A 57,671-nucleotide genomic window follows, 5' to 3' on the forward strand; every position below is an offset into this window, starting at 1 on the left:
ACCCGGTTCCGGGCAACGAGTGGAAAAATGGCTGACCACGGCGCTGGGGGCAGAAATGACTGTAAGTGTGGAGAAGCGCGGGCTGGGGCTGCTGCTGGCCTCTGTCTTCACGGATCATACACATCAAGCGGAGATAGCGGGTGATGAGCTGGATCCGGCAGTGGAGGCAATTGTAATCGGGCCGCGAGTAAGCGCGGCAGAATGGGTTAAATATGCGAATGCTGCCATCCATTCCGGGTATTTGGGACGAAAGCTGTTCTATGCTGCTGGAAAAGTATCGCTGCTGTCCGCTTCGCTGCCAAATGAACAGCCGGTTCAGCTTGAGCCAGACATGTCACTGTGGGCGGAAATCAAGGATGGAATTAGACGCCATGATCCGCAGCGTATCCGTCAGCCGTTATCGGATTTATATTTTCATCTTCAGGCGAGCGCTGCTTATGACCCTGACAGTATACGGCGAGTCTACGGAGGGCTGGCGAAGAGTGCAGCCGATGAGTTGGCTGCCTCTGCGGGCCGTTTGATGATACAGCAGCATACAGGCTCAGTGGAGCTGACCGGGGAGAACGAACGCAAGCAGCTGACGCTCATCATGCTGCATCGGCACACCGTGAAATATTTGGAGGACATTGCAGAACAATATGCCGCCGCCTCGAAGGTGAAGACACGCCGAATCGTAATGGAAATTCAGCAATACGTAAACGGGCATTTGGCGGAGCCTCTCATGCTGGCTGATTTTGCAGACAAGTATGCCATGACACAAGAGTATTTGTCCGTACTGTTTAAAAAAGAGGCCGGCATTAATTTCTTCGCTTATTTGCGCGATGCCCGGATGAAGCGGGCGATGGAAATTATGAAAGCAGATTGCACCATTAAAGTTTACGAGTTGGCTCAGCAAGTTGGCTACACGGACTCGCGGCACTTCTCCAAAGTGTTCAAGGAAGCTACCGGGATGACCCCTAAGCAGTATGCAGAGTCGTACTAGAACGGAGGAACAGCGCATATGACCAGATGGTTTGGGTACTTCATAAATATAATCGCTGCTGCCGTTATCGTGCTTGCGCTGTCGGCAGCCGGCTGTTCCAATGAGTCACCTGCAACCAAGGTACAGAATGCCGCCAAGGAAAGAACATCTAGTGTGGGGGAGCCGCTCACGGCTTCGGACCGAGCCTATAGCAGCGACAAAGTGAAGCTTGTCTGGGTAGCATACAACTTATTGCCCGGAGGCAAAAAGGACATGATCTTGAAGCGGTGGCATGAAAAGTATCCAAATATTGAAGTCAGCTATAAAGATTTTCCTGCTGAACCTGCCTCTTATACACAAGCGTTAAATACCGCATTTTCTTCGAATGAAAAAGTCGATGTGCTGTTGCTTTCTCATGAGGAGGTACTGCTGCGGGCGCAGAGCGGGCAGCTTCATGAGCTGGACAGTATGGCCCGGAAGGCTGGAGACAATATTGATCAGATGTTCGGCGGCAAGCTGCAAAGCATTCAATTAGGCAGCTCCAACTATCAGCTGCCCTATACCATGCGCGTCGATATGTTGTACTACAATAAAGATTTGTTCGATGCAAGGAGCATTCCCTATCCGGATGAATATACGACCTTTCCTGAGCTCGTTGCCATGGCGAAGCAATTGCAGGAGGGAGGAACCGCTTCAACTGCAAATGGCGATAAGATATGGAGCTACATCGGTAAAAATCCGCTGCAGCCAGCGATCAATGCCGGGTGGAGCTGGCTGAATGAAGATTCTAAGCCAGCATTTGCAGATAAGCGAGTTCAGAAGGTGCTGGAGCTGCAGAAGGAGTTGGTCGATTCCGGCGCAACGCCAAGCAGCTTGCAAATTCGCACAGACAAGCTCAAATCGTCGCTTTTGTTTGCAGAAGGGAAGCTGGCTATGATGGTAGAAGACTGGTGGCCGCCCATGTTCTGGAGTATTTTAAAATTTAATCACGGATCGATTGCCCAGAATGCGCCGGCATTCCGCTACGATGTTACCTTTCTGCCAAGATATGATGACAAGGCTATGCCTAAGCAGCAGGACGTTCCGCCAGGATGGGGCTATGCCGTCAATGCCCGTACCAAGCATCCTTTTGAAGCCTATTTGTTTGCCAAGTTTCTGGCAACTGAAAATTACGATATTAACGGCTATATACCGGCTAATAAAGAATCGGATTTCCCCTTTTACAACCAAATTTTCAACACCTTCATCGATGAGAATAATGAAGAGCATACCGGCCTCTATTCCGAAGATTTCCTGCGCAAACTCAAGCGGGTGATGGAAGAAACAGTACCGGTCGTCAGCTCGGTTCCCCCTGATAAAGAAAGTGCCCAACTGCTCACAAGCATGAAGGATACGTTCAATCGCGAAGCTGACCGTTATTTTGCCGGGATGATTACGGTAGAGCAATTAATCGGAGCGGTGCAGTCAGTTCAATCGCAAGCGCAATTGCCATCTAAGTAAGTAAGTCAGTTTCTCCCCCCTCCAAAAAACTTCCCCTTTGGGATCGTGCAAGATCAAAAGGGGAAGCCCACTTCTTAAAATAACCCACACGATCTTAATTTCACCGTATAGGAATGCGTTTTCATACATTTTATACTAATAGCATGTTACTGGAGGCTCGTAGCCAGGAATGTAAGCGTTATTATAACAAAATGATGATAGGGGGAAATGCACAATGAAGCGTCATGTCCTACTGCTCTGTACAACGCTAATATTAATTTTCTTGAGCGCTTGTTCCGGTAATACCGGAGGTGGCAATGCCGGGGGAGAACAAGGGAAAGGAAGCGGCACCGGTGAAGTCAAGGAGGAACAAGTCACAATCACTTACTGGGTCGATCCGCGCTTTCAGCGGGTAAAAGGGATGGAGAAAGAAACCGAGAATTTCGGCGATTTCGAAAAAATTCAAGCACAAAAATTTATGGACTTGCATCCGAATGTAAAAATCGAAGTGCAATCTGTCACGTGGGACGATCTGCCGAAGAAGATTCCGGCGGCCATTGCGGCAGGCTCTCAGCCCGATATTTTGCGCGACTATCTGGGAAGGACTGCGCAGTACGCGCACCAGGGGGTACTTGAGAATCTGGAGACGCTGCTGCCGAAGGAAGAGCTGGATGACTATATCCCGTCTTATCTGGAGCTGTATAAGATCAATGGCGAACTGCATGCGCTGCCTACCTATGCTTGGGCAAGCGGCCTTGTTGTCAATAAGACAATCTGGAAGGAAAAAGGAAAGGAATCCTTGCTGCCGACTGCAGATAACCCGTACTGGACGCTGGAGCAATTTGATGAAGCCATGCGCGCAGTTGCAGAAAAAGATAAAGTATATCCATTCGGCATTCAAGTGGCTGTACCGCAAGGCGATCATGGATTGTACAGCTTTTTCAATGCTTTTGGCGCGAAGCTGTTCAAAGACGGCGATCACAGCAAGGTTGCGCTCAATAGTCCTGAAGGCGTGAAGGCTTTGAAATATATGATCCAGCTGAATGATGAAGGCTTGCTGCAGCCTAGCGCCGTTACTGCGAAGGTTGCGGACCTTGACCTCTTGTTCTGGCAAAATCAATTAGGCGCCCAGGGCGACACCCTTGGGCAATGGTCGAAACTGGAAAATGCCAAGGCCGAAGGTAAAGTAAAAGGTGCAATCGATCTGGCGATGGTGCAGCTGCCGAATGATGAAGGCGTCAGCAATGGCGTTCCTGTCGGGCCAACGGGACTGGCAGTATTCAAGCAAAAGGATGAGAGCAAGAAAAAATGGATCGCTGAGTTTCTCATGTTCCTGAACAGCACGGAAAATCAGATCACCTACGCCATCAATGCCGGGCAATTCCCGGTTAAGAAATCGGCGGGCAATCCGCTGGCAGACGATCCGAACTATGGCGTGCTGCAAAAAATTATCGATGAGCGGGGCGTTGAGGATCTCGGCCTGACGGTGGCCAAATATGCGGAAATCCGCGTGCTGCTGCAGCCAGAAATTCAGGCAGCGCTGCTGAAAGCGAAGACGCCGGAGCAGGCGCTTGCCGATTATGAGAAGGCAGCGAACAAAATTTTGTCAGGCAAATAGCATGCTAAAGGGGGAACAACAGAAATGATCCTGATCCGTCAGATAATCAAAATGAGGTGGGCCTATTTCTTCTTGTTTCCCGCCTATTTCTTTTTCATTATTTTTACGTTCATTCCCCTCACTCGTGGGCTCGGCTTCAGCTTCTACGATGTGAAGCTGAGCGAGAAGACGTGGGTGGGACTCGGAAACTTCGAGAAGCTGTACGACGATGCGGCCTTCTGGAAATCGCTCACGAATACGGTGCTAATTGTTGTAGGCGTTGTCCCGGTCGGACTTGTACTGTCACTTGGGATTGCCGTGCTGGTGTTTCAGCTTGGCAAGCTGATGCAAACCTTTTTTCGCATGGCGTTTTATTTGCCGGTCGTCGCCAGCGGTGTCGTGCTTTCGATGGTGTGGATCTGGATCTTGCACCCGAACTATGGGCTGATGAATTACATGATTGGTTTATTCGGTCTGGATCCCGTAGCCTGGCTCGGAACGCCGGGCATGGCACTGCTGTCGATCATTGGCGTCACGATCACCTTTATTATCGGGCAGCCGATTATTCTGTTCCTGGCCGCACTTGGCGGCATTCCGGGCGATTTGTATGAATCGGCGATGATCGACGGCGCGAATGCATGGCGAAGATTTATAAGTATCACGCTTCCGCTGCTGAAGCCGACGACTTTGTTCGTCATTGTGACGAAGACGATTGCCGTCTTTCAGGTGTTCGTGGTGGTGCTGCTGCTTACAGGAGGCGGCCCGGCCAACAGCACCCAGACCATTGTCTTCCGGATTTATCAAACGGCCTTCGACTTCTTTAATTTCGGCTATGCATCTGCGCTTGGCGTCGTGCTGCTCGTTATTGTCAGTTTGATTACTTGGATTAATTTCCGGCTGCTTGGTCGAGATACGGAGTTCTAGGCGGGAGTGCGAAATGAGAGGAGGGGACTTAGATGAAAACGACGAGCTTGAGCAGGACGGAATCGGGGCTGCGCATAGCCGGAATGATTGTGCTGCTGCTGCTGACCGTTGTTGCCCTAATGCCGCTGTATTGGATGCTCACGGGATCGTTCAAAATTATGTCGGACACGATGAAGATGCCGCCGGAATGGTTCCCTGTCGCTCCGACGCTGGAAAACTACCGGATCCTGTTTGTCAACAATCCGACCACGCAATGGTTGATCAATAGTGTCATTGTTGCAGGCTGCGCTGCTCTGGGAGCTATTTTTACGAGTGCACTAGCTGGCTATGCTTTCGGTAAAAAAGTATTTCCCGGCCGCACGATCTTATTTTGGTGCATGCTCATTACGATGATGCTGCCGAACGAGGTCATGTTAATCCCGAGATTTCTGCTCGTAGCCGAGTTGGGCTGGATGAATAGTTACTCCGGCTTGATCGTACCGTTCCTTGCCTATCCGTTCGGCGTGTTTCTAGTCAAGCAATTTATGCAATCTGTGCCGAATGAACTGCTTGAAGCGGCGAAAATGGATGGTGCGGGAGAACTGCGTACTTTTACGGCGATCGTACTGCCAATTGCCAAGCCGGCAATCGGATCTGTAGGCATCTTTGCTTTTGTCGCGGTGTGGAATGAATATTTATGGCAGCTCGTCGTAGTCGACCAGAAAGAAATGCTCACATTGCCGCTAGGCGTGTCCAAGCTGGCTTATGGGATTGATACGATCCATCTCGGTCTGGCGATGGCTGGCGGGACAGTGGCCTTCATGCCTATGCTGCTGTTTTTCCTGGCATTTCAGCGTTTCTTCGTAAAAGGGATTACGGTAGGGGCGTTAAAGGGGTAGTTGTCGGCGGGATGCAAAGCTTGATCGGTGCCGCGGCGCTCGTGTTCGGTCATGTGCTGGAAGAACCGCAAATGCTGGATTGACTCAGGGAAACTTTTACTTTCGAATATTTAAAATAAGCCCGGGTGTTCTCCCATCAGCAAGATGCTGAGTGGATAGCACTCGGGCTTATTGCCGTTGTTGCCGGCTATTCTGTAGGCTCCAATACGACGAGCAGATCGCCTGATTCGATGAATTCATCCGGCTTCACTACGATTTGTTTGACTGTAGCTGCGAATGGAGCTTGAATGACCATTTCCATTTTCATTGCTTCATTCACGAGCAGCGGGTCGCCTTTTTTCACTTTATCGCCTTGGGCAACCATCACTTTCAGCACCTTGCCCGGCATGTAAGCGCCGATATGACCCGGGTCATTCGGGTTAGCTTTTTCCTTCATTTGTATGGATACTTTGGCAGCCGCATCGCGTACAGAAATTTCCCGAGGCTGTCCGTTGATTTCGAAGTAGATCGTACGCTGGCCATCCGGGCGGATATCGCCAATCATAACAAGCTTGATGATCAGCGTTTTGCCCTGCTCAATGCTGACGGATACTTCCTCGCCAACGGCCAGGCCGTAGAAGAAGGTTGCCGTATCCAGCACGGACAAGTCGCCAAACTCTTCCGCCTTCTTAATCATATCCTGGAAGACCTTCGGATACATGATGTAAGACATCATATCAAAGTCCGTTACTTCGCGTCCCAGCTCCCGTTCCAAAGTGCCGCGCAATTCGTCGAGATCGACAGGAGGCAGCAGCTCGCCCGGACGGCGGGTAAAATATTCGCGTCCTTTGACAATAATTTTGCGCAGCTCCTCTGGAAAGCCGCCTTGCGGCTGGCCAAGATAGCCTTGGAACATCTGAATGACCGATTCCGGGAAATCCAGCGTTTCGCCGCGGTCATAGACGTCCTGCTCTGTCAGATTGTTCTGCACCATGAACAGCGCCATGTCGCCGACAACTTTGGAGGATGGCGTTACTTTGACGATATCGCCAAACATGTTGTTGACGGTGCTGTAGGCTTCCTTCACTTCTTCCCAGCGCTCGCCGAGACCGACCGACTTGGCCTGCTGCTGCAGGTTGCTGTATTGCCCGCCCGGCATCTCATGACGGTAAATTTCCGCATTGGTTGCGGACATCTCTGTTTGGAAAGGAGCGTAGTAACGGCGTACATCCTCCCAATAGTCGGCAAGCTTCTGGAAGCCGCGGTCATCAAGGCCCGTAGCGCGCGGCTCATACTCCATCGCGGCAACAAGCGCGTTCAGGCTAGGTTGTGAAGTAAGGCCAGACATCGAGCTTACCGCTGTGTCCACAATATCGACACCGGCTTCGATTGCCTTGAGCAGCAGGGCGCCGCCATTGCCGCTAGTGTCATGCGTATGCAGATGGATCGGAATGCTGACTTCTTCCTTCAGCGCTTTGATCAGCTGATAGCCGGCATATGGCTTGAGCAGTGCGGCCATGTCTTTAATCGCGAGAATATGAGCGCCGGCGCGCTCCAGTTCTTTCGCCATTTCAACATAGTATTTCAGGCTGTACTTGGAACGGTTCGGATCCAAAATGTCGCCCGTGTAGCACATTGCCGCTTCCGCCACCTTACCCGTCTCACGGACGGTTTCAATGGCCAATTTCATATTGTCGATGCTGTTGAGGCTGTCGAAAATGCGGAAAACGTCAATGCCGGCATCGGCAGAGGTTTGAATAAACTTTTTGATGACATTGTCCGGATAGTTGGCATAGCCGACAGCATTGGCGCCGCGGAACAGCATTTGGAACAATACATTTGGTATTTTTTTGCGCAGCTTCGTCAGGCGCTCCCAAGGATCCTCGTTCGAGAATCGCATGCAAGTATCGAAGGTTGCGCCGCCCCACATTTCCAGCGAAAACAGGTTGTGCCCGATTTTGCCGGTTTCTTCGGCGATTTGCAGCAGGTCATAGGTACGGACGCGAGTCGCCATAAGCGACTGATGGGCATCGCGGAAGGTGGTATCCGTGACGAGTACGCGCTCCTGATCTTGTATCCATTTTACGAGCCCATCGACGCCCTGCTCATCGAGAATTTGCTTTGTGCCCGGAATGTACGGCTGCTTGACGGAAATTTTCGGAATCCGCACTTCGTCAAATACAGGCTTGCGGTCCATTTTGGGAATGCCGGGATGGCCATTCACAGCAGTTAGCCCAATATATTTTAACAGCTTTGTGCCGCGGTCCTGCTTTTGCACGTATTCAAACAGCTCAGGCTTCGTATCTATAAAGGAAGTGTTGTAATTGCCGACGAGAAAGTCTGGATGCTGTACGACATTTTCCAGGAATGGAATATTGGTTTTGACGCCGCGAATCCGGAACTCCCGCAGAGCGCGCAGCATTTTGCGGGCGGCCTGCTCGAAGGTTTTGGCATGGGTGGACACTTTGACGAGCAAAGAGTCGTAATGCGGCGTAATATTAGCGCCGACCCCTGTATTGCCGGTATCCAGACGCACACCGAACCCGCCGCCGGAGCGATAGGCGACGATGCGGCCTGTATCCGGTACGAAATCTCGCTCCGGATCTTCTGTCGTCACGCGGCTCTGAATGGCAAAGCCATTGATGCGAATGGCGTCCTGCGATGCGAGATCGATTTCTTTGTCGGCCAGCGCGTAGCCTTGTGCGATATGGATTTGAGTTTGCACAATATCGATGTCTGTAATTAATTCAGTAATCGTATGCTCTACTTGAATCCGCGGGTTGACTTCAATGAAGTAGAAGCTACCGTCTTTCGTTACTAGGAACTCCACCGTACCGGCATTCACATAGCCGGAGTTGACGGCCAACTGCAGAGCGGCGCCGCAAATCGCTTCACGCTGCTCGTCTGTAAGCGTCAGGCTCGGGGCAACTTCGACGACCTTTTGATAACGGCGCTGGATGGAGCAGTCGCGATCGTAGAGGTGTACGGCATGTCCATATTGGTCGGCAATAATTTGCACCTCAATATGCTTGGGATTTTCTAAATATTTCTCCAAATAGACCGCTTCATTGCCGAATGCCGATTTGGCTTCCGAACGGGCGCGCTCCAGCGACGGCTGCAGCTCATCTCCGTTTCTCACGATCCGCATGCCGCGGCCGCCGCCGCCGGAGGCTGCTTTAATGATGACCGGATAGCCATGCTCCTTGGTGAACAGCATCGCTTCCTGCAAGGAAGCGATCGGCTCCGGAGTACCGGGGATGACCGGAATGCCGGCGGCGATAGCTGTTTGGCGCGCAATTACTTTATCTCCGAACATATGAATATGTTCAGATTTTGGTCCAATGAATACAATGCCTTCTTCCTCGCAGCGGCGGGCAAAGACTTCATTCTCAGCTAAAAATCCGTAACCGGGGTGAATCGCATCTACATCATGGCGTTTTGCTACTTCTAATATTTCTTCAATGCTGAGATAGGCTTCAATTGGGCCTTTCCCTTTGCCGATCAGGTATGCCTCATCTGCTTTAAAGCGATGAAGGGAAAGGTTGTCCTGCTCGGAGTAAACGGCCACCGTCTGGATATTCAGCTCCGTACAGGCACGGAATACACGAATGGCAATTTCCCCGCGATTGGCGACTAGAATTTTTTTGAACGTTCTGATTTCTTTCAATACAGTCATAAGATATTCTTTCCTCCACGAGTGATTACAGTATTGAATGTCCTTATCTTATCTATTATAACGTTTTCATTTGAAATGGGGAACACGAGATTCGAAATTGCCGGTCGACGCCAAGCGAATAGAGCAAGGAGCCGGCGCGGCGCCAGCTCCTGTTACTTCTACCTGAGCAATCTTCTTTGTTCCCGGTTCATCCCTGCTGTAAGCGTACTAAACAAATCATCCCACGAGTCCTGGAAATAGCGGTACACCACCTTATATTTCTTCTTTAGTCTGGAGATGCCGTACGCATATTCTTCGGTATTTGCTTGCAGTTGTTCCATTATATGGGGAGGGATGCTGTTGCGAAAGCTGTACAGCGCGTCATGATCCAAATAATCCTCAAAAAACCATTCAATTGCATGCATTGTTACCAGAGGGAACATGTTCTGGTCTTTAGTCATACGATCGATTTCTTTCTCTAAAGCAACATTTTCACGCGTCTCCATAAGCTCCGATTTAAGAAAGGAACTGCCGGGATTCATGAAATGGGCAAGTTCAATAAATACGAGCGCTTCACGGAATCGTCCGACATTAAAGTATTCGCTATACTCGTCTATCAGACATTGCTCGGCAAAGCTGCGGTCTTCCTCGTCCTCGAGCGATTTAAGGTATTTGCGGACCCGCTGCTGGACTTTGGAAAGCTCATTCCATTTCCCCGAAATGAGGACAAGATGAATCCATTCGATGAAGAGGTCGAGATCATGCGCTTCTTGTTCTTCTACTGTCGGAATGGAGGCGGACATAATAGCGAAAGCCTCATCGGCGCGGCCGAGACTCGAATAAATCATGCAGGCCAGGCGTGTCGTCAGCGTCTTCGCTTCCGGGTAGGAGGCGGTGAGATCATTCAATAGCTCAAGCGCTTCCGTCGATTTATCATGCTCAAAAAGCATTTGGATCTGAATAATGCGAATATGCATTTTCTCTTCTTCTTTTGCACTTTCGCAAGCCTTGTCGAAATACTCATTAAAGGTTAGTTCTGTGTCCGTATGCAACGCGCTGTGAGCAATCCCGATCAACGCCGGTACGGAGCGGGCATCCAGCTTAATAATTTCTGCATAGAGAGCCGCGGCATGTTTCCATTGCTCCCGCCCGGATAATTCATCCGCTTTCTCAAGCATAGTTTCCAGTTTTCCGCCGTATTGGCGCTGCAGATCGTACTGGTTCCTTTTGACAGGATCTCTCAGTATTTCATAAGCCTTGCGTACTTGCTGAAACTGCTCCGGGTGCGTTTCCGGAGGATGCTCCTTTACTCGTTCAATATATTTCTTTTTGATGGTCTCTTGGGTCGCATTCGAGCGTGTACCTAAAATCTTATAGTAGTTTTCAACAACTTCCTTTTTCTTGCGTGTTGACTTTTTGACTGCCATTAGTCTACCTCCAAATCGATCATGGCATCGACAATTTCGTCCAGAAGCTCGCGGGTACTGGTGCTGTCGATTTCATCGCTATCCAGTATGGATTTCAGTTGATCCAAAAGCTGCTGTAGTTGGCTGCTACCCGCTCCTTCCAGCTTCTCCATTAGCTTCTTGGCCCGCTGAAGCAGTCTTTGCGCTTCTTCTTTTATAGCAACGGGATTCTGGTCATCTTCTTCGATATCGTCCCAAATATCCAGATCGTCCTCATCCAGATCGACGAAATCGGGCAATAGCTCGTCTTCTTCCTCGTCTTCCGGCGCCTGTTGCCATAACTCTTCGATCCGGGCTGCACTTGCCTGAAACGCTTCTTGCGATTCGCGCTGCAGGGAATCCTGGACGGTGATGCTCATCTCGTCGCCTGTTGTGGCTGATTTGGCTGTCACCTCCAATATGCCGTTCAAATTGTAACGAAAGGTGACATCGACACCTTCAAGTTCTTCTGTATTTTCCGGCAGGCCTTCCAACAAAAACTCGCCCAAGCTCACATTATGTTTGACCAGTTCATGCTCGCCTTGGAAAATTTCAATCGAGACGGCGCTTTGACCCGGATATGTCGTGAAATATTGTTTAGTTCTTGTGACCGGTATCGTCGTGTTCCGGGGAATGATCGGGTTGAAGCGCCCTGGTCTGAGCGAGCCGTGCCGATCTTCCTCAACAACAGCAATGCCCATCGAGAAGGGGGCGACATCTGTGGCGATTAATCCGCTTTTGGACAGCGCCCCTGATTTTAACCCGGCCTGGACCGCTGCACCGAGGGCAACTGCTTCGTCGGGATGGATATCCGTCCGCGGCTGTTTGCCGAAAATTTCGCCGATCAGTTCGCGAACGCGAGGTATGCGGCTGGAACCGCCGACAAGCAAAATTTCATCAATCTGCCCGGGTTTGATATTGGCATCTTTCAAAACAGCATGGATACTCGCTATCGTTTGTTGCAGCAGATCCTCGATTAATGTGACGAATTGCGGTCGCGTAATGCCGGTCGTCAAACCGATCGGCTCATTATCTTTGACGGCGACTAGCGGTATCGAGATTTGAACCTGCTCTTGCGAAGACAGGTCGATCTTTACTTTCTCTGCCGTTTCTTTAAGCAGCGCTTTGCCCCGCATATCATTTCGGGGATCGATGCCGTGCTCTTGGATGATTTTCTCGGCCATCCAGTCGACCAATCTCCAGTCGAAATCTTCACCTCCCAGCATATGATCGCCCGCCGTAGCTTTCACTTCCATAATGCCGCTCATCATTTCTACAATGGAAACGTCGAATGTTCCGCCGCCCAAATCGTAAACCAGCAGATGGCGGTCTTCATCAAGGTGGTCCAGACCGAATGCCAGGGCGGCTGCAGTAGGTTCGTTAATAATCCGCTCGACAATAAAACCGGCCAGTTCGCCTGCTTCCTTGGTAGCTCTTCGCTGCTCATCGGTGAAATAGGCGGGAACAGTAATAACCGCTTCCTTATCGCCTTCGCCGAAGTACTCATCCGCATAAGCTTTTAGTTCTTTCAATATAAGAGCAGAAATTTCTTGCGGTTTGAAGCTCTGCCCAGCCAGACGAACCGGTAATGAAGAGCCCATCCGGCGCTTGACGGCGGCGATTGTATGATTAGGCATAGCGACCAGTGCTGAGCGCGCATCTTGCCCGACGGTTACTTTTCCTTGCGGGTCGATCAATACGACTGACGGGATGATCCGTTCCCCTTGCGGGGAAGGAAGGAGCTCCGGCTTGCCGCCGCGGATACAGGCGATCGCCGAATTTGTGGTTCCCAGGTCAATTCCTACAACTGGCATAAATGAGTGTGACATTAGAAATCCCCTTTTTCTTGTAAAGTAACTACTTGGGCTTTACGCAATACAGCGCCATCCCTTCGTATATAGCCGCGCTGGATGACTGCGACGACTTGAAAAGGAAATCGGGACTCGGCTCCCGGCGGGGGTTCGTACGACTGAACAGGGAGCGTGCTGACGGCTTCGGCAATTCTGGGGTCAAAGCTGCGATGAAGCACGTCCAGCTCATGAATATCCAATTTGTCCAGCGCTGCCAGCAATTGGCCTGTCCACTGCCGGACTAGCGTCGCCCAGCTGCTATTATCTTGATTGGACAATTGCTTGCTCAAATGATCCAGATCATCCAGCCACTGAATTAGAACTTCGCCAACATGGTTGTTGCGCTCTTCCAGGACGGCGATGCGGGTGGCTTGCTGTTCACGTTCTTGGCCTTGCAGGACGGATGCCTCCATAGCCTGCTCCAGCTTGTCCAGCCGGGATTGAATCTCTTGCGACGCTTTATATTGCGATCTCCCCATCTTGAGCGATTGTTCGTTGCCGGCTGTTATTTTCGCGCCGATCTCCGCTAATTGGGCGGCGTGCTCTCGCGCATGTCCGGCCAATCCGCCGAATTGCTGCTGGAGTTGCTCAAGCTGATGGTTTACCGGGTTCTGTTTGTTACTGCGCCAAAACTTCCACTGCATATCCGATTCTCCTTCTGCATACTACAATGAATATCTTCATTATAAAAAAGATTACGGCCTGCAACAAACGTTTTCTGTATGAGCAATAAATTTCTTGACATAAAACGAATTGATGCATACAATCGCATTAGACGCGACGCACTTTGTTAAGAAATAACAGTGAAATCTGTCTGGGAGGTGAGGCAATGTTGCAGCAACGCGGGTTTGTTGAACAGCTTGATACACCTGCTGTGGTCGTTGATCTGGATTTATTGGATGCAAATTTGCGGCGGACGGCCGATTTGGCGCGCAAGAGCGGGATCAAGCTGCGACCGCATATAAAAACCCATAAAAGCATCTGGATCGCTAAAAAGCAGCTAGAGTATGGCTCAGTTGGCGTTACGACAGCGAAGCTGGGCGAGGCCGAGGTGATGGCTGCCGCCGGCATTGACGATATCCTGATTGCGTATCCGATCGTGGGCAAGAAGAAGCTGGAGCGTCTCGGGAATTTAATGAAGTCCGCCAAAGTTACGGTTAGTACAGACAACTACGAGGTGGCCAAGGGTTTGTCGGATCTCGGGCTGTCGCTGTCACAGCGCGTAGCGCTTTATATCGATATTAACACCGGCTTGAATCGCATGGGCAAGGAGCCGGGCGAGGAATCGGCTGATCTCATTGAACAAATCGTTGCCCTGCCGGGCATCGAAGTTACAGGCATTATGACGCATTCCGGCCATGTATATGGCAAGTCTGGCCATGATGAGTGCAGAGCTGTCGCCCAGCATGAGGCGGAAAGCCTTGTCCGTACGCAGCAATTATTGCGGGAACGGGGGATAGAGATTCGCGAGGTGAGCGTCGGCTCCACGCCGACTGCGAAGTTTCTGGGCGAATTTCCTGGCGTTACGGAGGCAAGGCCTGGCGCCTATGTGTATGGCGATGTATCGCAAATTGTGACAGGGACGATGACGAGAGAGCAATGTGCGCTGCGCATCTATGCCACCGTCGTCGGCAAGCCCCGGGCCAATACAGTAGTTATTGATGCCGGTTCCAAAACGTTGACGACAGATGTAAACCCAGCAAGCCCAGGCTACGGCATATTAGTCGATTATCCGGGCGTCATCTTGGAACGATTAAGCGAGGAGCATGGCAATTTGCGGGTGCCGGACGGCGTAGAGCTGGAAATTGGCCAGGTGGTTGAAATTATTCCTAATCATTGCTGTACGGTTGTTAACCTTCATGATCAGCTGACCGCGGTCAGTCAAGGGACAATCGCCGATCCGATCCGCGTCGATGCCCGCGGCAAAATTACTTAATTCAATGCGGACAATGTCTACGCATCACGTCTGCTACGGTTCGTTTGGCAAGCGTGAGCGAAGCGGTCCCGGGAGGACCGTCAGAGGCTGTCGATTAATAAGCACGGGCGAAGCGGGCTGATGCGGACCGACGCGGACCGTAGATCCGTTATCTGTGAACAAAACAGCCAAAACGGCTCGCTCGCGGACCGTAGATCCGTTATCTGCCTCAAAACGCGGCTAAACCCCAGCAAAATCGGCAAATAACGGATCGTGTGTCCGCGGAACCCACGAATGAGCCGGGTTTCGACAAAATAGCGGATCCTGTGTCCGCATGGATCACAGTGTTCACAGAAAATCGACAGTCTCATTAATGCCGTTAACGAACTGGCAGCTGTTAGTTAACGGCATAAAAATTTAATCATGAAAAGGCGGTTTTATACTTATGTCGACGATTTATCATACGAGCAAAGCTCCTGAATTCCCGTTGCCATTCTCGCAAGCGATCCGTGCCGGAGATTTCGTCTATGTATCGGGTCAAGTAGGGGTGGATCCGCAAACGCGCCAAGTTGTCGGCGATACAATTGAAGAGCAGACTGTGCAATGCTTGCGCAATCTGGAGACGATTTTGCAAGAAGCAGGCCTAACACTCGACCATGTTGTGAAAACGAATGCTCATGTCTCTCGCGGGGAAGATATTCCGGCGTTCAACAAAGCTTATGAGTCCGTTATGAACGCACCATACCCGACTCGTACGACTGTTGTGAGCGGAATCGGTACTTACTTAATTGAAATCGATGTTATTGCTTACGCGCCAACCCGCCGGGGAGAAGCTTAGGGCAAAAAGCGAGGGAGGAACGAACATGTCTTATATAACGAAGCAGTCGGCCGCCAAGTTTGCAGAATCGCAAACGGTGCTGGCCGGCGGGGTTGCCAGCTCGCTGCGCGCAGCGATGAAGCCGGTGCCGTTGTTTGCCGAATCGGCGTCAGGCGTGCGCATTCGCGACGTGGACGGCAATGAATATATCGATTATTTGCTGGCCTACGGCCCGCTATTGCTGGGGCATGCCAACCCGGCCGTGACGGATGCCGTCCATCAAGCGATGCAGCAGGGAGCGACCTATGGCCTGCAGCATGAAGGCGAAATTGCGCTGGCCCGCAAGCTGACCGAAATTTTGCCTTGTGCGGAGAAGGTGGCGTTAAGCGGCTCCGGCACGGAGGCGGTGATGCTGGCATTGCGTGTAGCGAGAGCGCATACCGGCAAGCGGAAGATTGTCCGTTTTCACGGTCATTACCATGGGTGGTCTGATGCGATCTTTACGTCCTTTCCGAGCTCGGATATGCGCCAAGCTGCAGCGGCAGACCAGACGGCTGACAAAATACTGCCGGGAACAGGCGGCCAAAGTGAGCTGAGCCTTGAGGATATCATTTTACTGCCGTGGAATGATGCAGAAGTGTTGGAGAAGGTGCTGCGTGAGCAGGCCCATGAAATTGCGGCAGTGATTTCCGAGCCGGTCATGTGCAATTCCGGCTGTCTGAAGCCGAAGCAAGGCTATTTGGAGCGGATTCGCGAGCTGACGAAGGAACTTGGTATTGTAATGATTTTAGATGAAGTCATTACCGGATTCCGGGTTCATCTTGGCGGTGCTCACGCGCGCTTCGGCATTATGCCGGACCTGGTGACGATCGGCAAGGCGCTTGGCTGCGGCATAGGGGTCAGCGCACTAGTAGGCTCCAAAGATTTGATGGCGCATATCGACAATGGCACGGTCAGCCATCTGGGCACACTGAACGGCAACTGTGTAGCGACTGCAGCCGCCTTGGCCACGCTCGAAGAGCTGTCGAAGGAAGGGGTTCATGAACGGCTGGAGCAGATGGGGGATATGCTCGTTGGCGGGATCCGCAAGCTGCTGGCTGAACGCGGCATAGCGGGCATTGTGAACAATGTCGGGCCGGTATTCCATATGATGTTCACGCAAGAGCCGAAGGTTGAAGATTTTGCTTCCTTTAACAAACGCTCTGCCGGCGACTATGTCCGGTTTGCGGAGCTGATGCTGGAGGAAGGCGTGTTAATTCGTCCGAATGGGCTGTGGTACGTGTCGACTGTGCATACAGAAGCCGATATTGAGGCTACTCTCGCGGCGGTCGATCGCGCCCTGGCCCGAATGTAACCGGAGAGGACGTGAGGGCATGCGGCTTCAGGGCAAGGTAGCGCTCATTACGGGGGGCTCCACCGGCATCGGCAAAGCAATTGCGGTACGTTTTGCGCAGGAAGGCGCCAAGGTAGCCATTGCCGGGCGCGAAGAAGCGTTGTTGCAGGAAGCGGTACAAGAAATTTCCGCATTTAGCGAGCATATCTTTTATATCGCTGGCGACGTTCAGTATAAGCAGGATGTGCAGCGCATGATCGATGCGGTCATTGCCCGCTGGGGAACGATTGAGGTGCTTGTCAATAATGCGGGCATCTGCAGTCCGGCGCCGTTTTTGGAAATGGAGGAAGCTGATTGGGATCGTCATATGGCGATCAATTTGAAAGGTACTTTTTTGGCCAGTCAGGCGGCGGCGCGCGAAATGGTGCGTTTAAAGGTAAAAGGCTCCATTATTAATATGTCGAGCGTCAACGGGCTGGCGGCAGAAGGAGACCAGGCGCATTACAATGCGACAAAGGGCGGCATTAATTTGCTGACGATGTCAATGGCAGTTGAATTGGGAGCGCTGGGGATTCGCGCCAATGCACTATGCCCGGGCTTTATCGAGACACGGCTCACTAAGCCGCTGATCGATAATCCGGCAGCAATCGGGCCTTATTTAAAGACCATTCCGATGGGGCGGGTAGGGGTCCCGGAGGAAATTGCTGATAGTGCGTTGTTCCTCGCCTCCGATGATTCGCGCTATATGACGGGGCATTGTATGGTGGTGGATGGCGGTCAATTGATCAAGCTTTCGTAAGTTCTGTTCCAACCAGTCGTATTCAAGCAAAGCGTCAGGGGCAATGGGGGCTCCTGACGCTTTGCTCATTGTGCGGTATATCCGCCGTCGAGCACGACAGCCTGGCCGGTGACGCCGCGAGCTTGCTCGCTGGCGAGAAACAGCGCATAATCGGCTATTTCTTGCGTCTCCAGCAATCTGCGCTGCGGCACCAGCGGGAAGATCACTTCCTCCAGCACCTTCTCCAGCGGCACTTGCCGTGAGTCAGCCAGGTCCTGCAATTGACCGCGTACAAGCGGGGTGTCGACATAGCCCGGGCATAAAGCATTTACTGTGACGCCGTAGGCTGCCGCTTCCAGTGCGGCGACCTTGGTAAGGCCGATTACGCCGTGTTTGGCGCTGTTATAGGCGGCTTTGCCGGCAAAGCCGATCAAACCATTGATTGAGGCCATCGTAAGAATACGGCCGTATCCCTGCTGCTTCATAATGGGCAAAGCGTGCTTGATGGCGATGAACGGCGCTGTCAGCATAATTTTGAGCATGAGCTCGAAGGTTTCGGTTGGAAACTGCTCAAGCGGTGCGACATGCTGCAAGCCGGCATTATTGATCAATATATCCAGCCTGCCATATTGTTGCGTCGTCTTTCCAATCAGCTCAGCAATTTGTTGTTCGGAAGTAACATCGGCAGGGATGCCGATCGCCTGACGACCTTCCTGAACAAGTGTGGAGACAGCCTCCGCGAGCGCTGCAGCATTGCGGTCGGATAGTACGACGGCAGCGCCCTGCCCGGCAAGAGTGCGGGCGATTGCAAGGCCGATGCCTTGAGCCGAGCCGGTTACGATAGCGATACGATTCTCAAATGAAGGATTCTTCATAAAGCTTCACCTCTAAAATGCGTCGATTATAATCTGTTCCGACACGAGAAGCGGCGGCTCAGTCGCTTGTTGAATATCTTCAATCGAATATCCCTCAGCCACTTCGGCAAGCAGCAATCCTTCCGGCGTGACATCGATTACCGCGCGATCGGTAATGATCCGGTTGACGACTTGTTTGCCGGTGAGCGGGAGGCTGCATTGATTTAAAATTTTCGGCTCGCCCAGTTTATTCACATGATCCATTATGACGACTACACGCTTGGCGCCGTGCACGAGATCCATCGCTCCGCCCATGCCTTTCACCATTTTGCCCGGTATCATCCAGTTGGCCAGATCGCCCTCCTGCGAGACTTCCATGCCGCCGAGAACGGCCAGGTCGATATGTCCGCCGCGAATCATTGCAAAGGAGTCGGCACTGCTGAAATAGGAGGCTCCTTGTATTGCGGTCACCGTTTCCTTGCCCGCATTGATAAGATCGGGGTCGACTTCATCCGAAAACGGGTAGGGGCCGATGCCGAGCAGGCCGTTCTCCGATTGCAGGACGACCCGTTTATTTTCTCCGATATAGTTGGCGATCAAGGTCGGAATACCGATGCCGAGGTTGACATAATCGCCATCCTGCAATTCTTTTTCTGCCCGCCGGGCAATACGTTGCCTAATCTGTTGCGGATCCTTCACTTGTCATTCTCCTTTCTGTCTTAAATAGCCATGTCTACTGCCGGGTCGTTAGCCGTTCGATTCGTTTTTGCTGTTCGCCGACGATGAGCTTTTGCACGAAAATGCCTGGTGTGTGGACAGCTTCCGGGTCGAGCTGGCCAATGTCTGCGAGCGATTCCACTTCCGCAATCGTCATTTTGCCGGCAGCGGCCATCATCGGATTGAAGTTGCGGGCGGTTTTGTTATACATGAGGTTGCCTGCACGATCTGCCTTGGCCGCCCGGATTATACTAAAATCGGCTGTCAGCCCGTACTCGAGCAAATAAGTCTTGCCGTTGAAGGAACGGGTTTCGCGGCCTTCCGCCAGCGGCGTGCCGACGCCGGCTGCGGTATAGAAGGCGGGAATGCCGGCCCCGCCGGCGCGGATTCTTTCTGCTAGCGTGCCCTGCGGAACAAGCTCGGCTTCGATCTCGCCCGCTAGTACTTGGCGCTCGAACTCTTTATTTTCACCTACATAGGAAGCGATGATTTTTTTGATTTGTTTATTGCGCAGCAGCAGACCTAGCCCCCAATCATCTACGCCGCAATTGTTGGAAATGACGGTCAAGTCGCGAGTACCCTGTTCGGTCAAGGCGATAAGCAATTGCTCAGGAATGCCGACTAATCCAAACCCGCCTACCATAATCGTCGCGCCGTCCGGGATCAGGCTTACAGCGTCGGTGAATGATGTCAATATTTCCTTCATTCGCACTTCACTCCTTATTCGTTAGATGCCTTCTACCACCGCGGCAATGCCTTGGCCGCCGCCAATGCATAATGCTGTCAATCCATAGCGGACGCTTCTGCTCTGCATCTCATGCACCAATGTAACCAGTGTGCGCGCCCCGCTGGCTCCGATCGGATGGCCGAGAGCGATGGCCCCGCCATTCACATTGAAAATGCCAGGATCATACTCAAATTCGCGTCCATAAGCTAGTGCTTGAGCTGCAAAAGCTTCATTAATTTCAAGCAGCTGCAAGTCATGCATGGCGAGACCGGCTTTGGACAGCGCTTCCTTTGTAGCCGGTACCGGACCGATGCCCATTACGGCCGGGTCTACTCCAGCCGTCGCATGAGCCCGTAATACGGCAAGCGGCTTCAGCCCGAGAGCGGCTGCTTTGCGCTCTGACATGATGACAAGCGCTGCCGCTCCATCATTAATGCCAGAGGCGTTGCCGGCTGTTACAAGGCCGTCCGGCTTGAAGGCCGGGCGCAATTTGGCCAGCTTCTCGACCGTCGTATCCGGACGCGGATACTCGTCATGCATTTGCTGGAGGACGACGCCTTTTTTGGGCGGCAGGTCAACGCTTACAAGCTCATCCGCGAACCTTCCGGCAGCGATCGCTTCCCCAGCTTTACGCTGACTGTCATAGGCAAACCGGTCCAGCTCTTCGCGAGTAAAATGATAGCGCTGACAAAGATTTTCAGCCGTGATGCCCATATGATAATCGTTCGCGGCACACCACAGGCCATCCTGAATCATGACATCGACCGCTTCTTTGTTGCCCATGCGATAACCGGATCTTGCTCCGGGAAGCAGATAAGGCGCTAGGCTCATATTTTCCATACCGCCGGCTATGACGATATCACTGTCGCCGCAGCGGATTGCATTGGCAGCTAATGCGACCGCCTTCAAGCCTGAGCCGCACACCTTGTTGATCGTCATCGCAGATACTTCGACAGGGAGTCCGGCTGCAAGCGCCGCTTGGCGGGCTGGATTTTGACCGAGACCGGCTTGCAGAACATTGCCCATAATGACTTCATCGATTTCCGCGGGCGCAAGAGCGGCCCGCTCGATCGCAGCAGCAATGGCGACTGCGCCGAGCTGCACAGCGGGCGTATTGGCGAATGCGCCGCCAAAGCTGCCGATCGGTGTGCGGACGGCGCTCACGATAACGGGTTGCTGGCTTTGGTTAATCGTCACGCTATTCACTCCTTAGTAGGGGAATTGTTTTTTAAAGCCTGCACTTGCTGCAAGCGTGAATTCATCGTCCTGGCTGCTCCGGCAGGGTCGGGATAACTATAGTAGCCCTGTCCGGTCTTCGCTCCGAGCTCACCTTGGGCAACCTTTTGTTCAATAGCAGCAGGCACGGCTGTATCGTTGCTTAGTTGCGGGAACAGATGGCCGGTTACTTTGCTCCAGATGTCCAGTCCGCCCAAGTCGGCAATTTCAAAGGGACCAGCGAGTGCCCAGCGCAGCCCGATACCTTCTGTAACGGCACGATCAATTTGCTCTGCGTCCGCAATGCCACATTCGAGCAAATAGCAAGCTTCTCTCATTAAAGCGGCCTGCAGGCGGTTAGCGATGAACCCGGGAATGTCCTTGTGCAAAATGATGGGCGCTTTACCACATTCGGCAAGCAGATCGGCAATTTGTTGCAGGATGACCTGCTGTGTCACAGGTAAGCCAACCAGCTCAACAAGTGGAATGATTTGCGGCGGATTGAAAAAATGCGCAATAATCATGCGTGAGGCGAAAGGCTGGCTTTGTGCCAAGGTGTCCAGCGAATAAGTAGATGTATTAGAAGCAACAATCGCATCGTCCTTGATCCACTGCGCTAATTGGCTATACAGTTCTTGCTTGGTTTCCAGCTGTTCCGGAGCGGCTTCAATGATGAATTCGGCATTTGAAACCGCTTTCTCGAGATCGCAAGATAGTTTCAGATTTAGACTGTTGCTGCCAGAAGTTGAACAAATTTGTGAGCGTATCTGCTGCTGGATTGTTTCGTGATTATGATGATCTGGCTCATACAGCGATACGGAATAACCGTGTCTGGCAAATAGCAGCGCAATGCCAAGGCCCATTGTCCCGGCTCCAAGAACGGCAATTTGCTTGATCATGTTCCGGCCTCCTGTAAATGGTTTCTTGCTTCATTGTACACCACTATTTTTATAGGTAAAATACATATATTGAATAACATTTATGCATAAAATTCATATATGAAAGCGAGTGTTCGAAGGTGGATATTCGTCAACTAAGCTACTTTTTGGAAGTAGCGAATCATGCCAGTTTTTCTAAAGCAAGCGAGTCCATTCACCTGTCTCAGCCGACCTTGAGCAAGATGGTCAAAAGCCTGGAGGATGAGCTGGGAGTGGTGCTGCTGAACCGTTCTACCCGAAAAGTAGCTTTGACTGATGCCGGGGAAGCGGTTCAATTGCATGCCCAACTGATTTTGAATGCTGTGCAGCATTTGCGAGCGGCGGTAGCCGATCTCACCGAGATGCGCGCAGGGCGATTTTCCCTGGGCTTGCCGCCCGTTATCGGCTCCAGCTTTTTTCCGAAAGTGATTGCGGAATTTAATAAACGATACCCGGATATTCGCATTCAACTTATTGAAGAAGGCGGCAAGCGCATTGAGCAAATGCTGCTGGAAGGCGCGATTGATCTTGGGGTTATAGTGTTGCCGGCGGATGAGCGCCTATTCGAAATCGTTCCGATTGTTGAACGTCATTTGAATCTGGTGACACACCGATCTCACCCGTTAGCAGGGAAAACAAAAGTGCGGTTAAGCGATTTGCAGCATGAGCCGTTTATTTTGTTCCGTCAGGAATTTAATTTGCACGACAGGGTTAAGGAGGCTTGCATTCAGGAAGGTTTTGAACCGCATATTGCTTATGAAAGCACGCAATGGGATTTTATTTATGAGCTGATTTCTGCCAACCAAGGCATCTCGCTGCTGCCGGAAACGATTTGTGCCAAGCTGGATAAAAAGCAGGTTCGAGTAGTACGTACAGTCGATCCGCCGATTCATTGGGATTTGGCTATTATATGGAAGAAAGACGGATATTTATCACATGCTGCTAAAGGCTGGGTCGATTTTGCCAAGCAAGTATTTGGGGAGACGGGTGGGGGCTTAACATAACAAATGTGCTATATGGACAAGATTGAAATGAAGTAGTGTATCATATTTAAAGTGATATTCTGTGAATAAGCGTACAAATTGAATTAAATATGTTGCAATATATTGTGATATACTTTATATTTATGATGTACTTATTTGCGGGAGGGAATGGGATGGAAGTCGCGTTGAGCGGTACAGGCAGAATCGGACGATTATTTCTTCGCAAAGTATTTATCGAAAATTCACCGGTCGTGAAGGTGACAACAATTAATACTTCAGCATCTCCTGCGCTATTAGCGCATCTGTTGCAATATGACACGGTCCATGGTTATTGGGCGGCGGAAATAACAGAATGGGAGCAGGGTATTGTTGTTAACGGCCAGCCAATACGTCTTGTGTCGCAGCGCTCGCCGGAGCTGCTTGACTGGCAGGAGCGCGGCAGCCCGCTCGTTATTGATGCAACCGGCAAATTCAATAATCGGCAAGGCGCGCAGCAGCATATTGCGGCCGGGGCGCGTGCAGTGCTCATAACAGCACCGGGGCCGGATCTTGATTTAACCGTCGTCATGGGCGTCAATGAAGGGCAATATGACCCTGAACAGCACCAGCTTGTGTCTGCAGCTTCTTGTACGACCAATTGTCTCGTGCCAGTGCTCGACATTATGGATCGCGCCTTCGGCATAGAACAAGGATGGATGACGACGGTCCATGCCTACACCAACGACCAAAATCATCTCGACAACTCCCATGCAGATTTAAGGCGCGCGCGTTCCTGCACGCAATCGATTATTCCGGCCTCGACAGGCGTTCGCAAAGCGTTATCCGGCGTGCTGCCGCATTTGGCCGACCGTGTTCAGGGTCAGGCTGTTCGAGTGCCTACAGCAGATGTTTCCTTGCTGGACTTGCAATTGCAGCTGCAAAAGCCGGTTATTTCCGTAGATAAACTGCAGGAAGTGTTCCGGGAGGCAGCAAGCGGTGCATATCGGCACTATGTCGGCTATAATGAGCTGCCGCTTGTATCGGCCGATTATATCGGCAATGACAAATCCGCGACAGTAGATGGTTTAAGCTTTATGGTGAACCGCGGACAAGTAAAGCTGATGGCCTGGTACGATAATGAATGGGCATATGCTTGCCGCGTGTTTGATTTAGCTGCGTACATGATTGCAAGGATGAAGGGGGAAGATGGCGGGAATAAAGGACAGTCGAGCCTGCTGTTTCAAAAACTAGGATAACCCATTGAACGGAAAGTCATGCGTGTTTGCGGCGAGTCAGCCCTAGCACGTGTGACTTTCTTTGTTTTGTTGCGAAAACAGTTGACGTCATAAGTGAGAATCGTTATCATATACATGTGGAGATGAGAATAATTATCATTGGGATTACATATATAGCATGGTAAGGTGAAGGGAGACGGTTCGACAATGATTCGGTTAACGACGTCCGGCTTGAATATCGGTTATGAAGAAAGACTAATTGTAGAAGATTTGAATGTAGCGATTCCTCAAGGCAAAATCACCGCATTGGTTGGGGCTAATGGCTCCGGCAAGTCGACAATCTTAAAAACGATGGCGCGGCTAATGTCGCCCTCTGCCGGTGCAGTGTTGCTGGATGGCAAATCGATTCACAAGCAATCGACGCGTGAAGTGGCCAAACAGCTGGCAATTTTGCCGCAAAACCCGACTGCGCCGGACGGATTGACCGTCTCAGAGCTTGTCTCCTACGGCAGATTTCCTTATCAAAAAGGCTTCGGCTCTTTAAACAAAGATGATCGTGCGATTATTGAATGGGCGATTGATTCGACAAGAATGTCCGAGTTTGCAGACCGGCCTATCGACCAATTGTCCGGCGGTCAGCGGCAGCGGGCATGGATTGCAATGGCGCTTGCTCAGCAGACCGATATTCTGTTTCTTGATGAACCGACAGCTTTTCTGGATATGGCGCATCAGCTTGAAGTGCTGGAGCTGCTGCAGGAGCTTAATGTGAATTCCGGCCGGACGATTGTTATGGTTGTCCATGACTTGAATCATGCCTCCCGTTATGCAGGGCATATGATTGCGATTAAGAAAGGGACGGTAGTCGGAGAAGGCAGTCCGGAAAATGTAATGACCAAAGAAATATTGCGCAAAGTGTTTGGCATTGAAGCGGATATTATTGCCGATCCGCGGACAGGCGTGCCGCTCTGCTTGCCGTATTCGCTTTCTGAATTAGATTCTGGACGTCCGGCAACGGCTTCCCAGGATGCGGCTGCCATGCCGATGAAGGCCGCTGTAAGCGGCTAAGCGCAAGGGAAAAAGAGCCGTGATTCTCGGGCGAACACGGCTCTTAAAATTATTTGAAGAATTTCAAAAAAACATTTGCAATTTGTTTTTAAAGATGATATATTATTACTTGTCGCTACGATAGATCGAAAGTGAATAACAAAATGCGGAAGTGGCTCAGCGGTAGAGCATCGCCTTGCCAAGGCGAGGGTCGCGGGTTCGATTCCCGTCTTCCGCTCCATTATAAGTGCCCTTAGCTCAGCCGGATAGAGCGTTTGACTACGAATCAAAAGGTCGGGAGTTCGAATCTCTCAGGGCACGCCATTCTTTAACTGAATAGCGCAATTTGTTTACGGGACGTAGCTCAGCTTGGTAGAGCACCTGGTTTGGGACCAGGGGGTCGCATGTTCAAATCGTGTCGTCCCGACCATCAAATTTGCGGGTGTAGTTCAATGGTAGAACTTTAGCCTTCCAAGCTAATAGCGTGGGTTCGATTCCCATCACCCGCTCCATAATCAAAACCTTCAGAAAGCCTTGTATATCAAGGCTTTTTTTGTGTAGTTTCGGAGGAAGGGGGGGATGGGAAACGGAGGATGCTGGCGCTTTAAGCCGGGCATATCTTAGTGTTTGCTATGACCTAGATCTGACTTGCAAGGTTTTGATGTCGACTCCATTCTGGAGGTCAGCGTCGCGAATGCGTGTCAATATCAATAATTTCAATTTCTCCAAATCTGCTTCGGTAAAGCGCAAGCTTTTTAATATTGTAACTGTCACCTATGCCGATTCCCCCACATCGTTTGTCAATTGTGTAGCTTCCTTAAGGATAAATTGCAGATGCTGATGAAGGCGAGTAAATCATTTCTCTCGCGCTCCGCTTAAGCTGCTTCCCCCAGTCACCAAATCAAACGGTCTCTTCTACATCACCCCGATGTAGACCCTACAGTTTACACAAACTTCTTGACGCTACCTATCAGTCCTTTTATTTATTATATTTAATCCTCTATTAGCGACTAATTTACTGATTGCAAGCTTTTTGTCCTCCTTATTTTTTAAGTTTCTTGTGATTATAAACCTTGCTAAATAATCGAAGCCAATTCCTACAAGGGTTGCTTGAAAAGAATTAGTCAAGGCTCAAGATCCTGAAAGGAGCGTGGGTCTACGCAGGGAGCTTTAAATTGACCATGGCCTCGATATCGGCTTCAAGCGCCGCATCCCTCAATCTCATCATAATCCCTCTTTCGATTTGAGACTCCTCGAGTGTACCCCGACGGCCTCAATTCCTATGATGAACTGCCCGTTTGTCACTATCAACGGACATTTCTTTAGAAAAGATCACCTGTTTTGAGCGATGATGTGCTACTCTCCCAGGTCTCTCGAAACTCCTCAAAAAAGGAGCACCGATCAAAGGAAATGTCAATTGAAGTTCGGGAACGCGGTATTGCATCATTAATAGTAGTCAACATGACAAGCAAGGAGGTGAATAGCAATGAGTGCAACGAGCCCTGCAACCCGGAATCCCGCCAAACGCGACACATTTCGTCAGGGACTCCTCCGATTCCGGAAAGAGGCGTTCTTTCAATACATGGCGTTGATGGGCGGCGTCTTCCTGCTTGTCTTCAGCTATCTGCCCATGTTCGGCATCGTTATGGCGTTTCAGGATTTCGACCCTGCTAAAGGCTACATATTCAGCCGGTTTGTCGGCTGGTATCATTTCCGCATGCTGTTCAGCGACGACGCTTTCTGGCTGTCCGCCCGCAACTCGGTCATTCTGAGCGTGGCGAAATTCATGCTGACGTTCATAAGCCCGATTATCCTGGCGCTTCTCCTTAACGAGCTGAAGCCGACCCTCTTCAAGAAGTTCGTGCAGACCGCCAGCTATTTGCCTTATTTCATCTCCTGGGTCGTTATCGCGAGTATGGCCACGACGTTCTTCAGCGGAGGATCAGACGGCATTCTGAATCCGCTCCTGATCAAGCTCGGCATGCTGAAAGAGGCCATTCCGTACTTGACATATCCGGGTTACTACCAAGTGATTACCGTTCTGCTCGACGTGTGGAAATTTACAGGGTTCTCCGCCATTATCTACATCGCCGCGATGGCCGGCATCGATAACGAGGTGATTGAAGCTTCGATCGTCGACGGAGCGACCCGCTTCCAGCGCGTCTACAAAATTACGCTCCCGATGATTCAGAATACGATCGTTGTGCTCTTGATTCTTGGCATCGGCTCCATGTTCACTGGCGGGCTCGGCGGCTCCAACTTCAACTATGGATATTTGCTAGGTAACACGTTGAACATGAGCGCTTCCGATGTAATGGACACGTACATCCTGCGCATGGGCTTGCAGCTCGGCCGTTTCTCGTTTGCTGCGGCTGCCGGCTTGCTGTTGTCTACGATCAGCTTGATTCTGGTCTTCCTCGCGAACTGGGTGGCCAAGAAAATCGATCGTGACGAGCAGGCCATTTTCTAAACCGTTTCAACGTAGCAGGGGGGAAAGACGTGAAAAAAAGCCTGGGAGAAAAAATAGCGGATGTCGTGATCTATGCGGTGCTGATAATGATTCTGATCGTAACACTGTACCCGTTCTACAATAGCCTGGTGCTGTCGTTCAACAACGGTCACGATTCGAACCTGGGCGGCGTGTACTTCTACCCGCGAATATTCACGCTGGAGAACTACCGCCGCGCGATGGATAACAGCCTCATGGGCGGCGCCATGATGGTAACAGTTGCAAGAACGCTCATCGGCGCCGTGACGAGCGTTCTGTTCACGGCTGCGGTGGCCTACGGGCTGTCGAAACAAGACTTGATGTTCAGACGGACGTATATCGTGATCGGTATCATTACGATGTACTTCAGCGGAGGTATTATCCCGTTCTACTTCGTGCTGAAGTACTTGGGACTCTTGAATACGTTCATGGTCTTTATCATTCCTTCACTATTAAGTTTCTGGAATGTCATCCTGTTCATGTCCTTCTTTCGCACGATCCCGGCTCCGCTACTGGAGTCCGCGCGAATCGACGGGGCTTACGAAGTGTTCATTTTCGCCAGGATTGTGCTTCCTTTGTCTGTTCCGATCATTGCCACTATCACGCTCATGAACGGCATCGGGCAGTGGAGCTCCTGGTTCGACTCGCAGTTCTTCACCACGAGCCCAAACCTCAAGACGTTGCAGCTCATTCTCTATGAGATTATCGCGCTCGCGGCAGGACAGGAGCGATTGAAACAACAGCTCGGCATTACGAATGACACGGCAGCCTATACCATCGAATCGGTTCGTTACGCCACAATGATGATTTCGATCGGACCTGTCATTCTGATCTACCCTTTTATTCAGAAATACTTCGCCAAAGGCATGCTGATCGGGGCGGTCAAAGGTTAAAAACATTCGGCCAAAGGGGAATTCCGCAACATTCAAACTATCGAGGGGGCTGTTCCATGAGCAATCGAAAACGTTTATTGTCGAGTATAACCGTTGTGCTTTTACTGAGTTCCGTATTAAGCGCTTGCGCGAAAGAGAACAACGGTCCCAACGCCAGCTCCACGACAAGCTCCACGGAAAGCGCTGGTTCCAGCGGCAGCAATGCCAGAAATCCGATCGAGCTGGGGCTCTTCTACAATGGAGCTTGGTATACTTTCCCTGAGTGGGGCTCCAATACGATCTCTCATATGATTACGGAGAAAACCGGCGTCTCGTTGAAATTCACCAAACCGAACGCCGACGACAATCAGCAATTCAATCTGATGATTGCCAACCGCGATTTGCCCGACTTCGTCGTGAACGATATGAAGAACCCGACCTATAAAAAAGCGATCGATGCCGGCCTCTTTGAAGACTTGGGTCCGCTTATGGACCAGTATGCGCCGGAGCTGAAGCAGCGGATGGGCGACGATTACTGGAAAATGAACGCGGCGGCGGACGGCAAAAATTATACGATCAACAGCGCGGAGATCCGGCCAAGCAATCTCGACAGGTTCTTGCCGGTCGGTCCGTGGAATCCTGCTCCGCTTATCCGGCAGGACATCTATGAAGCGCTGGGCAAGCCGAAAATCGATACGCCAGACGATCTGTACAATGTCCTTCTGCAGGTGAAAGAGAAGTATCCGAAGATTTCGCCGCTGGTCATCGGCAATTCGAAGTTTCCGTTTACCGCGCAGCCCTTCGGCTATGAATTCTTCCTGGCCAGCTTCGGCGTCGAGATGTATTACGAGAAAGACAACAAGCTGTATGCGAATTATAAAAATCCGAAATACCTGGATGCGCTCAAATGGCTGAACAAGCTGTACACCAGCGGAATTATTACCCGCAACGACATTGCACTGACCGATGAACAGCGCAAATCCATTATCGATTCGGGTAACGTCTTCTATCAAGTAGGTTCGGTCGGGACAGGCTACCAGTCCCCGGAGAACGACAAGAGCATCAAATATGTGTACGCTCCGATGTTTCCCGACGCTACGATTTTGCAGCAGGATAGTATCGGCTGGGCGGGATGGTCCATCTCGAAGACATCGAAGCACAAGAAAGAAGCGATCCAGTTCATGTCCTACATGATGTCGGACGAAGGTGAGAAGCTGACACACTTCGGCATCGAGGGCAAGGACTGGAAGATGGACAACGGCACGCCCGTGAGAACTGACGAGTATTACGCGAACATCAAGAACGATCCGGAGTATGCGGAGAAACTGGGCATGGGAGCCTACTGGTTTAACCTCGACCTCTACGACCACTGGATAGAGGGCGGCGAGATGAAGAAAAATCCGGAGCAGAAAGAGGCGCTGGATCTGTATTTGCCGCATAAAAATCTGAAGCTGTACATGTTGAGTATTGAGCCAGGGCCGGAGACGGAAGAAGCGACGATTCTGGCGAAGGCGACCACCGATTTCAACACAGCATTCCCGACCTTCCTGATGGCGAAAGACGAGGCGGAGTTGGAACAGCGCTACGCCGATTTTATCAAGAAAATGGATGATATGGGCGTGCCAAAACTGGAGGCGCTGTGGAGCGAGAACGCCGACAAGATGAGAAAATCGTTGAATATGTAACCGGATGAACCATCCAACGCGAGCTGCCGATTTCTTCGGCGGCTCGTTGCCATCAAAACCGTTCCTGTCCTATTGCAGTCTTCCCTTGTAACACCTTTGTCCAGCTGTCATAATAAAGCCATAGGTAAACGCTTACAATTAAAACAGACTCCTGCGAGAGAGACGAAATAATGAAACCAAATCAAAACGGGAGGTTGAACAATGAATGCCGCGACAAAAAAAGTTGCCGTCATTCTGACTACGGTGCTCACCATGGCATGGCTGCTCGGCGCGTGCTCGAACAATAACGGCAGCGGCAACGGATCAGAAGCGGGAGAATCCGCGCAAGCGGGCGAGAAACAGGACGTTACGTTAAGCATGCTGATTGATTCGTCCAACCACGAGCAGAATACGAGCATTATCAATCAGGCTGCCGAGCTTGCGAGCAAAAACAGCGCGAAGTACAACATCAAAGTGCGAATTAATAGGATTCCATACACGGATATGGATAAAAAAGTGGACTTTCTGGCGGTAGGCCACAACTTGCCCGATCTGGTCACCTCGGGGCCGAAGCAGGTGTGGATGAAGCGGGGATTGCTCGCCGATCTTACGGACTGGTTCAACCGATCGCCGTTAAAGGACGATTACATGTACGCCAGTTTGCTGGAAGAGGGCAAAAACGGCGGCAAGCTGTATGCGGTGCCGAATGAAGCGAACTCCATCTTCCTCATCTACAACAAGGATTTGCTGAAGAAAGCCGGCATCGAAAACACCGACTTTACTTCCGTCACTTGGGACGAATGGCTGGCGATGTTGGAGAAAATCAAGCAAGCCAAGCTGAAAGCAAAGAATGGCAATGAGGTTAAAGGATTCACTTTTCGCATCAGCACTTATGAATCGGCTCCTTTCATATTCAGCTCGGGCGGCGAATTTTTCTCGCAGGACGGCACGGAAGCTCTCTTCGATAGTCCGGAAGCAGTTGATGGGCTGGAAAAATTAAAGAGTCTGGTTACGAACGGCTACGCGGACAAGCCCGAAACAGACTATGCGAACTGGATGAGCGTCTTCTTCAACGAAAACGCGGCGTTCACGATCACCGGAGGCTGGTCGCTGTCTTCCTTCAAGAATGGCGGTCTGGATCTGAATAAACTAGGCTACTCCACGGTTCCGAAAATGAAAACCAGCACCTCCATCTTCGGTCCCGGACTCTCGTTTTCTATCTTCGATTCCAGCAAAAACAAAGAAGCAGCCCAGGAGTTTCTTACAGCGATGTACTCCACAGACATCTACAAGCAATGGTTGGAGCTCACGTCCGGCATTCCGGTTCTCAAATCGTTGTTGGACGATCCGCAATTCGCGGGCAATCCGATCAAGAATGTGCTCTCGAATCAATTGAACGACATCAAACCGATTCATTCGGACAACTCCTCAAGCTTCTGGGATCAGTACGATCGGCTACTGGAGAAGGTTATTCTGACGAATGCGGATATCGCAGCGGAACAGAAGGCGCTACAGAACGTCATCCAAAAGGAAATTTTCGACAATTTAAAGTAATCCGGAGCGGGGAGAGGCTGTCGCCTTCTTCCGCCTCGTTAGGAGGCATTGGCGAATTGGCTTTAAGAGGCGCGAGAGTTGGCAGGCTTATTTATTGACCGGCCCCGTCTTCCTGCCCTTTTCTTGCAGAAAGGAATCACGCAGGTTTATATGACTACTGGAATCAAATAGCGTGTGTTATACTGGGGCAACCACCGGACAATGAAAGGATGGTGCGGTCCCGTGCTGAACTCGATGCGCAGCAGGATGGTATTTCTCGTATTGCTAATGAACTTGGTGCTGACGGCTGCCGTCGCGCTGGTCACCTTGCAATACAATTTCATGACAACCAAGCGTACAGCGGAGCGGTATAACCGTCAATTGGCCTACGATACGATGGAATCGCTGGACATCAAGAACAAGAAGTACGGGGAAGTTTCTCTGCAAATCCTGACAAGCCCGCTCTTGCAGGAACGACTGCCGGGGATGCTGGAATCGGATCCGTCCGGCTCCGAAAGCCTCGTTTTCAAATCCGAGCTGATGAATTTTTTAAACCAATACTATTACACTTCCGATGAAATCGAAAGTATCCGTGTTTGGTTCGGTCATGACAAAGTCATCTCTGTCGGGCAGCCTCCGCTCAAGAACAATGGCCGTTACGAAGACCAGAGCGGATACCGGCTGGCCAGAAAGAGCTCGACGCTTTTGGCCTGGATTGCCAACCCGAACGGCACGTTGTCGCAATGGCACATCATTTCCCAATCCCAGAACAAGCAGAATCGATCGAGCAACATATCCAACCAGGTCATTGGAGCTGTGGAAATCAATATGAAGCCGGACCGGCTGCTGGAAAGCACGGAGAAACTGAAAGTGATTCCGGGTGTCCGGTTCAGTTACTTCAATCAGGAGCAAATGTTGCTTTTTTACTATTCCGGGCAGAATGACGTCGGTGACGAGGAACTGACGGCCATTCTTGCGAATTTCAAAAACAGCGGCAGAAGCGAGGAGTCCTTTCAACGGCAGTCGTACCGCTTCTTTGCCGAGAAATCTTACCTGAACATGTATCTGGTCATCTCATATCCTATCGAGCGTTTTTCTCAATATGTCTTGGTCGCGGGCGCCCAGATCGCGATGATTGCCATCGTCATCCTGCTCATCTCCATTCTCGGGGTGCTGTATATATCGAACATGACGACGAGGCCGCTGAAAACGGTATTGCAAGGCATCCGGGCATTCGGCGAAGGATCCCTCGGCATAAGAATCCCCGCGACCAACGTCAGGGAGATCGACATGATCGGCAACGGGTTGAACCGAATGGCGAAACAAATCGAGAACTTGCTGAGAGACCGGGTCCGGTACAAGCAGATTGAGCATCAACTGGAGTTGAAGAGCAAGCAGGCCGAATTGCGGGCGCTACGAAATCAGATCAATCCCCATTTCCTGTTCAATACGCTGCAGTCGATCCACTCCGTCGCGATTCGCAAGACGGGCGCCGAGACCGAAATCAACCAAATGATCATCCATTTGTCCAAGCTGCTGCGTGAAAGCATCTACAATATCAAGAACGTCATTTACGTCGAAGAGGAATTGAACAACCTGTGGGCTTACGTCGAGCTTCAGCGTTACCGATTCGGAGACCGCTTTCAGGTCAAATGGCAGATTGACTACCGGTCCTTGAACTATAAGGTGCCCTGCCTGATTTTACAGCCGATTATGGAAAATGCCATACAGCATGGCGTATTTCACGCTGACAAAGAGGTTGTCCGGATCGTCGTGGACAGCGAGTTCTGCGGCGGGGAATGGAGACTGACGATCGAAGACGACGGTTGCGGCATGGACAAGCATACGCTGGAAAGGCTGCTGTACAGGCTGCGCGAGGGAGCCGGCGATCCGGCACCGGACAAAGGAGGCGTCGGGTTATATAACACGCACAACCGCCTGCTGCACGAATTCGGTCATCGGTACGAAATGGAGATCGTTAGTGAGCCTGACCGGGGGACCCGGGTTCGCATTCGCATCCGATTCGACGACGAAACACAATTATGAGGAAGGGGGCAAGAGGCTGTGTTCGAGGCGCTCATCGTAGACGACGAAAAAATGATCAGGGAGGACTTGCAGACGCTGATCCGCTGGCAGGATTACGGATTCTCGTCGGTAAAGTCAGCACGGCACGGGCTTGAAGCGATGCAGCTTGCGGAGGAGGCTAAGCCCGATCTGGTCCTCGCGGATATCAACATGCCCAAGATGAACGGAATCGAGCTCATTCGTGCCTTGCGCGAGCAAGGGTATCGGGGTCATTTCATCGTGATTACTGCGCACGGCGAATTTGAATATGCGCATCAAGCGATCACTTACGGCGTCAAAGAGTATATCCTCAAGCCGATCGACTTCGGCAAATTGAATCTGGTTATTGGGCGCATTGCCGAGAAGTTGAACGAAGTAAGGAACAGCGGCAAGGAAGCGCAATTCGTGGTGCGATCCGCAAACTTCATCCACGATTTGCTGCAAGCCGCCGGTTCTCTCCGAAGGGAAGACGCACAGCAAGTGATCGACCGGATTTTCGAGCTGCAGGCGGAACTGGGACAACCGCTGCACGCGATGGTTTCTGTGCTGCAGAACGCGATCGTACAGGCGGAAACGGCGCTGAACGACCGTAATCCGGTCTATTACGCCTCGAAGCAGTCCGTGTTTCTCGATCTTATGGCCCGTTTGAAGGAGTGCCGCTCGCAGCAGGAAGTTCGGATATTGTTCGATCAGTTCGGTGCGCATATTTCCGACTTTTACGAGATGCTGGGCGCGATGGAAGGCGTGGGAGCGTTTAACCAGTTCAAGCGGCTGATCAAGGAGCACCTGTCCGATGATATTTCGTTGGAATGGCTCTCTCAGCGCGTCCATATGAGCGCGAACTATCTTAGCGTCGTGTTCAAGAAAGAAACGGGCGAAAATTTCAACGAGTATGTTATCCGGGAAAGAATGCTCTGCGCGAGAACGATGCTGCTGCAGCGGGACCAAAAGATCTACGAGATCGGCGCCCAGGTCGGATATGCCAATTACCGCAGCTTCAGCCGGGCCTTTCAAAACTATTTCGGCTGTTCGCCCAGCGATTTTCGCGACAAATACGGTAAGGGGTAAAGGCGCAATGTATCAGAAAGTGCAAGTAAAGCTGCTCAGCCTGTTGGCCACGCCGATTCACGAAGCGCTGCGTAAACTTGTTAGCGGGATTTCCTTAGCCAGCTTGAAAGAATGTTTGAGCGGGAGCGCCTGGGCGCTCTCTTTTTCTTTTGAATTCGACTCTCTCGCGCGTTAATAGCAAGCCGATGTCCGAACCGCTTGAAATGTTAACGAATTGTCATGCTTTCTAAAGAAATGTCAATTGAAGCCGAGCGCCGAGGGTGCGATCATAAATGTATCCGCTTTCAAATTAACGAAAGGAATGTGAGAGTATGGGATCAAAGTACGCCATTAAAAGAGGGGGAAGGGGCAAGAAGGCGCTGGCCGTATGGTTGGCCGCACTAGTGGCCGTGAGCGGAATCGCGTTCTCGGCGCCGAGCAAGGCTGCAGCGGTGGTAACGCCGGGCGCGCCGGAAGTACGGCTGACCGCGACCGCGATTACTGCATCCTCCAGTAAGGCCGGTCACAGGCCCGAGCTGGTACAAGACGGGCTGTTCAATGATGAAGCCAAGAGCTGGATACCGGCTGCGAGACCGACGGCGTCGGAACCGCAATGGATCCTGTTCGACTTCGGGCATTCGGTGCGCGTAGGAGCGCTGGAAGCGGCAGTCACTTCGAACGAGGGGCCGAAATCATACGCGATCCAGATTTCGAGCGATGGAACCCGGTTTCGCACCGTGGCGACGAAAAGCGTTAAAAGCAGCAGAACATTGTTCAGTTCCTGGGATGCTGTGGAAGCTCGGTACGTCAGGCTGTACATCACGGACAGTTTCGGGGACGACAGCGCCATCAACGAGATTACGGTCTATCCGGACATGCTTCCGCATCGCGTCGGCGTTCTATCGTGCTTTCCGGACATGAACAACTTCGGCGACAAAGGGTTCGACTCCTTGCGCGCGCAGCACCAGCAGTTGGCCAATGTATGCGTCAGCGTAGCCGACCCGGGCAGTCCCGGCATCAACATAATGCCGGAGCTCATTGACAACACCAAATTCCCGAATGGCATATCGGCCCAGGACGCGGTGGCTTACGTCAGCGACCCCACCCACTATTCATGGAGTTATGCGGATCCGTTTGTCAATCGGTTTGTCGATAACGGGCTCGATATTTGGCTCGGGTTTCAAGGGATCACCAAACGCGCCTTCCCGGATTTCTATTCCGATATCATCGATGAATCGGGCAGAAAGATCGAACATCGGGACTTTTTCAACGAGACGAGCAATCGGACCATCATTGAAATCGCCAAGCAGACGGTACGACACTTCGACAGCAATCCATATGTCCGGATGTTTTCCATCCTCGGCCCGGGATGGTTCGGCGGTATCGAATACTATTCGGGCAGTAACCCGGAGCTGCTGGCCGTTTACAGCGACAGCGCCCAGCGCAATTTCAGGCAGTGGCTCGCGAGAAAGTACGGTACGGTCGCCAAACTAAATGAGGCGTGGGGCAAACAGTACGGCAGTTTCGACGAAATCCTGTCTCCGCTGCCAAACCGGACGAACGCGAACGCGGTGGACAGCCGACCAGAATGGGCGGACCTGATGTTCTGGAAGATCGAATATATGGACAAGTACATCGCAGACTATATGGCCGCCATCCGCTCGGTCTCGGACAAACCTATCCATGTGGAAGTCGACGGAGGATACCAGAGCGCGCCGATGGAAACCGGGGAAAGCATGGGCAAGATTGCGCGGGATATTAGCAAATACGACAACGTCATCCTGGGCAACAGCAACCTGGACGCGCCGTACGGCGTGGCGCACTACACGGCCACTGCGAAATTTTACAAACTGCAGGGCTCGATGGACGATACGGCCCAGCCTTCTGGGAAGGTGCATTCCGACAACGCGTTCAACTTTTTAAGCCGCGGCGCGGGTACGCTGGAGCACTCCGCGCTCGGCTGGGACTACGGCGAATTCAACGATTCTAGGGGCAAATGGGATCCAAGTGGCGAGTATGCGGGTAACGATCTGTACCGCTATACGAAAGACAACGCCAAGAAGTTCAGAGAGATCAATCCGAAGCCCTCAGGGTCGGATGTGCTCATTTTCAATCCGTGGTACGCCAATCTGTTCAGAAAGGGCTACGACCGAAACGACCACAATTTCATTTTTGACGCCGATCACGGCATTTCCTGGTACGGCTCGGCTTTCGCGAGCTGGACGCATTACCTTGATTCGCCCGACCTGATGGACGACTTCCCGATTGAAGACGGTGCGCTCGCGAACTATAAAGTTTTCATCAGTCCGAACATGGACTTGACGCTGACTTCCGACAAAGGGGAGGAACGGATCAAGGACTGGGTCAACAAAGGTGGGGCTTTCGTAAGCTTCGGCAAGGACAGCTTCAACTACCGTCTGAACCTGGACACGCAGCGCGTGACGGGCAGCGAGGACGTCAGCGCGTGGATGATGGGCATGTCGGGCGGAGCGGAGGCGGCGGAACGGGTAGGGACGAAAGTCAAAGTGTCGGCGAACGCCCCGGCGTGGCTCAAATCCCTGGCTCCGGGACAAACGGTCAGCGTCAGCCTCGACGGTCCGTCGCAAGGCAAGGCTTTTAAACGGCTCGTACCCGGCGCGGTGCCCGTGCTTGAAGACGAGGGCGGCAACGTCATCATGTCGGAGCTGAAAGTAGGCAAGGGCAGCGTGCTGTTCAGCACCCTTCCCGTCGCGAACAACGCGATGTTCAAAGACACGTTTATGAGCCGCTTGCTATCCGATTACGCAGATTCCCGCGGCATCAAGCGGACCGTTACTTTCGATCCGGATAAATTTCACGTTGTGGATGCTGGTGAAGACGCATACAGCGGCAAACAGGTGATCGAGGTGGCCAGAAACGCGGCCGCAAGCGCGAACGATGTCCTGGTCATCAAGCATGCCCCGTCCCTGGACAATGTTGACGCGATTATCGATCTCAATTGGGAAAAAGACAGCTTGATCCACTATACCTTCAAGCCTGGGAAAGCATTCGTTTACGTACCGAGTCCGGAAGGGGCCATCACCGGTTCGGCCACGATCGAAGAGGCCAATGGCAAGCAACTGATCACGCTGGACCTGGGTAACCGCTACGCGATCCAAACGATTGCGCTCGATGCGGAACACCGGATGGAAGGCTTAACCTTCGATAACGGAACTTACGGCACCGGCTGGAAAACCGCAGCGTCCGCTTTTGGAAACGCGCCCGTACAAGCGGCGAACGGTGAATATATGGCGAATTCGTCAGGAGGAGCGGGATCGCTGGGTAAAATCTCCAGCAGCCTGTTCACGGTAACGGACGATGTGCTCGCGTTCCGCTCCTCGGGTTATAAAGGAGCAGTATCCGAGGCCAAGCCGCCGGAAACACCGCCCAAGCTTATCGCAGGCTTCGAGACCGGAGACTGGAGCGAACTGGCCTATATCGACACGAACGTGTTCGGCAGCGCTCCCGCGACCGACGGAGCTGGATGGGTCAAGGATTGGGGCGGACACTACGCCGCCTCGTCGATTGGCGGACAATTGAAGGGCAGGCTCCAAACCAAAAACTTCGTCATCGATCGGCCGACGCTGACGTTCAAAGGTGCGGGCTGGAACGGCATATCTTACGACACTGGCCCTTGGCCGTATCCGCTGAACAATAGGTTCTATTTGAAGGATGCGGAGACCGGTCAGGTGCTGATCGAGCAAGCGCCCGAAAACCAGAGAGGCGACAGCGACATGTTTAGGAGCTACGCCTGGGATGTTTCGGCATACGCCGGACGCGAAGTCTATTTCGAAATGGTGGACGCGGTAGGTGCTGAAGAAGCTGCGCAGTACGGCGGAGGCTTCGATTGGCTGGCGGTCGATGACATCATGCTGACCGGCGAGCCGTTCGATGCCCCGGTTCTACCGACCGGATTCAACGCTTATTACTTGAAAGCCGTGGACGGGACCGTTTTGCGCATCGCCTACCCGCCGGATAACGACGGGATCGGCCAAGTGGCATGGGACGTATCTAACCTGAAGGGCAAACAGGTTTATTTCGAAGCGGTACAAGGCAACGACAGTACGGAGAACGGGTGGTTTGCTTTCGGAAATCTCTTCGGATACAACAACAAAGACCATATAGAGGATCCTTATTGGTCGTTCGAGTCCGGCACCTATGACGGCTGGGAACGTACTGGCAACGCATTTCCGGCCGAGCCGAACTCGGTGAAGATGGGCAGGCCGCTTGGCACGGACAACGGCAAGTATTGGGCGGACTCGTTGGTGAGCGGCGAGAATGCGACAGGTACGCTCACCTCGAAAGCGTTCGTCATCGAAAAACCGTTTTTGACCTTCCTCGCCGCCGGTTGGAATGGACAAGACGGTTGGGATCCGCCTAAAAACTACTACGAATTGATCGGTCAAGGTGGTGAGCGTCTTCGCATCGCCACGCCGCCCGGCATGGAATCCCAGCCCTTGAACCAATTCATCAAACGGTTCTGGGACGTCTCGGATCTGGTCGGCCAGACGGTCCGGTTTCGCATGGTCGACGGAGATACCGCCAGCGGCTACGCTTGGTTGGCGTTGGACAGCATCACGCAGGAGGACAACTTCAACTTCGAGTGCGGCTGCTATACGACATGGACGACGACAGGAACAGCATTCGGAAGCGCGCCGTCGGGCGTTGCGGAGCATCCGGAAACCGTAGGCGCAAGAGGTTCGAAATGGGAGGATTCCCGTGCCGGTGGAGTCGGCGCCGTCGGCACGATCACGAGCGTCCCGTTTACGCTCAGAGCGGACTTTGTTCGATTCCTCGCAGCCGGATATGGCGACAACGGGAACAATTATTACCGACTTGTGGGCGAGGATGGAAACGAAATCGGAAGGACAGCGCCGCCCGACGATTCTAGCTTTAAGATGCTGACGATTGATGCCGCGGGGCATGCAGGCAGCAAGGTGCGCTTTGAAGCGGTGGACGGCAGCGCCGATGCGAGCGTTGGCTGGTTGGCTTTCGACGACCTGAACTGGCGGCAGCTGCTTCCTGATCGCGTTGCATTGAGTGTCTCGAACGATGGAACGGAATGGACGAAGCTGGCAGACTGGCATGGCAAAGAAGCGACCCGTCTCTCCTCTGCGTTGGCTGAAGGCGAGAACGTACGATATGTGCGGTTTGAACTGCCGAACGGCAAAATTGACCTCTCGTTTCTAGACCTGATCCGAATCCAACAGCGGGTCGAAACGGTGGCGTCCGGCATGCTCCCGCAAGACGGCTTGTTGGACTTGGGAGCCGACAAGCAGGTAAACGGCATCCAACTGGCGTTTGACGGCAATCCGTCAGAAAAGAGTTTTCGCATCGAAGCTTCGGCGAATGGCCGGGATTGGTCGCAGGTGTACAAGGCGATCGACAGCAAGAAAGGCGTCGTTCAGGCGATGTTTCCCTCCATTACGGCCAGATATATCCGGATAAGCGGAGGGGAGGCGCCGGCGGACGCTGAGATCACGGTTTATCGGGTGTCGGAACCTGCGTTATCGCCCGATTATGTCCGCGAGCCGGCCGATGGGACGGGAAACATCGACATGGGCAATCCTTCGATTCCGTCGGATGGAGGATCGGTAACGCCGGGCGCAGCTCCTGCACCGCTCCCGGAGCTTTCGATCACGCGGAACGGAGTCGTAACGACCGTATCGGTTTCCTTGAAAGCGGCATTGGATCCGTCGACCGGGAAGGCGTCCGTTCAAGTAGACGACCGTTTGATGGCGGAGCTGTTGAATAAGGCGATGGAGCTATTAGCCGAAGGGAAGCAGGTGGAAGTCGCCATCCGGGCGGAGTCGGCGGAGAAAGCAGATGCGGTCGTTGTGGACTTCCCAGGGGATGCATGGAGGCTCACGGCCAATGCCTTTTCATGGTCATTGCGAATCGATGCGGGGATCGCGAGCGTTGCTTTTGACGCCAAAGCCGTGGCTTCCCTCAGCGCCGCCGCGAACGCAGGGAATATCAGCATCCGTATATCCAAAGCCGCTTTCGGCGCTCTGACCCTGGAAGCGCAGGCCAAGATCGGAGACCGGCCGGTTTATGATTTCGCCGTCATGGCAGGGGAGGAGAAGCTGGACAGCTTTGGCGTAGGCGCCGCGGAAATCCACATCCCTTATACACCGAAGCCCGGAGAGCAGAAGAATGCCATTATCGCTTACGCGATCGACGAAGCCGGCAAGCTTAACGTTGCGAGAGGCAGGTATGACGACGCGAAAGGAGCCGTTCGGATCAAAACCGCACCATTCATGTCGTTCGCGGTTGGCTACAACGAAGTCGGCTTCAAGGACGTTGCCGGTAAGGCGTGGTACCATGAGGCCGTGGCGTTCATATCGGCCAGAGATATTGTCAGGGGTTTGGGTGGCGGCTTATTCGCGCCTGAACGAAATGTAACCCGTGCCGATTTCCTCATCATGGTTATGAACGCCTACGGCATCGAAGCGGACGCAGACGGAACGGGCGGCTTCGCGGATGCGGGGAACAAGTACTATACCCGATATCTCGGCACGGCGAAACGCCTTGGACTGGTATCCGGCACAGGCGGCGGCAATTTCTCGCCCGAGTCTTTTATTCGCCGTCAAGACATGATGGTCATTCTTTATCGGGCGTTGGAAACGTTAGGCGAGCTGCCGACGGGATCAAGCGGGCATACCTTGAAAAGCTTCCCCGACTCGGACGGTGTAGCCAAGTATGCCAGGACCGCCATGCAGCGGTTTGTGGAAGCTGGTATCATGAACGGTAACGGAAAGAGGCTGGCCGCGCCGGCTTTCTCTACGAGGGCGGAGGCCGTGCAGGTGCTTTATCGGCTGTTGACTCTATAAGCGGACGAGGCTAATCTGGATATTATTCTCCGGATCAGCCTCGCAAGGAAGCACGTGTCAGCTCAAATAAAAAACTAACCCGAACCTGATGGAGTACTCATTTAAAAATCTAACTTTGTATTCATGACAGAATGGCCCCCGAGGGGGCTGCCGCTGACGCGGAAGCGTTAAACGATATGACCGGCAATCATATTAACCATGCCAACGATTTTCTTGTGCGTTGGTATGCGCAGTATATGATGCTTGTGGAACAGCAAGGGTTCGGCCAGGCGGCCGGCTCTTGGGATCGGGAAGCGCTGATGAAGGCGCCCACTTATACGTATGCGCCGGGAGGCGTGCTGACGCGAACCGCAGCAGGAGTCGACAACCGGCTGCGGTTCGCGATCCCGGTCTATGGCAGCGGATTCGTTCCGGAATCGGAGCTAACTGAACAAATTTGATAGACCGCACTAGATAAGTCTTTTTGCAACATCATAACACACTTTAACAGACCCACCACTTACTTTGGGACCAGGGGGTCGCATGTTCAAATCGTGTCGTCCCGACCATCAAATTTGCGGGTGTAGTTCAATGGTAGAACTTTAGCCTTCCAAGCTAATAGCGTGATTTCGATTCCCATCACCCGCTCCAGAAGCAGACTTTTGTTCCCTGCCTATGAATATCTACTTTTCTATGGGACAGCAAATCTTCAAATATACGTGGTTATGCTCCCTTTTATATCTAGTAACTTTTCTCTTCATGTCCAAGAAGCCGATAGTGAAATCATAGCTTGATCATAAAAATCCGAATCTACAAAGCGCAAGCATTTGGGAGGATATCGGGTGCCCTGGCATCATCATACGTTCTATCAACTTCTGTTTGTGCTGGAGGGTCCGGTTCGCCCGAGAGTTGCGCTGTTGTAAACCTCTGGAGGGCCCAAGCCCAAATAGACGTCTTTGTAGGCCGAAACTTGGATGGACTATGTCCCGTATACTGGCATTCATCAAAAAAAGCTGAAAGGGACGACACAGTTTCGGTGGGTCCTTTTGGCAATTACGTTTATTGAGCATTGAGGTTGTAAGTGAAATTATAAGCAGGCAGACGGGGGCTGATGAGACCTGATTGGGGAGAGTGGGTGACTTTATCACGAATAACACAAAGTTCAAAAGTTCAAAAAAATGGTTGACTAAAGAAAAATATGAAGTTATAATCTCGTGTGAAGTTACAATTATTGGGTCAAATTTACCAATCGAATAGGGCACACTAACCGAAAGGTTAGGCCGCAAAGCCAGGAGTCTAACAGTCGCAAGACTTATGATCGTCCGGTTGCATTTTCACAAGATGATGATGCAATCGGCGATTTTTTTTGTTTTTCTAGTAAACTCGCAGCTATCGTCAATAGAGATTCTACTGCTAAAGGTAAGACTGACTATGCAGGAGGAGGTGATCGCCTTTTGTAATGCAGCCCAAACCGATGTTGTTGGTATTCAGGAAAAGGAGTGATATCAAAGAAATGGGTGTTGGCAGAAAGTTATTAACCCTTTTGTTTGCTTTGGCACTGATTGTTAATGCTTGTTATCCTTTTCAACAAGCTTATGCGAACGGGGCCTCAGGCGGGGAGCTCGTTTGGCCCAATCCCGGCGCCATTAACCTGAACAAGCAAGCAGAGCCCACCGGTACACCGGGGGAATGGAAGATTAAGCTGACCGTAGAGGGCAAAAATCTGGAGACAACTTCTGATGTCGTGCTTGTCATCGATAAGTCGGGCAGCATGGACAGTAACAAAAGGATGTCCAATGCGAGGACGGCGGCAAACCGATTTGTCGATGAGCTTCTTATCCCTGATTCAAACACAAGAATAGCGGTTGTAACATTTAATGAAGGTGCTCAGGATGTTTCCGGTTTTAAAGGGGCCGCTGAAAAGGAAAAGCTGAAATCGTCCATTAACAATATTCGCGCATCAGGCGGTACGAATATTCAGGCAGGCCTTCATCGGGCCCGGGAACTGTTGGCCGAGAGTACAGCGCAAGCCAAGGCCATCGTGCTGTTAAGCGACGGCGAGCCGACATACAGTTATAAGGCTGGTGCTGCTACCAATTATGTGTGGCCAGATAAGAAATATAACTTTATTCTTTCCAAGTTCGACTACAGTAAGGTCATAGGGTCAGGGTCAGATTACGATCTAGATACGTGGTACGGGGATTGGGAGTATAAGGTAAATGGCTTCAAAGTCAAAACAAATGGCATAGCGACTTTGTCGGAAGCGCACAGTATTATGAACGATGACAAAGTCACCATATATTCCATTGGGCTGGAAGTCGGTAATAACAAAAATGCTACTTATGTGCTCAAGAACAGTCAGAATGGCGGTTATTATGCTTCAAGCAGTTCCGAACTGGAGGGAGTATTCGATCAGTTGACAGGACAGTTTGCCTATGCTGCCAGAAACCCGGTTATTATTGACCCGATGGGAGATATGTTCAACCTTGTTGATGGGACGTATGAAGCAAGCCAGGGTGAGGTGAAATGGGATCCGGCCACGGAGACGTTCCGCTGGGAAAGCGGCAATATTGAAGAAGGAAAGCCGGCGACGCTGACCTATACGGTTCGCATGGATATGGCGAAAAATCCGAACCCGGTTCAGTTGTATCCAACTAACGGTACAACAACCATCACTTACATCGATGCCAACGGTTCGGAGACGACCAAGGAATTCGTCGTTCCGGAGGTAAGCTACGGGAAAGGCTCGATCAATGTTAAAGGCTATAAAGTAAATAAGCAGGGCCAGCCGGTCAATAAAGATGGCGTTGTAGTAGAGCGTCCGGAGCTGGCACAGGAGATTTTCAGCGGTCATTTTGAAGAGAATGGAGAAAGAGCGCTGGAGTTAGACAAAACTTACTCGGTGGCGGCTCCGTCCATCAATGGGTACGTACTCAAGGTTGGTGACGATCCGACCCGTGTCAATCTTACTCGAACCAATCCAACGGCGACCGTTTGGTTCGGCTACATTTCGCAACAGGAGCTTATAGCGACCGTAAGCGGTTCGGCAACGGATGAATCAACCGACCTGCCACTTAAAGGCGTGAAAGTGACGCTGAAAAATAAAGACGGGAATAAGGTTGCCGATGCGACAACCGATGCCAATGGAGCCTATTCGTTTACTGAAGTGCCATATGGCAAGTATACGGTGGTATTCGATACCCCGGCAGGCTATCAAATCGTCACACCGTCCGGCGGCTCAAAAACGATCACGGTTGATGGCAATAAAGAAGTCGATGCGACATATGTACCTGCAGAGCAAAGCGTAACGGTGAAATATTTGGAGCGTGGAACGAAAAAGGAATTGTCAGCTCCAACTACGAAGAACGGCAAGTATGGTGAAACGGTAACGCTGGAAGCTGCGTCGGTAACCGGCTATACGGCAGAAAAAGCAACAGCGCCTTACACATTTACCGCCGCGGAAAACCAGGAATACATTTTCTACTACAAGGCAAATGATCAAAGCGTAACGGTGAAATATTTAGAACGGGGAACGGACAAAGAATTGTCAGTTCCAACCACGAAGAGCGGCAAGTATGGTGAAACCGTGACGCTAGAAGCTGCGTCGGTAACCGGCTATACGGCAGAAGAAGCAACAGCGCCATACACCTTTACCGCGGCGGAAAACCAGGAATACATTTTCTATTACACGGCAAACGATCAAAGCGTAACGGTGAAATATTTGGAGCGTGAAACGAATAATGTATTGTCGGCTCCTACCGTGAAAAGCGGCAAGTTCGGTGAAACCGTAACGTTGGAAGCAGTTGAAATAGCGGGATATACGGCAGAAAAATCAACAGGAACATACACCTTTACGGCGGGGGAAAATCAGGAATACATTTTCTACTACAAGGCAAATGATCAAAGCGTAACGGTGAAATATTTGGAGCGTGGAACGGACAAAGAATTGTCGCCTCCAACCGCGAAGAGCGGCAAGTATGGTGAAACGGTAACGCTGGAAGCAGCTAAGGTGGCAGGATACACAGCCGAGAATGCGACAGCGAGCTACAAATTTACCGCGGCGGAAAATCAGGAATACATCTTCTACTACTCGGCAAACAAGCAAGAGGTAACGGTGAAATACCTGGAACAGGGAACGGACAGAGAATTGTCTGCCCCGACCAAGCAAAGCGGTAATACTGGTGAAACGGTAACGCTGAAGGCTGTTTCAGTAGCAGGCTACACGCCAGTAGAGAGCGAAGCAAGCTACACGTTTACGGCAGCAGCTTCTCAGGAATATATCTTCTACTACACGGCAAACGAGCAAAATGTAACGGTGAAATACCTGGAACAAGGAACGAACAAAGAATTGTCAGCTCCGACCGGGAAAAGCGGTAAAACTGGTGAAACTGTCACGCTGAAGGCTGTGCCAGTAGCAGGTTACACGCCAGTAGAAGGCGAAGCGAGCTACACGTTTACGACAGAAGCTTCTCAGGAATACATCTTCTATTACACAGCAAGCGAGCAAAGCGTAACGGTGAAATACTTGGAACGGGGAACGGACAAAGAATTATCTGCCCCAGTCAAGCAAAACGGCAAGTATGGCACAACAGTAACGCTGGAAGCTGCGCCGGTAGCGGGCTATACGCCGGAAGTGAACGAAGCGAGCTATACGTTTACAACAGACGCTTCCCAGGAATACATCTTTTACTACACGGCAAACGAGCAAAATGTAACGGTGAAATACCTGGAACAAGGAACGAACAAAGAATTGTCAGCTCCGACCGGGAAAAGCGGTAAAACTGGTGAAACTGTCACGCTGAAGGCTGTGCCAGTAGCAGGCTACACGCCTACAGAGATTCAAGCGAACTACACGTTTACGGCAGCAGCTTCTCAGGAATACATCTTCTACTACACAGAAAATGAGCAAAGTAGTGTAAGCGTAGCGGTGAAATATCTGGAGCGTGGGACGGACAAAGAATTGTCGACTCCAACCGTGAAGAGCGGCAAGGTCGGTGAAACGGTAACGTTGGAAGCCGCGGCGGTAGCAGGGTACACGGCGGAAAACGCAACGGCGACTTATACGTTTACGGCTGAAGCTTCCCAGGAGTACATCTTCTACTACAAAGCAAATGAGCAAAGTAGTGTAAGTGTAACGGTGAAATATTTGGAGCGCGGAACGGATAAGGAATTGTCAGCTCCAACCGAAAAAAGCGGCAAGGTCGGCGAAACGGTAACGTTGGAAGCCGCGGCGGTAGCAGGGTACACGGCGGAAAACGCAACGGCGACTTATACGTTTACGGCTGATGCCTCTCAGGAGTACATCTTCTACTACAATGCAAATGAGCAAAGTAGTGCAAGTGTAACGGTGAAATATCTGGAGCGAGGCACGGACAAAGAATTGTCGCCTCCAACAGAAAAGAGCGGCAAGGTCGGTGAAAGCGTAAAGCTGGAAGCCGCGGTGGTAGCAGGTTATATGGCGGAGGAACTGACAGCAGTCTACACGTTAACTGCCAACGCCTCTCAGGAGTACATCTTCTACTACAAAGCAGTAAATCCTGAAGATCCAACAGTAGTGAAAAAAGTGGATAAACAAGAGTTGTCTTCGCTTGATGAAGAATTTACGTTCACCACAACCTACACCTTCGGAGAGCATATCGGGGACTGGTCTCAGGTTACTCTTCGTGATCAATTGGAGCCGGTATTGGTAGTGAAAAATGTCCAATTGACTGTAACAGGCGACGTCTACGGAGGCGGACATCATAGTGTAACGGACAGTGTTTATGGCACACCAAACGTTGATGGAAACACTGTCGAAGTGAAACTGCCAAAGCTGGACGGTTCATATCAATATTTATCCGGTAAACAGTATCAGCTTGTTATTACAGTCAAAATCGCTCCGAATGTTGAAAAATCCCTGTTGAGCAAGTACATTCAAAACGATAAAATTGTCATTCCGAATGTATCCCAGCTCATCTTGGACGAAAAGGTAATTGACTCTAATCGCGTTACCGTAACAACGAAGAAACCTACCGACCCAGTAGATCCCGGTGGTCCGGTAGATCCTGGCGGCCCGGTAGATCCTGGTGGTCCGGTGGATCCTGGTGGTCCAGTAGATCCCGGCGGTGGGCCGGTAAATCCTGGTGGTCCAGTTGACCCGGTAGATCCGGTTGACCAAGTTAACCCAGAACAGCCGGTTGATGTTGATACGGGAGAAGAGGAAACTGTCATCATCGACGATGAAGAAGTTCCGCAAGGTAACTTGCCAGATGACGGCGATATTGAGGATGGCGATAATGGTCAAGTACAAGTGCCAATGCCAAAAGAGCAGGTTTCTCCGGTTAGATTAGTAGGAGAATCTGCAAATGTAAAAACTCTTCCTCAAACAGGAGAAGCAAGCCCTGTTCCGTACTATTTGATTGGTCTTGGACTGGCGGGCGCAGGTCTTATCCTTCGTCTAAGATTTAAGAAGAAAGCGAACTAGTTTCGCCAAACTTTAAAAAGGGGCAGTCCCGCCTGACATTAAATGACGGGACGCCCCTTTTCTCAAACAAAAAAGAAACCGTTTCTGTTGTAAGGTGGAAGTTTCGACTCTCCATTTACAAAAGGAACGGTTTTTTTTGGATGAACGGGACGGATGTGACGGCCGCTATTTCAGAAAATTCGACCGATTTGAAAGTGTAACGGAACTGTACACCTCTATTTGATGATCATGAGCACGATTTCGCCAAAAACGTCCAATTAACATCGCTCACTTCCGTTTAGATTTTAAAAAGGAAGATAATTGGCGAAATAAGGTCTGTGGCTTCCGTAAGATGAAGCCGCTTAGCGGGTTACCCTCCTTCAAATTTCGGACCTGGGTATGTTATGCGTTTTGAGCACTATTCCCCAAGGGAACAATGCCCAAAATATTGAAATAGGCATGGCTCAATCCACGATACAAACGATATATTCTCCTCGACTATCCCCCGGTTTTATAACCCCCAAATCTTTAAGCTTTGAAATATTTTTTGCAATACTTGAGGGTGAGGCATCCAGGATATTATCAAACAGTTGTCTATGAAATATTTCTCCTTCTTCCATCCTGCTAATCAACTCGAACATTGTTTTGGCATGCCCTTTGCCCAATAGCTCACGAATGTGCTTTATCCGATCGTAACGTTGGAGTTCTTTGAGAACTTTGGTAAGAGATGCATTAACGCATTCAAGATAAAAAACAATGAAAGGTTTTAGGTTACCTTGGGTTGCGGCCATAAGTGTGTCATAATAATCCTCGATTCTTTTATCGAAAAATTCTTCAACACTAAATGCATCCTTGATTGTAGCAAGGTCGGAATGAATTAAGCCAACCAAGGTTGAGAATGCCCGAGCTGTTCTTCCATTACCGTCAGGAAACGGGTGGATATAGCCTATCAAATGATGGGTGACCCCGGAAATGATCAGAGGATGTACTCTCTTTTCAGGATTCACTTTTTCTGTATCATAGGGGTTCATAAATCCGGTGACACTGGTGTATAGCCAGGAAAAGTAGGCTTGCATGAGTCGTGGAACTTCATTAAATGCAGGGGGCTGATAACTAACATGTCCATCACCGTCTTGAAGTGCTACGGGTATATTTCTGTAGCCCTCCGGATAACCGGTTAGGTCGTTCATTAACGTGTGTTGAATTTTTTTTAATACAGGTTCATCCATGTCGGAAAAATCTTTGTTTGGAGCTAAGCTGTAAATAAACTCATAGGTTTCAAAGACGTTTTTAACTTCCAATTGTGCCTTTTGTTTAATTGTAAGTGGGTTTCTCTTGTAATTTTGATAGAGTTGCTCTACCTCCTTAAGCTCCAGTTTATTTTGTTCAATTTTAGTTGTGAAATGAGCTGTTTTAACTAGAGAGTTACGCAGGATTGTTGGTTTTAATGGATGGCTTTTTAATCCAAGTCTTGCTAATGCACCTATATTTCTCTCTGCCTCTAGGATAAGTTGTAGAATTTCATAGTCATAGGGATTGAGATTGGGTTTATAGACCAACCGTCCTTCCGTAGTATCAAAGTGCTCATAAGCAAACATGTAAGTCATGAAATACACCACCTTTTTACACTTAAAAATCCAATTATATCAATGCTTTTTGCATATTTAAAGTATATTCAATTACACTTATTATGTACATCTTTTTTTACTCTTAAACTCCTCCAAACATTCGTGTGTGCTGGGCCCATGATTGAGAAGCTCGATCGGATTAAAACAAAATATGGTCTGGTGAAAGGAACGGACTAGTGGAGTGGCCGCCAGCCTGATTGAGAAGATCATAAATGTTGAAATTATTCGTTTGCTTTGTTCGCGGAGATTAGAGATGATAGAAGCGAATACGTCTTTTTATTTTTCTTGAAGTGTGTGTTCAAAAAGTCGGGTTTTCAGCACAGGGAAGGCCCAAGAGAACCTGAAGAAGCTAAGAAAGGACGGGGAATAAGATGCGGCATCCGGATCATTATTTGCAAGCCATGTACGACAGTGTCATACCCAAATATCGCTTTGGGGCGCAGGACGAGGCGGAGTGGGAGAGTTGGCAGAAAGCGTTGAGAACGCAGCTGATCGACGATCTGGGCGGGTTTCCGGAAATACCGGCCGAGCTGGGCGCGGTCGTTCTGGAAGAAGAGCGATGCGACGGCTACATCCGGCAAAGTGTCGAGTTCACCACGTTTCCGGGATTGAGAATGCCGGCGTATGTGCTTATCCCTGAAGAGGGCAGTTCCGAGGGGGGCTTCCCCGCTATTGTAGCCTGTCACGGTCACGGCTATGGCAGCAAGGAGATCGTCGGGCTGGACCCCGACGGGAACAAGATCGAAGGCGATCCCGGCTACCAGAAGCAGTTCGCTGTGGAGCTTGTAAAGCGCGGATTTCTAGTCGTGGCACCGGAGCTGCTCGGCTTCGGAGAACGCAAAATGAAAGCGGAGTACGACAGGGGAGAATATAGCTCATGCCACTCTATATCGACTTTTTTATTGCAAATGGGCCATACAATGTCAGGGCATCGGGTATACGAAGCGCTTCGTACCGTTGACTACTTGCAAGCCAGACCGGATGTTGATGCACAGCGCATTGGCATGATGGGCATCTCCGGCGGCGGGCTCGTCGTTTCCTTCTCAGCCGCGCTCGATGACCGTATTAAAGCTACGGTAGTCAGCGGTTATATCAGCACCTTTAAAGAGAGCATCTTGTCCATTCATCATTGTGTCGATAACTATATTCCCGGATTAAGCCGGCACGCCGAGCTCCCGGATATTATCAGCCTGATCGCGCCGCGGCCGCTGCTTGCCGAGATTGGATCGGAAGATCGAATTTTCCCGAAGACGTCGGCAGCGGGCGCACTTGACCGCGTTCGGGAAGCGTACCGGCTGCTGGGTGAGGAGCAGGCGGTTGATGCCGACAGTTTTGCCGGCAATCATGAGATCAGCGGGGCCAAAGCTTACGATTGGCTGGTGAAATGGCTCCGTTAAATTAAGCAATGAAACGGATTTAAAGCATGCAAAGAACCACTATCCGGCATCACATGCCGGAAGGTGGTTCTTCGTGTTTACTCCACGATAAATCCCGCTATCCGCTCCAGCTCTTCCTCGTGTATTTCGAGCCGAAGTCCGGGCAGGTCTTCGCATGTCCATGTATGAAGCGGCTTCAATGCACCCTCGACAACACCGTATGAGGTTACGGCTGCAAAATTGCGCTTCAGCAATAATACGCCGGGCCGGAATGGAATGCAGGCCAATTTACGGGAGCTTCGAACATCGCAATGATCTTGGGCAATCAATGCCCAGTCCCCTGTAAAACGGATATATTCCGCTTGCTCATAACGTTTGCCGTTGGAGCTGCCGTAGTTGCCGTAACTGCTGAAGCTGCTGAATGCATCCAAGCTGCCAGAGCTGTCACATCCAGCTTGTTCACGCTCATACCCGGTCCAAGGCTTTGTCCGCTGCTCCGGAATGCCGCGAAGCGCAAATGCTGTGACAATATCTTGGCCGTTCGCGGTTTCTATTCTGCCCCATGAGACAATATTCGGCTCTGCGCCAAGCCCGCCCAGTTCGGCCTCCAGCCAGAGCGGCTTCCAGCCGCAGCTGCGGCGGCGCCATGCTTGCAAAGCATGCCAACGGTTCAGCAAAAACGGATTGATCCGCTTGCCTTGAGAGTCGAATTCGCCTAGTGTCAACCCGTTCGCTCCAACGACGGCGGTGTCCAGCAAAATGGAAGAGAATGCACCCCAGTAATACCCGGTCGATGTATTGATGGCCATACCGTGAGCGGCTGCCAATGATGTCCACAGGCAGCGCTGGTTGTGGCCGGATCTCTCATAAGCGGCGCTATCCCCGGCATCGCCCAAATCATCGATATTGATCATATCGGTCACATCGTGCAAGAGGGGATGGATGCCATAGTAGATGATCGTAATACTGGGATCCTCCTCTTTGGCTGCCTCCACAATCAGGCGCAGCAGCTCATAGGCGAGCCGTTCTCCTCGAAAGGCCGTATTTCGCGGCACGCACGCATCCGGACCGGGGAAACCGTAGCCGAAATCCAGCTTCAGCGCTGCCGGCTTCCAGGTTCGGATCAGCCGCTTGGTGCGCTGTGTAATAAATGCCCGCGTATTCGGGGAGCTGGGATCAAGGCAGTAGTGATAGCCGCTTCCGGCCAGCGGATTGCCTGACCAGCGCCATTGGCGCGGCACACCGTTCACCCCGCAGAGCAAGTCCTCATCCGTGAGGCCCGAGAGCTCCGGCTGATCGATCCAGCCTATGGACTGCCAGAAGGCGACCTCATAGCCGCTGTCCCGCATGCGTTGCAGATCGCCTTCAAAATCGGGGAACAGCTCCAGATTTGGTTCCGCGCTGCCGTTATATGTCTCCCAATGATCATCCAGAATGATCATATCGGCCGGCGTTTCGGCGGCAACACGTTCAGTAAACCGTTGCAAATCAAAGCGGCCCTCCTTGAAATCCCCCCAAGTGCACAGGAACGAGCGCTGATGCCGTTCGTCCTTTGGCGTAAATGGCCCGAACGTCCGGTACAGACTGCTTAGAGCCTCGTAGCCGGAATCCCCCCAGCTTATCCGCAGAGGTTCATTCCATACGCGGCGCAGACCCGGGGGCGCCCCCCACAGATCTTCGCGGTACAGATAATAAAGGCAGCACGTAGTGGCTTGCAGCTGCAGCGCAAGCGCGCCGTCAGGCACTTCACCTGGGCCGAAGGCAGCCCATCCGCTATGTCCGCCCATGGCCGCCGCATAGATGGGGCGGGGGAAGGCGGCTGCATAGGGGGTTCCCATCGCATCGCCGAAGCTGCCGAGCGGCAGTCTGGCGTCTCCCATATCCCAGGAGCGAAAAAACGAACTGGTAGGATTTGAGCCGGCAGCAGGGACGCAATAGCCGTCCGCCGACCAATCCGGCCAGAAGCTCTTGTCGGTCCGCGGAGCGCGCGACAATTCCAGCGGAGTCATTAATCGCGTGCCGAAATAAAGGGCGACAACAGCGGTCTCCTTGTCCCAATCCACCTGCAGGCGGGATAGCCGCAGCTTGCATTCCGCAGCTTCACATTCCATTGTACCTGTGCCATAGCCGTCTAGCGCGAATTTGATCGTAAAGCCTCCTTCTTCGTTAGATTCAAGTGCCCATGCCCGTGCTTTCACATAGATGTGACTATCCCGGGCTGCAAGCTCCCACGCCGGAAGCAATCCGCCCTTCCAGATTACCCTTCCTGACTTCAGGTCCGTCAGAATGGCCTCGTCATCCGCTATATTCCAATTCAGCCTTTTGTTCTCATTGCCGACAGCCAGCAAAAGTGGACGGCTCATTAGATGAAACCCCTTTCCATAATGAGATCAAATATTCTGTCACCCATTATAGTGCCGGGCCGCTTCATTGTATTTAGGCGCGATGGTGAAAATGGTGTCCAAAATTACGATTTTCTGCTGCGCTGCCCTTTGCCGGGCCAATCGATCTCATAATCTGCGCGGCAAACGGAGGAGCAAAATGCCGACAGACTCATTCCCGTCTTCTTTTTAAACAGCTTGCCGAAAGTGTGAACATCATGGTATCCGACACGTTCAGCAATTTCACCGAAGGAGAGCGGCGTTTGCAGCGCCAGTTCCTTTGCTTTGCGAATGCGTACCCAAATCAGGAATTGGGCGGGAGTGACGCCGAAGGCGCGATTGAAGCTTGTGATCAGGTAGTTCCAGCTCAGCCCCGACAGCCGTTCCAGCTCGGCCGAATCCAGCGCCCGCTCGGGGTGGTCGGCAATATGATTTTTTACCTGCACCAGCTTGGAAACGTTCGGGCGCAGATTGCCTTGCCTTAGATGCTGCTGCCTGCCTTCCGCGCAGGTATGGGAAAGGATCTGCAGCAGTAGGCCTTGGCAGGCTAGTCCGTGATGCAGACCGGGCTGTCCGTATTTGGCAGTCAGCTCAGAGAAATGGGCCTCGACAGGATGGCCGCTATAGTTGCCCAGCAAATGCTCCTGCCGCATGAGCCGATCAAATGGGAACGGGGACCCCGACCAGTGAAAGACAATGGTTATCGACAGGAAATCACGTCCGGGAACAGTGCCCAGTCCATGCCGTTCACCCGGGCCGTAGAAGAACACATCGCCTTTCTCCACGAGGGTGGATGAGCCGTTGATTGTGAATTCACCGGCGCCGTCCAATACATAATTTATGGCATACTGCTCTAAAACTCTGCCGGAAAAGCCCCAACCGGATGGAGCGTTGAAAATATGGGCCAGTGTAATGTACGGCGGAAAATGGTAATCGTCCAGCCTATCCAGCGTATCCTCAGGACGCAGTGCGGCAAGATCCGGTTCCAGCATAGCGGGTTCGCCTTCTTTCCATTATTGTGAAAAGTAGAAACTGTTCTTTCGGTATCATTATACCGCAACCGGTACTGGAAATTTGGAATTCGATAACAAAAGACTATGAATGTTAAGCGGTTACAATTTACCCGTTACAGGGATAAATCTTATACTTAATTCAGACCAAGCGGTAGGGCCTGACGAGGTATTTCATCAATACTGAGGGGGAAAGGCAATGAGTAAAAAGGGACGTAAACGCTTTGCAGTTCTGATAACGCTGACGCTTGCCGCGGCGATGACAGCCGGCTGTGGCGGAGGAAACAACGGCAGCGGCAGCGCCGGCAACGATGGAGGCAATAACGGCGGCAACGGGGCTAAAGGACTGCCAATGGTAGATGGGAAGTATTCGCCAGAGGTAACTTTTACGACTGTAAAGGCTTTTGACGACTCCATGAAATTCAAGAACGGCGAAACGATTGACAACAACGTGTTTTCGAGATGGGCAAAAGACAGGCTCGGCATCAATATCAAATATTTATGGACCACGCCGAAGGCCAATGATGCTTATAAAACAAAGCTGATGCTGTCGCTGACGGCAAACGAGCCGATGCCTGACATTCTCGAAGTGCCGAACTATCTCGCGCCAGACATGATTGACTCCGGTAAATTCCAGCCGGTCGGCGAGCTGTTTGAGAAATACGCTTCAGAAAATTACAAGAAAGCGATGGCTGAGGTGCCGAATGCATGGCTGCCTTATGTACGGGATGGTAAGAAGTACGGCATTCCCGGCATCGATTACATTATGCAGCATGACGATGCGCTCTGGATTCGCCAGGACTGGCTCGACAAGCTGAACTTGAAGGCTCCGACCAATATCGAGGAGCTTGAGAAGGTCATGGATGCATTCGTCAACGGCGACCCTGACGGCAACGGCAAGAAGGACACCTACGGCATGGCGCTGACGCTGAAATCGGACTACAACGCCTGGATCGGCGGCGGACCGCTGTTCGGCGCGTTTGGAGCTATCCCTCAGGCTTGGCAGAAGGATGAGAAGGGCGAGATCGTGTACGGCTCCGTTCGGCCTGAAATCAAGCAAACGTTGGGGAAATTCAAAGAATGGATCGAGAAGGGCTACTTCCACAAAGAAGTGGCGCTGCAGGATGAGATGAAGGCTTCAGAACTGTTCACTTCCGGCAAAGCAGGCATGGCCATGGGGCCGACCTGGCTGTACGAATGGCCGCTGCAGGATGTGGTTAAAAATGTTCCAGGCGCCGTCGTCAAGCCTTACCCGCTGCCGGTCGGACCCGAGGGCAAGCTGATGCAGCGAAGCGAAGGGACCCATAACCTGGTGACCCTGATTAATAAAGATATGAAAAATCCTGAAATCTTCTTCACCCTGCAAAATTACTTGTATGACCATTTCAACGATCCTAAGGCGGGTGACGAGTTCGAATATGGCTTTGCCCAAGACTACGATTATACGATCATCGACGGCAAGCCGGTATATGCACAAGACAAAATTCCCGGCGGTTTCGCAGATCCGCAAAAGTATTTCCCGACCATCCCGCCGCGTACTCCGTCGGCTTTCGTTCAAACGCTGGCTGATCTGTACAAAGGCAAGGAGGCGGTCACGCCGTATGAGAAGAGGCTGAGCGCCGGCTCCAAAATTCAGATGGAGGCCGCGTCCATCGTCCTTTCTCAGCATGAGCATACGATTGATGATCTGTTCACTGGGCAGCCGACGCCGACGATGAAGGACAAGTGGCAAAACCTGACCAAAATGGAGCAGACGACCTTTACGAAAATAATGTACGGCGATGCCGGCCCGGAAGCGTTCGACCAGTTCGTCAATAACTGGTACGCAGCTGGCGGCGAGCAGATTACGAAGGAAGTGCGCGACTGGTACAAAGCGGCAAGCGGCGGGTAAAACGCTTATGAAAGCACAGGTTGCCCATTGATTGTCAACCGCAATTGGAAGCTGGGGCGTCCGCCAAGGGCGCCTGCGGCTGGTTTTATCCACACCCGGAAAGGAGAGGGGACAATGTCCAAATCGTCGCCATCCCTGCAGCGCCCTTCGTGGAACTGGAAGCGCAACTGGCAGCTTCACCTCATGCTGGTTCCCGCGGTGCTGCTCATTTTGCTGTTTGCTTACTTGCCCATGGGCGGTCTGGTCATGGCCTTCCAGAACTACAAGCCGTGGCTCGGGTTTACGACATCCGACTGGGTGGGACTGGACAATTTCCGCAAGCTGTTCGATCAGCCGGACAGCCTGCAGATTATTTGGAACACGCTGGTTATCGCGGTCCTGAAAATTGTCGCAGGGCTGGTTGTCCCGTTCGTCTTTGCCCTGCTGCTGAATGAAGTCAGGCGGACAGTCTTCAAGCGGACCATTCAGACCATTGTTTATTTGCCGCATTTTCTGTCCTGGGTTATCCTTGGCGGCATTCTGATCGACATGCTGTCCGTTGAAGGGGGCATGGTCAACCGGGCGCTGCAGACGATCTTCGGCATAAAGCCGATCTTTTTTCTCGGCGATGGCGACTGGTTTCGAGCGACAGTAGTCATCAGCCATGTATGGAAGGAATTCGGCTTCAGCACGATTGTCTTTCTCGCGGCATTGTCCGGCATTAACCCGGCCTTGTATGAGGCTGGCGTTGTGGATGGCGCAAACCGCTGGAAGCAGACGCTCTACATTACGATACCTGCTCTTATGCCAATTACAATCGTGCTGGCGACACTGTCGCTGGGCAACATACTCAATGCCGGGTTTGACCAGATTTTCAACCTGTACAATACGATGGTCTACGATAAAGGCGACATTATTGATACCTTTGTTTACCGGACCGCGATGGTGCAGGGGGAAATGGGCTTTGGCACCGCAGTAGGGATGTTCAAGTCGCTGATCGGGATGGTGCTGATCATTATTTCGTACCGGCTGGCTTATGTTTGGGGCAACTATCGTATTTTCTAGAATTACGCCCCTTAAGAAAGGAGCGCCCGTCAATGGTTTACAAAACAACCGGCTATCGTATTTTTACGGTGTTGAATACGGTATTTCTGGCGTTGACCGCGCTGCTGTGTCTGCTGCCC

Annotated in this window: 38 protein-coding genes, 5 tRNA genes and 1 riboswitch (2 of these 44 cut by a window edge); of the genes, 31 read left to right on the plus strand and 12 right to left on the minus strand. The window is 51.6% G+C overall.

The window, feature by feature from the left end:
• The 5 genes from ACFQ0N_RS28435 to ACFQ0N_RS28455 all read left to right on the plus strand — a co-directional run.
• Positions 1–982 carry the 3' portion of a response regulator transcription factor gene (locus ACFQ0N_RS28435; RefSeq protein ID WP_379332792.1) on the plus strand. The gene continues 542 nt to the left of window position 1, outside the view, so only the last 982 of its 1,524 coding nucleotides appear in the window; its start codon lies off the left edge, out of view; the stop codon is at positions 980–982.
• Between the two features lie 18 nt (positions 983–1,000).
• Positions 1,001–2,461, plus strand: coding sequence for an ABC transporter substrate-binding protein (locus tag ACFQ0N_RS28440; RefSeq protein ID WP_379332795.1), 1,461 nt, complete (start codon positions 1,001–1,003; stop codon positions 2,459–2,461).
• Positions 2,462–2,675: 214 nt separating this feature from the next.
• A complete protein-coding gene (locus ACFQ0N_RS28445) occupies positions 2,676–4,058 on the plus strand; it encodes an extracellular solute-binding protein (RefSeq protein ID WP_379332797.1) in 1,383 nt (460 codons plus the stop codon).
• 24 nt (positions 4,059–4,082) lie between these two features.
• A complete protein-coding gene (locus ACFQ0N_RS28450) occupies positions 4,083–4,961 on the plus strand; it encodes a carbohydrate ABC transporter permease (protein ID WP_379332799.1) in 879 nt (292 codons plus the stop codon).
• 32 nt (positions 4,962–4,993) lie between these two features.
• Positions 4,994–5,839, plus strand: coding sequence for a carbohydrate ABC transporter permease (locus ACFQ0N_RS28455; protein WP_379332802.1), 846 nt, complete (start codon positions 4,994–4,996; stop codon positions 5,837–5,839).
• Positions 5,840–6,026: 187 nt separating this feature from the next.
• Here ACFQ0N_RS28455 and pyc read toward each other — a convergent pair whose 3' ends face one another.
• From pyc to ACFQ0N_RS28475, 4 genes are all read right to left on the minus strand, one after another.
• A complete protein-coding gene (gene pyc / locus ACFQ0N_RS28460) occupies positions 6,027–9,494 on the minus strand; it encodes a pyruvate carboxylase (RefSeq protein ID WP_379332804.1) in 3,468 nt (1,155 codons plus the stop codon).
• 158 nt (positions 9,495–9,652) lie between these two features.
• Positions 9,653–10,900 (minus strand): J domain-containing protein, encoded by a 1,248-nt coding sequence (locus ACFQ0N_RS28465; protein ID WP_379332806.1) that lies wholly within the window; start codon positions 10,898–10,900, stop codon positions 9,653–9,655.
• Positions 10,900–12,747: an Hsp70 family protein gene (locus ACFQ0N_RS28470; protein ID WP_379332809.1), complete on the minus strand. Its 1,848-nt coding sequence runs from the start codon at positions 12,745–12,747 to the stop codon at positions 10,900–10,902. The genes ACFQ0N_RS28465 and ACFQ0N_RS28470 overlap by 1 nt, the downstream gene beginning before the upstream one ends.
• Positions 12,747–13,412, minus strand: coding sequence for a nucleotide exchange factor GrpE (locus ACFQ0N_RS28475; RefSeq protein WP_379332811.1), 666 nt, complete (start codon positions 13,410–13,412; stop codon positions 12,747–12,749). The genes ACFQ0N_RS28470 and ACFQ0N_RS28475 overlap by 1 nt, the downstream gene beginning before the upstream one ends.
• Before the next feature lie 185 nt (positions 13,413–13,597).
• Between ACFQ0N_RS28475 and ACFQ0N_RS28480 the strand changes: the two genes are divergently transcribed.
• The 4 genes from ACFQ0N_RS28480 to ACFQ0N_RS28495 all read left to right on the plus strand — a co-directional run bounded on the left by ACFQ0N_RS28480 (position 13,598) and on the right by ACFQ0N_RS28495 (position 17,632).
• Positions 13,598–14,704 (plus strand): alanine racemase, encoded by a 1,107-nt coding sequence (locus ACFQ0N_RS28480; protein ID WP_379332813.1) that lies wholly within the window; start codon positions 13,598–13,600, stop codon positions 14,702–14,704.
• 424 nt (positions 14,705–15,128) lie between these two features.
• Positions 15,129–15,521, plus strand: a complete 393-nt coding sequence (locus ACFQ0N_RS28485) for a RidA family protein (RefSeq protein WP_379332815.1) — start codon at positions 15,129–15,131, stop codon at positions 15,519–15,521.
• Positions 15,522–15,546: 25 nt separating this feature from the next.
• Positions 15,547–16,854 carry an aspartate aminotransferase family protein gene (locus tag ACFQ0N_RS28490; RefSeq protein WP_379332817.1) on the plus strand — a complete coding sequence of 436 codons (1,308 nt, stop codon included), beginning with the start codon at positions 15,547–15,549 and terminating at the stop codon, positions 16,852–16,854.
• Between the two features lie 19 nt (positions 16,855–16,873).
• Positions 16,874–17,632, plus strand: a complete 759-nt coding sequence (locus ACFQ0N_RS28495) for an SDR family NAD(P)-dependent oxidoreductase (protein WP_379332819.1) — start codon at positions 16,874–16,876, stop codon at positions 17,630–17,632.
• A gap of 65 nt (positions 17,633–17,697) precedes the next feature.
• On the opposite strand, the gene ACFQ0N_RS28500 is transcribed toward ACFQ0N_RS28495, so the two are convergent.
• From ACFQ0N_RS28500 to ACFQ0N_RS28520, 5 genes are read right to left on the minus strand one after another with little or no spacing between them, the layout of a single operon-like run.
• Positions 17,698–18,486, minus strand: a complete 789-nt coding sequence (locus tag ACFQ0N_RS28500; protein WP_379332821.1) for a 3-hydroxybutyrate dehydrogenase — start codon at positions 18,484–18,486, stop codon at positions 17,698–17,700.
• 12 nt (positions 18,487–18,498) lie between these two features.
• Positions 18,499–19,164 carry a CoA transferase subunit B gene (locus tag ACFQ0N_RS28505; RefSeq protein ID WP_379332824.1) on the minus strand — a complete coding sequence of 222 codons (666 nt, stop codon included), beginning with the start codon at positions 19,162–19,164 and terminating at the stop codon, positions 18,499–18,501.
• A 34-nt stretch (positions 19,165–19,198) separates the two neighbouring features.
• Complete coding sequence (locus ACFQ0N_RS28510; RefSeq protein ID WP_379332826.1) at positions 19,199–19,888, minus strand: CoA transferase subunit A; 690 nt, start codon at positions 19,886–19,888, stop codon at positions 19,199–19,201.
• Positions 19,889–19,909: 21 nt separating this feature from the next.
• Positions 19,910–21,106 (minus strand): acetyl-CoA C-acetyltransferase, encoded by a 1,197-nt coding sequence (locus ACFQ0N_RS28515; RefSeq protein WP_379332828.1) that lies wholly within the window; start codon positions 21,104–21,106, stop codon positions 19,910–19,912.
• Between the two features lie 5 nt (positions 21,107–21,111).
• Positions 21,112–22,023, minus strand: coding sequence for a 3-hydroxyacyl-CoA dehydrogenase family protein (locus tag ACFQ0N_RS28520; RefSeq protein WP_379332830.1), 912 nt, complete (start codon positions 22,021–22,023; stop codon positions 21,112–21,114).
• Positions 22,024–22,142: 119 nt separating this feature from the next.
• Between ACFQ0N_RS28520 and ACFQ0N_RS28525 the strand changes: the two genes are divergently transcribed.
• The 18 genes from ACFQ0N_RS28525 (at position 22,143) to ACFQ0N_RS28610 (ending at position 48,243) form a co-directional block, all read left to right on the plus strand.
• Positions 22,143–23,045 carry a LysR family transcriptional regulator gene (locus tag ACFQ0N_RS28525; RefSeq protein ID WP_379332832.1) on the plus strand — a complete coding sequence of 301 codons (903 nt, stop codon included), beginning with the start codon at positions 22,143–22,145 and terminating at the stop codon, positions 23,043–23,045.
• A 152-nt stretch (positions 23,046–23,197) separates the two neighbouring features.
• Entirely contained in the window at positions 23,198–24,259 is a 1,062-nt protein-coding gene (locus ACFQ0N_RS28530; protein WP_379332834.1) for a type I glyceraldehyde-3-phosphate dehydrogenase, read from the plus strand.
• Positions 24,260–24,445: 186 nt separating this feature from the next.
• A complete protein-coding gene (locus ACFQ0N_RS28535) occupies positions 24,446–25,303 on the plus strand; it encodes an ABC transporter ATP-binding protein (RefSeq protein ID WP_379332836.1) in 858 nt (285 codons plus the stop codon).
• Between the two features lie 145 nt (positions 25,304–25,448).
• Positions 25,449–25,523: transfer RNA gene (locus tag ACFQ0N_RS28540), tRNA-Gly, on the plus strand.
• 6 nt (positions 25,524–25,529) lie between these two features.
• Positions 25,530–25,606 (plus strand) — tRNA-Arg (locus tag ACFQ0N_RS28545).
• Between the two features lie 29 nt (positions 25,607–25,635).
• A tRNA-Pro gene (locus tag ACFQ0N_RS28550) sits at positions 25,636–25,712 on the plus strand.
• Between the two features lie 8 nt (positions 25,713–25,720).
• Positions 25,721–25,794: transfer RNA gene (locus ACFQ0N_RS28555), tRNA-Gly, on the plus strand.
• A 974-nt stretch (positions 25,795–26,768) separates the two neighbouring features.
• On the plus strand, positions 26,769–27,752 hold the full coding sequence (locus ACFQ0N_RS28560) for an ABC transporter permease (RefSeq protein ID WP_379332838.1): 984 nt from the start codon (positions 26,769–26,771) through the stop codon (positions 27,750–27,752).
• Between the two features lie 29 nt (positions 27,753–27,781).
• Complete coding sequence (locus ACFQ0N_RS28565) at positions 27,782–28,663, plus strand: carbohydrate ABC transporter permease (protein ID WP_379332841.1); 882 nt, start codon at positions 27,782–27,784, stop codon at positions 28,661–28,663.
• Positions 28,664–28,719: 56 nt separating this feature from the next.
• Positions 28,720–30,327, plus strand: coding sequence for an extracellular solute-binding protein (locus tag ACFQ0N_RS28570; RefSeq protein WP_379332843.1), 1,608 nt, complete (start codon positions 28,720–28,722; stop codon positions 30,325–30,327).
• A gap of 201 nt (positions 30,328–30,528) precedes the next feature.
• Positions 30,529–31,860, plus strand: a complete 1,332-nt coding sequence (locus ACFQ0N_RS28575) for an extracellular solute-binding protein (protein WP_379332845.1) — start codon at positions 30,529–30,531, stop codon at positions 31,858–31,860.
• A gap of 222 nt (positions 31,861–32,082) precedes the next feature.
• Positions 32,083–33,885, plus strand: coding sequence for a sensor histidine kinase (locus ACFQ0N_RS28580; RefSeq protein ID WP_379332848.1), 1,803 nt, complete (start codon positions 32,083–32,085; stop codon positions 33,883–33,885).
• An 18-nt stretch (positions 33,886–33,903) separates the two neighbouring features.
• Positions 33,904–34,971 carry a response regulator transcription factor gene (locus ACFQ0N_RS28585; RefSeq protein WP_379332850.1) on the plus strand — a complete coding sequence of 356 codons (1,068 nt, stop codon included), beginning with the start codon at positions 33,904–33,906 and terminating at the stop codon, positions 34,969–34,971.
• A 7-nt stretch (positions 34,972–34,978) separates the two neighbouring features.
• Complete coding sequence (locus ACFQ0N_RS28590; RefSeq protein WP_379332852.1) at positions 34,979–35,146, plus strand: hypothetical protein; 168 nt, start codon at positions 34,979–34,981, stop codon at positions 35,144–35,146.
• Between the two features lie 136 nt (positions 35,147–35,282).
• Positions 35,283–41,801 (plus strand): discoidin domain-containing protein, encoded by a 6,519-nt coding sequence (locus ACFQ0N_RS28595; protein ID WP_379332854.1) that lies wholly within the window; start codon positions 35,283–35,285, stop codon positions 41,799–41,801.
• 176 nt (positions 41,802–41,977) lie between these two features.
• Positions 41,978–42,241 carry a hypothetical protein gene (locus ACFQ0N_RS28600; RefSeq protein ID WP_379332857.1) on the plus strand — a complete coding sequence of 88 codons (264 nt, stop codon included), beginning with the start codon at positions 41,978–41,980 and terminating at the stop codon, positions 42,239–42,241.
• 116 nt (positions 42,242–42,357) lie between these two features.
• Positions 42,358–42,431, plus strand: a tRNA-Gly gene (locus ACFQ0N_RS28605).
• A 596-nt stretch (positions 42,432–43,027) separates the two neighbouring features.
• Positions 43,028–43,114: riboswitch (cyclic di-GMP riboswitch) on the plus strand.
• A 179-nt stretch (positions 43,115–43,293) separates the two neighbouring features.
• The gene (locus tag ACFQ0N_RS28610) at positions 43,294–48,243 is read left to right on the plus strand and encodes a MucBP domain-containing protein (RefSeq protein ID WP_379332858.1); all 4,950 of its coding nucleotides are present in this window, start codon (positions 43,294–43,296) and stop codon (positions 48,241–48,243) included.
• 443 nt (positions 48,244–48,686) lie between these two features.
• On the opposite strand, the gene ACFQ0N_RS28615 is transcribed toward ACFQ0N_RS28610, so the two are convergent.
• On the minus strand, positions 48,687–49,829 hold the full coding sequence (locus ACFQ0N_RS28615; RefSeq protein WP_379332860.1) for a Fic family protein: 1,143 nt from the start codon (positions 49,827–49,829) through the stop codon (positions 48,687–48,689).
• Between the two features lie 392 nt (positions 49,830–50,221).
• Between ACFQ0N_RS28615 and ACFQ0N_RS28620 the strand changes: the two genes are divergently transcribed.
• Complete coding sequence (locus ACFQ0N_RS28620) at positions 50,222–51,247, plus strand: alpha/beta hydrolase family protein (RefSeq protein WP_379332862.1); 1,026 nt, start codon at positions 50,222–50,224, stop codon at positions 51,245–51,247.
• Between the two features lie 77 nt (positions 51,248–51,324).
• On the opposite strand, the gene ACFQ0N_RS28625 is transcribed toward ACFQ0N_RS28620, so the two are convergent.
• Positions 51,325–53,589, minus strand: coding sequence for an alpha-amylase family protein (locus ACFQ0N_RS28625; protein ID WP_379332864.1), 2,265 nt, complete (start codon positions 53,587–53,589; stop codon positions 51,325–51,327).
• 104 nt (positions 53,590–53,693) lie between these two features.
• The gene (locus ACFQ0N_RS28630) at positions 53,694–54,599 is read right to left on the minus strand and encodes an AraC family transcriptional regulator (protein ID WP_379332866.1); all 906 of its coding nucleotides are present in this window, start codon (positions 54,597–54,599) and stop codon (positions 53,694–53,696) included.
• 217 nt (positions 54,600–54,816) lie between these two features.
• Here ACFQ0N_RS28630 and ACFQ0N_RS28635 point away from each other — a divergent pair, with 217 nt between their 5' ends.
• The 3 genes from ACFQ0N_RS28635 to ACFQ0N_RS28645 form a co-directional block, all read left to right on the plus strand.
• On the plus strand, positions 54,817–56,508 hold the full coding sequence (locus ACFQ0N_RS28635; RefSeq protein WP_379332868.1) for an extracellular solute-binding protein: 1,692 nt from the start codon (positions 54,817–54,819) through the stop codon (positions 56,506–56,508).
• Positions 56,509–56,622: 114 nt separating this feature from the next.
• The gene (locus ACFQ0N_RS28640) at positions 56,623–57,552 is read left to right on the plus strand and encodes an ABC transporter permease (protein ID WP_379332870.1); all 930 of its coding nucleotides are present in this window, start codon (positions 56,623–56,625) and stop codon (positions 57,550–57,552) included.
• Positions 57,553–57,584: 32 nt separating this feature from the next.
• A protein-coding gene (locus ACFQ0N_RS28645; protein ID WP_379332872.1) for a carbohydrate ABC transporter permease crosses the window boundary here: on the plus strand, positions 57,585–57,671 show its start. The gene runs 792 nt beyond the window's last position; only the first 87 of its 879 coding nucleotides appear in the window; its start codon is at positions 57,585–57,587; the stop codon falls past the right edge of the window.

The organism is Paenibacillus sp. GCM10027626, from assembly GCF_042676285.1.
Classification (GTDB): Bacteria; Bacillota; Bacilli; order Paenibacillales; family Paenibacillaceae; genus Paenibacillus_Z.

Coding starts and splice junctions, on each gene's coding strand:
- ACFQ0N_RS28440 (WP_379332795.1), top strand. CDS start 1,001: ATGACCAGATGGTTTGGGTACTTCATAAATATAATCGCTGCTGCCGTT.
- ACFQ0N_RS28445 (WP_379332797.1), top strand. CDS start 2,676: ATGAAGCGTCATGTCCTACTGCTCTGTACAACGCTAATATTAATTTTC.
- ACFQ0N_RS28450 (WP_379332799.1), top strand. CDS start 4,083: ATGATCCTGATCCGTCAGATAATCAAAATGAGGTGGGCCTATTTCTTC.
- ACFQ0N_RS28455 (WP_379332802.1), top strand. CDS start 4,994: ATGAAAACGACGAGCTTGAGCAGGACGGAATCGGGGCTGCGCATAGCC.
- pyc (WP_379332804.1), bottom strand. CDS start 9,494: ATGACTGTATTGAAAGAAATCAGAACGTTCAAAAAAATTCTAGTCGCC.
- ACFQ0N_RS28465 (WP_379332806.1), bottom strand. CDS start 10,900: ATGGCAGTCAAAAAGTCAACACGCAAGAAAAAGGAAGTTGTTGAAAAC.
- ACFQ0N_RS28470 (WP_379332809.1), bottom strand. CDS start 12,747: ATGTCACACTCATTTATGCCAGTTGTAGGAATTGACCTGGGAACCACA.
- ACFQ0N_RS28475 (WP_379332811.1), bottom strand. CDS start 13,412: ATGCAGTGGAAGTTTTGGCGCAGTAACAAACAGAACCCGGTAAACCAT.
- ACFQ0N_RS28480 (WP_379332813.1), top strand. CDS start 13,598: ATGTTGCAGCAACGCGGGTTTGTTGAACAGCTTGATACACCTGCTGTG.
- ACFQ0N_RS28485 (WP_379332815.1), top strand. CDS start 15,129: ATGTCGACGATTTATCATACGAGCAAAGCTCCTGAATTCCCGTTGCCA.
- ACFQ0N_RS28490 (WP_379332817.1), top strand. CDS start 15,547: ATGTCTTATATAACGAAGCAGTCGGCCGCCAAGTTTGCAGAATCGCAA.
- ACFQ0N_RS28495 (WP_379332819.1), top strand. CDS start 16,874: ATGCGGCTTCAGGGCAAGGTAGCGCTCATTACGGGGGGCTCCACCGGC.
- ACFQ0N_RS28500 (WP_379332821.1), bottom strand. CDS start 18,486: ATGAAGAATCCTTCATTTGAGAATCGTATCGCTATCGTAACCGGCTCG.
- ACFQ0N_RS28510 (WP_379332826.1), bottom strand. CDS start 19,888: ATGAAGGAAATATTGACATCATTCACCGACGCTGTAAGCCTGATCCCG.
- ACFQ0N_RS28520 (WP_379332830.1), bottom strand. CDS start 22,023: ATGATCAAGCAAATTGCCGTTCTTGGAGCCGGGACAATGGGCCTTGGC.
- ACFQ0N_RS28530 (WP_379332834.1), top strand. CDS start 23,198: ATGGAAGTCGCGTTGAGCGGTACAGGCAGAATCGGACGATTATTTCTT.
- ACFQ0N_RS28535 (WP_379332836.1), top strand. CDS start 24,446: ATGATTCGGTTAACGACGTCCGGCTTGAATATCGGTTATGAAGAAAGA.
- ACFQ0N_RS28560 (WP_379332838.1), top strand. CDS start 26,769: ATGAGTGCAACGAGCCCTGCAACCCGGAATCCCGCCAAACGCGACACA.
- ACFQ0N_RS28570 (WP_379332843.1), top strand. CDS start 28,720: ATGAGCAATCGAAAACGTTTATTGTCGAGTATAACCGTTGTGCTTTTA.
- ACFQ0N_RS28575 (WP_379332845.1), top strand. CDS start 30,529: ATGAATGCCGCGACAAAAAAAGTTGCCGTCATTCTGACTACGGTGCTC.
- ACFQ0N_RS28590 (WP_379332852.1), top strand. CDS start 34,979: ATGTATCAGAAAGTGCAAGTAAAGCTGCTCAGCCTGTTGGCCACGCCG.
- ACFQ0N_RS28595 (WP_379332854.1), top strand. CDS start 35,283: ATGGGATCAAAGTACGCCATTAAAAGAGGGGGAAGGGGCAAGAAGGCG.
- ACFQ0N_RS28600 (WP_379332857.1), top strand. CDS start 41,978: ATGACCGGCAATCATATTAACCATGCCAACGATTTTCTTGTGCGTTGG.
- ACFQ0N_RS28610 (WP_379332858.1), top strand. CDS start 43,294: ATGGGTGTTGGCAGAAAGTTATTAACCCTTTTGTTTGCTTTGGCACTG.
- ACFQ0N_RS28615 (WP_379332860.1), bottom strand. CDS start 49,829: ATGACTTACATGTTTGCTTATGAGCACTTTGATACTACGGAAGGACGG.
- ACFQ0N_RS28620 (WP_379332862.1), top strand. CDS start 50,222: ATGCGGCATCCGGATCATTATTTGCAAGCCATGTACGACAGTGTCATA.
- ACFQ0N_RS28625 (WP_379332864.1), bottom strand. CDS start 53,589: ATGAGCCGTCCACTTTTGCTGGCTGTCGGCAATGAGAACAAAAGGCTG.
- ACFQ0N_RS28630 (WP_379332866.1), bottom strand. CDS start 54,599: ATGCTGGAACCGGATCTTGCCGCACTGCGTCCTGAGGATACGCTGGAT.
- ACFQ0N_RS28635 (WP_379332868.1), top strand. CDS start 54,817: ATGAGTAAAAAGGGACGTAAACGCTTTGCAGTTCTGATAACGCTGACG.
- ACFQ0N_RS28640 (WP_379332870.1), top strand. CDS start 56,623: ATGTCCAAATCGTCGCCATCCCTGCAGCGCCCTTCGTGGAACTGGAAG.